A 57,671-nucleotide genomic window follows, 5' to 3' on the forward strand; every position below is an offset into this window, starting at 1 on the left:
CGTCGCCTCTTTCCCGCGCCGGTCGCTGCCGCTCAGGCCGAACATCAGGTTTTCCTGCACCGTCAGCCACGGGAACACCGAGCCATGCTGCGAAATCACGATCGCGTTCGGGGTCGGGCGCTGTACCTTCACGCCGTCGATCAGGACGGCGCCGCTGTCGGGCTGCTCGAAGCCGGCCAGCAGTTTCATCAGGGTCGACTTGCCGCAGCCCGAGGGGCCGACGATGGCGACGAATTCGCCCGGCGCCACCGCCAGGTCGATGCCGTCGATGACAGGCAGCGACTTGAAGCCCTTGCGGATGCCCTGGATGGCGACCTTGGGAACCGCGGCAATCGTCTCGTGCATTGCGTTCATGACCTTAGCGTGCATAGCGCCACCTTACTCCCTTGAAGCCTTCCAGTCGGCGCATCAGGGTGTCGAGTCCCAGGCCGATCAATCCGATGATGATCATGGCCGCCACCACCAGGTCGTAGCGGTTGCCGGCGTTGCGCGCGTCCATGATCAGGTAGCCCAGGCCGGAGCGCCGCACGATCATCTCGGCCGCCACGACCACCAGCCAGGCCACGCCCAGGCCGATGCGCATGCCGATCAGGATCTCGGGCAGCACCGCCGGCACGATCACCTGGCGGAACAGCTTGGCGCGCGAGACGCCGAAGTTCTCGGCCGCGCGCAGGTAGCGCCCTTCGATGGCGTGCACGCCGGCGGCGGTCTGCACGATCATCGGGAACACCGAGGCGAGAAAAATCAGGAACACCGGCGCCAGGTCGCCCACCCCGAACCACAGGATCGCGATCGGGATCCAGGCAATCGGCGAGATCGGGCGCAGGATCTGGAACACCGGGTTGAGCGTGCGGTAGGCGGCGTCCACCCGTCCCATCCACAGGCCCAGCGGCAGCGCGAACATCAGGGCGATCATGAAGCCCGTGGCCACGCGCGCCAGCGACGCCCAGATGTGCTCCCACAGCGTGCCGTCGCGCGCCAGTTCCAGCGTGCCGGCAAGCACCTGCAGCGGCGACGGGAAGATCACGCTGCCGCTGCGCGCGACCACGAGCCACCACAACGCCACGATGGCGGCCAGCACCAGCAGCGGGGGCCAGATCCGGTTCAGTCTATCCATGGGTCTTGTCGTTCATGAAGGAGTCGAGGCGCCAGCGCAGGCGCGCCAGCCCGGCGGCGGGCGCCTCGACGACCAGCACCGTCATCTTGCCGCTGGCGTGGGCGGTGCAGTCGAAGGGATGCTCGCCGGCCTGGGCGAACGGCAGGCGGAAGTCCTGGCCAGGCATGATCAATACCGGCCCGAACATCTGCGGCACCGTGTCGCTGTTGCGCAGCAGGAGCACGTCGCGCACGCCCAGGGTGAGCGTGATCTGCTCCGGAAGGATGGACGTCTTGTCGCCCTGCATGCGGCGCTCCCAGGTGCCCTTCGGGATCTCGAACAGCTGGTCGCGCGACGCGGCCTGCAAGGGCGCAAAGGCTGCCCAGGCAAGGGGCGCGGCCAGCAGGGCAAGCACGAAGGCGGTGGCGACGCGTTGCTTCATTCCGCCGCCAGCACGTTCACATCGTGCACGATCTCGTCCGCCGGACGCCCGAACGGCATCAGGGCGCGCAGCATGCCCTTCTTGTCGATGAAGTAGAGGTAGGACGAGTGGCCCATCTGGTAACCCGCCTTGCCCTCGCCCGCCGGGTGGCGGGTGGCGGTGATCCCGTACTCCTTGCGGATCGCCGCCATCTGCTCGAGCGTGCCGGTGATGCCGATGAAGCTCTTGTCGAACTGCGCCAGGTAGCTCTTCAGGCGCGCCGGCGTGTCGCGCTCGGGGTCCACCGAGACGAACACCACCTGCAGGCGGTCGGCATGGGCCCCGAGCTTCTGGCGCGCCGCCGCCAGCGCGGCCAGCGAGGCCGGGCACACGGCCGGGCAATGGGTGAAGCCGAATTCCAGCACCACCACCCTGCCGCGCAGCGAGGACAGGCGGAACTCGCTTGCATCGACCGCTTTCTGCGCGATCTCGGGCGCCATGCGGGCCGGCGAGAACACGCCGGACTTCAAGACCGGCGCCGCCTGCGCCGCGACGGCGGAGAACAGCAAGACTGCCGCAGCGAAGCGGCGCATCACAGCGCCACCTTCACGGGCCGGATATTCTTCACGAAGCTGTCGTCCACATACTGTTCGTACGCCACCGGACGCTTGAGCGTGCCCGCCTGAACCGACAGCTTCATCAGCTCGTCGAACTCGGGCCGCAGCATGCGCAGGTCGCCATAGGTCACGCGGTCCTGGGGATTCTCCATGACGAACTTGATGATGTTCGGGTCCTGGTTGAAGAACTTGCGGTTGCCGGCAATGTGCGCGGCCTTGTTGCGGTTCAGGGGACTGGCGTCGAGCCAGTTGCCGGCCGCCTGCACGTAGTTGACCAGTTCCTGCACCAGGGGACGCTGGGTCTGGATCAGTTCTTCGCGCACGGTCAGCACGCAGCAGATGTAGTTGCGCCATTCGTTGCGCGTCATCGACAGCGGCCGCGCATAGCCGGCGCGCTGGGCCGCGGCGCCGAAGGGCTCGCCGGTGCAGTAGCCGTCGATGGCCCGGGCGTACAGAGCGGCCGGCATGTCGGGCGGCGCCATCTCGATGACTTCGATGTCCTTGGGCGACATGCCTTCGCGCGCCAGCATCTTGCGCAGGAAAAGATAGTCGACCGCGAAGCGGCTGGGAATGGCGATGCTCTTTCCCCGCAGGTCGGCGAACTTACGGAAGGGCGAATCGGTGCGCACCATGATGACCGCGCCCGAGCGGTGGCCGAGCGAGACGATCTTCAGCGGGATGCGCCAGTCGGTCAGGTCCATCACCAGCGGCGCGAGCATGTAGGCGGCCTGGATCCGGCCCGTCATCAGGGATTCCTTGATCTCGGGCCAGCCGGAGAACTTGTTGTACTCGAAGGCGGTAAACGGCGCGTCCGGCTTGCCGTCGGCCGCCGCCTTGGCCTTGCAGGCGATCGGCAAGGTCAGGTTGCAGGTGACGGGCAGGCCGCCCACCTGCAGCGGCGCACGCGCCGGCGCGGCGACGGCCGCGCCCATGCCGGCCAGCGGCAGGCTCAGTGCGCCCTTGACCAACTGGCGCCGACGCGCGGAATGCTCAAGCATGGAAACGCTTCCAAAATCGTGATGCGCGCAATTCTAGCACTGGACACCCACCCGTCAGCTGTCGAGGTGGGAAATCAGGAGCCGGCGCGGGTCCTGCTCGCCCTCCCCCCCTGCTTCGCCCTGGGTGCCGAGCGAGATCCCGACCGACATGATGTCGATCAGCAGCAGCTGCAGGATGCGCGAGATCATCGACAGGAAGGTGGTGCTGTCTTCGCTGTGGTCGACCGCCAGGCAGACGCTGGCTTTTTTCGCCAGCGCCGACTTGCTGCTGGTGATGGCGATGACGTCCGCCCCCCCTGCGCGCGCGATGTCCACCGCTTCGAGCAGTTCGGGCAGCTGGCCGGCGGTGGAGATCGCGATCACCACGTCGCCCGGTCCCAAGAGGCCCGCGGCCAGCGTGAACAGGTGCGAGTCGCCGTAGAGCGCCGCCGGGATGCGGAAGCGGAAGAACTTGTGCTGGCCGTCCAGCGCCACGGCGCGCGCATTGCCCATCGCGTAGAACTCGACGCGGCGCGCGCGGCGCAGCAGTTCGATGGCGCGGTCGATCCCGTGCACGTCGAGCTGGTCGCGGAATTTCAGGATCGCCGACACGGTGTTGTCGATCACCTTGGCCGACAGGTCGTGCGTGGAGTCGCTCATGCGCACCTGGCTGTGGCGCACGGGGATGGTGCCGGTCAGGCTGCCCGCGAACTTGAGCTTGAACTCGGCCAGGCCCTGGAAGCCGAGCGAGCGGCAGAAGCGGATCACGGTCGGCTGGCTCACGTCGGCCAGGCGCGCGATCTCGGCGATCGGCTCGCCCAGCACCTTGCGCGGGTGTTCCAGCACGAGGGCGGCGACGCGCTGCTCGGCCGGCGAGAGTTCGTGGCGCAGCTGCTGCACGCGGTCCATCAGCGTGTTGGCGCCGCTGCGCCCGCGCAGGTGCTCGGACAGGATCGTCGACACCCCATGCAGCGCCGGGTTCGGCGTCATGATGATATAGGTCGGGATCTGCGCGATGTAGTCGGTAAAGCGCCCCTTGGCCTCGAAGCGGGCGCGGAAGGGCGAGGTGGCGAACCACTCGGCGATGCGCGGCACGATACCGCCGCCGATGAAGATGCCGCCAAAGGCGCCCAGCGTTACCGCCAGGTTGGCCGCCGCCCCGCCCAGCATGCCGGCGAAGGTTTCCAGGGTTTCCAGGCACAGCGGATCGCGCGCGTCGAGTGCGCTGCTGACGATGTCGGCGGTGCTGCGCTGTGGCGCCTGGACGCCGTTGCGCCTGGCCAGCGCGCGGTACATCAGTTCGATGCCGGGGCCGGAGATCAGGCGCTCGTTCGAGACGTGCTGCCATTCCTGCCAGGCGTATTGCAGGATGGCGAATTCGCGCTCGTCGCTGGGCGCGAAATTGACGTGGCCGCCCTCGCTGCCGAGGGTGACGAAGCCGTCGATGGTCGGGATCACGCCCGAGACGCCCAGGCCGGTGCCCGGTCCGAGCACGCCGGCCACCGCATGGCTTTGCGGCGCGCCGCCGCCGACCTGCATCAGGTCTTGCGGCTTGAAGCCCGGCAGCGCCATGGCCAGCGCGGTGAAGTCGTTCACGATCAAGAGGGTCGCCAGCCCGAGCGTGCGGCGCACTTCGTCGGTCGAGAACTGCCAGTCGCGGTTGGTCATGCGGATGGTGTCGCCGCTGATCGGATTGGCCAGCGCAAAAGCCGCGTGGTTGATGCGCACGCCCCCGAGCTGGGCCAGGTAGCCATGCAGCAGCGGCACGATGCCCGTGTACTCGTCGCAGCGCAGCACCGCTACCTGGCGCAGCACGCCGGGCGCGGTCTCCAGGCCGAAGCGCGCATGCGTGGCGCCGATGTCCGCGAGCAGGCGCGGGCCGTCGGCAAACGCGGCGCGGGAGGGTTTCTGTTCGGTGTCGGGTTCAACAGTCATTGCGATCCAGTTCAAGCGGGACGCCTGTCCCGGATCGCGCTAGGATACCATTGATCGATTGACAAAAATACCGCCCCGCTGCGCCAATTCCAAGCACTTGAAGCCGCAGCTGACTCGTAGGATGGGCAATTCGTAGTCCAGGCTACTGGCCTGAACTGCCTTGCCCACGCCTCCGCCTCACCGTGCTGCTGCCCGTGCGGTTATTGCGGACAAGGACGCTTACGGATTCCCGGCCTGCTCCGGCTCCTCCGGATGGCCACGCTCGCCCTGCCCCGTGCCCGGCTTGCGCAGAGGAATCCGAATGGTGAATTCGCTGCCCTTGCCCGGCCCTTCGCTGCGCACCTCGACCGTGCCCTGGTGCAGGGCCACGATTTCCTTGACCACCGCCAGTCCGATGCCCAGCCCCGCGCCGCGGTCGGCGCGCCCGGCTGCGGCCTGGGTGAACACCTCGAAGATCTTCGGCAGCAGGTCGGGCTCGATGCCCTTGCCGCTGTCCTTGATGTAGCAGACGAAATGGGTCTGGTCGACGGTTGCCGTGACCCAGATGTCGCCGCCCTCCGGGGTAAACTTGACCGCGTTGTTGAGCAGGTTGACGATCACCTGCTGCATGCGGCGGGTATCGACTTCGACCTCGATCGGAACCGGCGGCAGGCTGCGGTGGATGGCCACGCCCTTGAGCTGCGCAGCGGTTCCACAGCTGTCCAGGGCGTCATGCAGCATGGCCTGGTAGCCCACCCATTCGTAGGTGATGCTCATCTTGCCCGCCTTGACGCGCGTGACGTCCACCAGGTCTTCGACCAGACGCTCGAGCATGCCGAGCTGGCGCTCCATCACCTGCAGCGGCCGCGCCGCCGGCGAGGGGCTGGGGGCCTGCATCTGCATCAGCTGCACCGCGGTCTTGAGCGGCGCCAGCGGATTGCGCATCTCGTGCGCGATCGTGCCGAAGAATACCTCGCGTTCGGCGTCGCGTTCGCTATGGCCCTTCAGTTCATTCTCGAGATAGCGCGTGCGTACGCGCAGGTGGGTGGCGTCGCGGAAGATCTTGACGAAACCGGTGACCGCCTCGCCCTCGCGGTGCAGCGGCAGGCTCACGCCGCTCGACCAGAACCAGGAACCATCCTGGCGCATGTGCCAGCGCTCGTCCTCGCCAACGCCGACCAGGGCCGCTGTGCTGGCTTCGTGCTGGTCGAGCTTGCGCTCGCGGTCGTCGGGGATGAAGAGCATGGCCGTGGGCTGGCCCAGCACATCGGATGCGTTCCAGCCGGTGATGAACTGCGCACCCGAGTTCCAGCCGGTGATGCGCAGGTCCGCATCGTAGAACACGACCCCGAACTGGCGCGTGGTTTCCAGTAGCAGGCGGCACAAGGCCTGCGCGTCTTCTTGTTTCCAGTGCAGCGCTGCGGTGTCGGTCATATTGGCGTGTGCCCACCGCGCTGGTCGATGCAGGCGCGCCGGGACAGTAGTGTGGACGATGTCGAAATGACATTCTACCGTCACCGGAGGCGCGCACGGCAGGATCGCGCGCTCTTTGGCAGCCTTAGTCCAGCGCGATCAGCGCCACCGGCGAAGGGGTCGCGAACTGCACCTTGCCGCCGCTGACCACGGCCGATTTGCCCGTGTACCAGTCGCGCACGGTCTGGCCGTCGTTGAACACGCCCGCCACCGAGATCGGCAGGGTTTTGTCCGCAGGCAGGTCGAGGGCGACCACCACGCGGTCGCTCGCGCCATCCTTCTCCCAGCTGCGCTTGAAGGTATAGGGGCTGGCAGCCAGCATCTGGTGGGCGCCGGCGCCGACGGCCGGATGGGCCGCGCGGAAGCGCCCCAGGCGCGCCCAATGGTCGCGCACCTCGGCCACGCGGTTGGCGCCGCGCCGGGTGTTGGCCGCCAGTTCGTCCCAGTTCATGAACGAGCGCAGGGTCGCGTCGCCTTCCGCGCCCTCGACCTTCAAGAGGCGCGCGGTCTCGTCGCCGTAATAGATCTGGGCCGCACCCGGCGCGAGCAGCAGCTTGTTGGCCGACTCGAAGGGGCGCTGGCGCAGCGGGTCGAAGGGACTGCCGTCGTCGTGCGAGCTGATGTAGTTCATTACCGAATAGCCCTTCATCGGGCCGTGCAGCTGGTTCGAATAATCCGAGAACAGCTTTTCATAGCCCTGCGCGGCATCGGTCTTCATGGCGAAGTTGATCATGCTGTCGAAACCGTTGGCCAGGTAGTCGACCTTTACGCCGCCGCCCAGGTCGAAGCTGCGCCCGTGGCTGATTGCGTAGTTGTAGACTTCCGAGGTCATGAAGAACGGCAGGTTGCCGACGCGCTTGGCCGGGTTGGCGCGCTTCCATTCTTCATAGGCCAGGCTGGCCTCGGTCTTGAGTTCCTTCCACACGCCGGGCTCGGTGTGCTTGACGGTGTCGGCGCGGAAGCCGTCGACGCCGTACTTGCGCACCCAGTCGGCATGCCACTTGACCAGGTAGAAGCGCGGCGCGCGCGGATAGCCGGTGCGCTTGAAGAAGGCGTCCAGCTCCTTGACTTCGCGCTCGTAGCGCCCTTCCTTCTTCCACTTTGCCACCAGGGCCGGAGGCAGCGCGACGTTGTCGTTGCTGTTGGTGAGGATGTCCGGCAGGTTGTCCACCAGGGTGCAATCGATGGTGGTCGGCGCGTCCTTGTAGGTGCATTTCGGCCCGGTGCGCACCCAGTCCGCAGGCCACACCGGGTCGGCCTTGGTGACCGGGCCGGTGTGGTTCATCACCACGTCGAGGATCACGCGGATGCCGTTGGCGTGCGCGGTGTCGACAAAGGTGCGGAAGTCCTTTTCGCTGCCCAGGTTGGCGTCCACCGCTGTGAAGTCTTTCGCCCAGTAGCCGTGGAAACCATAAGTCTTGCCGGTGCCTTCGTCGGTCGGGGCGTGGATCTGCTCGACGGGCGGCGTGAGCCAGATGGCGTTCACGCCCAGGTCCTTGAAATAGCCTTCCCTGATCTTGGCCGTGATGCCGGCCAGGTCGCCGCCCATGAAGCCGCGCAGCTTGGCGGCATCGATCTTGCGCCCGTAGGCCAGGTCGTTCGCCTTGTCGCCGTTGTTGAAGCGGTCCGTCAGCAGGAAATAGACGGTCGCGTTCTCCCAGACGAAGGGCTTGCCCGCGGGCTGGGCGGGTGCGCCATGGGCACTGGCGCTGAACGCGAGCAGGATGGCGGCGGCAAGGACGGGAAGTTTCATGCGGGTTCCTGTGGTGGGGTGGATGGATCAGGTGATCACGGTCGGGCTGTCCCTGCCGGTGCGCGCGCGCAGGCCGGAGACGCGCTCGGCGATGGCGGCCAGGTCCTGCAGGGCGGCCTGGGGTTCGATGTCGTGGCGCGCCGGGTCGGCTTCGTAGCGTTCCAGGTAGAGGCGCACGGTGGCGCCTTCGGTGCCGGTGCCGGACAGGCGGAAGACGATGCGCGAGCCGTCGACCATGGCGATGCGGATGCCCTGGCGCGTGGCCACCGAATGGTCGACCGGGTCGGCGTAGACGAAATCGTCGGCCAGGGCCACGCGGTAGTGGCCGAAGCTTTGCCCCGCCAGTTCGGGAAGCTGTTCGCGCAGCGCGGCCATCATGGCGTCGGCGGCGGTCGCATCGACCGCTTCGTAGTCGTGGCGCGAATAGTAGTTGCGGCCGAAGCGCGCCCAGTGTTCGCGCACCAGCTGCCCGACCGACGTGCCGCGCACGGCCAGCAGGTTCAGCCAGAACAGCACGGCCCACAGGCCGTCCTTCTCGCGGATATGGTGCGAGCCCGTGCCATAGCTCTCTTCGCCGCACAGGGTCACCAGGTTGGCGTCCATCAGGTTGCCGAAATACTTCCAGCCGGTCGGCGTCTCGAAGCAGGAGATGCCCAGGGCCTCGGCCACGCGGTCGGCTGCCTGGGACGTCGGCATCGAGCGCGCGATGCCCTTGATGCCGCCCGCGTAGCCCGGCGCCACGGTGGCGTTGGCGGCGATGATGGCCAGGCTGTCCGAGGGCGTGACGGCGATGCCGCGGCCGACGATCATGTTGCGGTCGCCGTCGCCGTCGGACGCCGCGCCGAAGTCCGGCGCGCCGGGTCCTTCCATGTGGGCGATGAGTTCCGCGGCGTTGACCGGATTGGGGTCCGGATGGCCGCCGCCGAAGTCTTCGAGCGGCTCGCCATTGACCACCGTGCCCACGGGAGCGCCGAGCATGCCCTCGAGGATGGTCTTCGCATAGGGTCCGGAGACCGCATGCATGGCGTCGAAGCGCATCCGGAAACCGCCTGCGAACAGGGCGGAAATGGCCTTGAAGTCGAACAGGCGCGCCATCAGCTCCGCGTAGTCCGCCACCGGGTCGATGACCTCGACCACCATGTCCTCGATGCGGGTCTTCCCCAGCTGGTCGAGGTCGACAGGACCGGCGTCGCTGATGCGGTAGGACGTGAGCGCCTGGGTGGCGGCGAACATCGCCTCGGTGACTTTTTCCGGGGCCGGTCCGCCGTTGTCGATGTTGTACTTGATGCCGAAGTCGCCGTCCGGGCCGCCCGGGTTGTGGCTGGCCGAGAGCACGATGCCGCCGAACGCGGCATGCTTGCGGATCACGCAGCTCACCGCCGGGGTGGAGAGGATGCCGCCGCGCCCGACCAGCACGCGCGCCACGCCGTGGGCGGCGGCCATGCGCAGGATGGTCTGGATCGCGTCGCGGTTGAAATAGCGGCCGTCGCCGCCGACGACGATGGTGCGCCCTTCCCCTTCACCCAGGGTGAGGAAGATCGCTTCGACAAAATTCTCGAGATAGCCCGGCTGCTGGAACTCCGTTACCTTCTTGCGCAGGCCCGAGGTGCCGGGCCGCTGCCCGGCGAAGGGCGTGGTCGGGATGGTCTGGATGGTCATGCTTCGCTCCTGTCGTTATAAGGTCTTGCAACAGCGCGGCGGGACGCGGGCGATGTTGGCAAAACGTTACGATACGACAGGCGCGAAATCACTGGCGCGCGCGGCTTAGACGGCCGCCTTGACCGGACCGGCACGGTCGGTGACGAACAGGGTCAGCACGGCCGCGATCAGCATGCAGGCGCCGCCCAGCACCAGGGTCTGCACCGTGTGGCCATCGAAGAAGTGCTTGGTCACGCCACCCAGCAGCAGGCCGCTGCAGATCTGCGGGATCACGACGAAGAAGTTAAACAGGCCCATGAAATACCCCATGCGCTTGGCCGGCAGCGCGCCCGCCAGGATCGCGTAGGGCATGGTCAGGATCGAGGCCCAGGCCAGGCCGACGCCGATCATCGGCAGCATCAGCATCTGCTTGTCGGTGATGAAATAGATGCTGGCCAGGCTCAGGCCACCGATGGCCAGGCAGGTCGCGTGCACGGTCTTGCGGCTGGTAGCCCGCGCAAACACCGGCAGGATGAAGGCGGCCAGCGCCGACACGCCGCTGTAGACCGCGAACATGATGCCGACCCAGCTACCGGCCGACTGGAAGGCGGACGATTGGGCATCGGTGGTGCCGAAGACGTTGTCGGCGATCGCCGAACCGGTATAGATCCACATCGCGAACAGTGCGATCCAGGTGAAGAACTGCACAAAGGCCAGCTGCACCATCGTTTTCGGCATCTTGGTGAAGCCGCCGACGATTTCGCTCAAGGCCACGCCAAAGCTGCGGGCGTGCTTGCGCTCGGCGTTGAAGGCCTCGAGGTCGGCAGGCGGCTGCTCGCTCGCAGTGAGCACGGTCCAGAGCACGGCCAGGAAGAAAATGGCGCCGCCGGCGTAGAAGGAATAGCGCACGGTGTCGGGAATCATGCCGCCCACCGCTTCGTTGGACACGCCCATCGATTCGAAGAAGGCCGGCAGCAGCGAGGCAATCACCGCACCGCAGCCGATGAAGAAGGTCTGCATCGCGTAGCCGGCGGTCTGTTGCGAGACATCGAGCTTGTCGCCGACAAAGGCGCGGAAGGGCTCCATCGACACGTTGATGGCGGCGTCCATCAGCCACAGCACGGCCACGGCCATCCACAGCACCGAGGAATTGGGCATCAGGAACAGGGCAATCGCGGCCAGCACGGCGCCAACGAAGAAGAACGGACGGCGGCGGCCCCACTTCGGGTGCCAGGTGTTGTCGCTCAGGTAGCCGATGATGGGCTGCACCAGCAGGCCCGTGACGGGCGCGGCCAGCCAGTACAGGGCCAGATTGTCGGGGTCGGCGCCGAGCGTCGAGAAGATGCGGCTGGTATTGGCGTTCTGCAGCGCGAAGCCGAACTGGATGCCGAAGAAGCCGAAGCTCATGTTCCAGAGCTGCCAGAACGACAGGCGCGGCTTGATCGAGCCAGTGTGCATATCCATTGTGTGTCCCCAATCTGGCCCGAAAGATGCCGGGCTCTCGTGTGATGTCGGCAGGCTGAAGAGGTACAGCCTACTCAAAGCTGTAGCAAAATAACATGGGGATTTATGGGTGTCAATCGAAGAGCTCTCATAGTAGAATCGCCACAACACCGAGGGCAAAATAGCCCATTTCTGTAGTCAAACAACAGAACAATCATACGAGGAGACCTGCATGTCCCTGCTTCGCCACCCCGCCTCTGCCCTTGTGCTTGCCGCCCTGTTCTGCCTGCCCGCCGCTGCCGCCGACAAGACCGAAGCGCCGAAAGCCTCGACCGCCCTGCCCGGCGTGAGCCTGCTCGGCGAGCTGGAGATGACGGGCCTGGCCCGCAAGCGCCAGGTGCGGCTCTACCTGCCGCCCGGCTATGCCACCTCCACCAAGCGCTATCCGGTAATGTACATGCACGACGGCCAGAACCTGTTCGACAACGCCACCGCCTATGCGGGCGAGTGGAAAGTGGACGAGACCCTGGACGCGCTGGCGAAGGAAGGCAAGCTCGAACTGATCGTGGTGGGCATCGACAACGGCGGCGAGAAGCGCATGACGGAACTGAATGCCTGGAACAACGAACGCTTCGGCCCCGCGGAAGGCCGCGAGTACACGGACTTCATCGTCAAGACCCTGAAACCCCTGGTCGACCGGCGCTACCGCACCTTGAGCGGCCGCGCGCACACGGCCATCATGGGCAGCTCGATGGGCGGCCTGGCCTCGCATTACGCGCTGGCCCGGTATCCGCAGGTGTTCGGCAAGGCCGGCGTGTTCTCGCCGGCTTACTGGACGGCGCAGCCTTCGTTCGGCTTCGTGGCGAGCCAACCGGTGCCGAAGGACGCGCGGGTGTTCATGCTGATGGGCGGGAAGGAAGGCCCGGAGATGGTGGCGGACGTCAAGCGCATGGCCGAGGTGGTGCAGAGAAGCGGGCATCCGGCGGCCAACACGGTCCTGAAGATCGTGCCTGAAGGCGAGCACAACGAGGCGTTCTGGGCGGGGGAATTGCGCGAGGCGCTGTTGTGGATGTTCGCGCCGGCGGACGCCAAGGTCGCGAGCAGCCACTGACATGAACGTTGTAGCCCGCGAAGCGGGCCACGACTTACTGGCGAACGCGAACGTCTACCCGCACCGCGGGTTCGCGCTCCATCTCGCCAGGGTAATGGGGATAGGCGCTGGAATAGTTGCGCGACTCGTCGCGTGACCGGTGGCGCGAGGTCTTGCACTCGCGCTTCTCCTTATATTCGCCGTCCTTCTTGCGTTCGCGCTCGACCTTGCAGTTGCCGTCCCAGTACTCTTTCTTGTATTCGCGACCGTCATCGTGACGCGCCTGGCGACGCGAACCCTTGCACTCGCGTTCTTCCTTGTATTCGCCGTCTTTCTTGGCTTCGCGCTTGACCTTGCAGTCGCCGTCCCAATACTCCTGCTTGTATTCGCGGTGACCCTGTCGTCCATCGTTCCACAAATCGGCTGCGGCGACGCCCGGAAAGCCCAGGACGGCCAAGGACAGGCAAAGCGGTGCGAGTTTGTTCATGCTGATCTCCCGAGTATGGCACCATGCTAAACCAGCCGTCGAGACGCATCCCGGCCATTCTGTTAGCAAGTGTTACTCGAAGAAGGATCCGGCGCCAGGCGCCGGATCCCCACGACAATCAGCCTTTGCGGTGCGGCTTCTTCGTCCCCGCTTTGGTAAACGACTTCTTCTTCTCGGACGGCTTGGCCGGCTCCTCGCCGTCGCGCGTCATGTTCAGCTGCTGACCGGCCACCCATACCGTCTTGAGATGGCTCACCAGGTCCGGGGGCATGTCGTCCGGCAGGTCGAGTGTGCTGAAGTCGTCGTAGATCTCGATGCGGCCGATGTACTTGGACGGGATGTTGCCCTCGTTGGCGATGGCGCCGACGATGTTGCCCGGCTTGACGCCGTGCTGGTGGCCGACTTCGATGCGGAAGGTCGCCATGCCCGGCTCCGATTCGCGCACGACGCGCTCCTTCTTGAAGCCCGGGCTGAAGCCGGCGGCGTCGCGCGATTCGCGCGGCTGGAATTCACGCTGTTCGCGCACCGGACGCGCCGGACGCTCTTCCCAGCTGGCTTCCGCGCGCGGTTCGCGATCCGGACGCTCGATCAGCAGCGGCACGTCGCCGCGGCCCAGCTTGGCCAGCGCGGCGGCGATGTCCACCGCCGGCACGTTCTGCTCGCGCTCGTATTCCTCGATCAGGGAGCGGAACTGCTCCAGGCCGCCGGCGGCCAGCACTTCGGTGATCTGGTCCTTGAACTTGGCGATGCGCACGTCGTTCACGGCCTTTACGGTCGGCAGCGTCAGCTGCGACACCGGCTGGCGGGTGGCGCGCTCGATGGCTTTCAACAGGCTGCGCTCGCGCGGGGTAATGAACAGGATCGCGTCGCCGCTACGGCCCGCGCGGCCGGTGCGGCCGATGCGGTGGGTATAGCTTTCCGGGTCCGAAGGCACGTCGTAGTTGATCACGTGGCTGATGCGCTCGACGTCGAGGCCGCGCGCGGCGACGTCGGTCGCCACCAGGATGTCGATCTTGCCGTTCTTGAGCTGCTCGATGGTGCGTTCGCGCGCCTGCTGGGCCATGTCGCCGTTGATGGCGACGGCCGCAAAGCCGCGCGCCTGCAGCTTGGTGGCCAGTTCTTCGGTACCGAGCTTGGTGCGGGCGAAGATGATCATGCCGTCGAACGGCTCGGCTTCCAGGATGCGGGTCAGCGCCTCGAGCTTCTGCATGCCCGACACCAGCCAGTAGCGCTGGGTGATGTTCTCGGCGGTGCCGGTCTTGGCGGCGACGGTGACTTCCTGCGGGTCGCGCAGGTAGGTCTTGGCGATGCGCTTGATCGCCGGCGGCATGGTGGCCGAGAACAGCGTGGTCTGGCGCCCGGCCGGGGTCTTTTGCAGGATCTGCTCGACGTCGTCGATGAAGCCCATGCGCAGCATTTCGTCGGCTTCGTCCAGCACCAGGGTCTTCAGCTTGCTCAAATCGAGCGAGCCTTTTTCGAGGTGGTCGATCACGCGGCCCGGGGTACCGACGACGACGTGCACGCCGCGGCGCAGCGCCTGCAGCTGCGGACCGTAGCTCTGGCCGCCGTAGATCGGCAGCACGTGGAAGCCCTTGATGTGGTTGGCGTAGCTCTGGAAGGCTTCGGCCACCTGGATCGCCAGCTCGCGCGTCGGCGCCAGCACCAGTGCCTGCGGCGTCATCTGCTTGATGTCGATGTTCGACAGGATCGGCAGCGCGAAGGCCGCGGTCTTGCCGGTGCCGGTCTGGGCCTGCCCGAGCACGTCACGGTTGGCCAGCAGCAGCGGGATGGTTGCGGCCTGGATCGGCGACGGCGTTTCGTAGCCGACGTCTTTCAGCGCCTTGAGGACGGGCGCGGAGAGATCGAGGTCGGAAAACGACGGGAGGACGGTGTCTGACATAGAAAACTTTCAAAAACGGAACTAAACCGCCAGTTTACTCTCTTGGAGCAAGGGGGCGGGCACAATTTGGAACGGATGGGGTGGGCAGGCGGTGCACTCGGCGACCGCGTGGGCAGGAACTCCGCCCAAGCTACGAACAACGGCCCCATGGGCTATTCGCACATGGGGCCGCGAATGATACAGGTTTACGCTACATCTTTTTGGCCGGGCACATCTTTGCGATGTAGTCGTTGTGCGTCGGCATCACCTTGACGCACTGGGCGATCACGCTGCGCACGCTTTCCAGGTAGTCGGCAATGTCGGCCTCGGACTGGGTGTCGGCCAGCGGGTGGTAGCCGTCGATCGGCATGTTCTGCCCTTCCAGCACCTGGATCCAGCCCACTTCCGAGAACAGCTCGTTGTCGACCCGGACCACGCGGCCGTGCGAGCGGTACATGTCCATCTTGCGCTGCAGGGTCTCGGGAATGGCCATGTTGGCGCATTCGCGCCAGTAGGCCGAATCGGTACGCTGGTTCAGCTTGTAGTGCAGCACGATGAAGTCGCGGATGCGCTCGTACTCGAAGCGCGACTGGCGGTTGAATTCATCGCGGTCCACGCTGCTCCAGCGGCGGTCCGGGAAGAAGTCGATCAGGCGCTGGATCGTCGACTGGATCAGATGGATGCTGGTCGACTCGATCGGCTCCAGGAAGCCGCCCGCCAGGCCGACGGCGACCACGTTGCGGTTCCAGGCCTGCTTGCGCATCCCGGTCTGGAACTTGATCAGGCGCGGCTCGGCCAGGGCCTTGCCGTCCAGGTTCGCCAGCAGGGTCGATGCCGCTTCGTCGTCGCTGATGAAGCGGCTGCAGTAGACGTGGCCGTTGCCGGTGCGGTGCTGCAGCGGGATGCGCCACTGCCAGCCCGACTGGTGGGCCGTGGCGCGGGTATAGGGCGTCATGGCGGCCACCGACTCGCAGGGCACCGCCAGCGCACGGTCGGCCGGCAGCCAGCCGCTCCAGTCTTCGTAGCCGGTCTGCAGGGTCTGCTCGATCAGCAGGCCGCGGAAGCCCGAGCAGTCGATGAACAGCTCCCCTTCCACCCGCTGGCCGCTTTCCAGCACCACCGCGTCGACGTGGCCATCGTGCTCGCCGCCCTGGCGCTGGGTGGCGCCCGTGATTTTTCCTTCGACGCGGATCACGCCGCGGCTCTCGGCCAGCTTGCGCAGGTAGCGCGCATACAGGCTGGCGTCGAAGTGGTAGGCGTAGGCGATGTCGCGCAGCGGCGAATTGGGCACGTCGTGCCGGGCCGGCATGAATTTGTTGGACTTGGCGGCCATGCGCGAGATCGAGTATTCCTCGAGCGGCGCGGCCTTGCCCAGGCGGCGCATCTTCTGCCAGTACTGGTCGAACGGCACGGTGGCCAGGTCCTGGCCCAGGCGCCCGAAGCCGTGCATGTAGCGCTCGCCGAGCTTGCCCCAGTTGACGAACTCCACCCCGAGCTTGAAGCTGCCCTGGGTCTCGCGCATGAATTCGTGCTCGTCGATGCCCAGCACGCGGTTGAAGCGCTGGATCATCGGGATGGTCGCTTCGCCGACGCCGACGATGCCGATCTCGTCGGATTCGACCAGGCGGATGGTGTAGCGGCCGTTGAGCATGGTCGACAGCGCGGCGGCCGTCATCCAGCCGGCGGTGCCGCCGCCGACGATGACGATGTCTTTGAGGGGTTCAGTGTTCATGTTCTCTGCCAGTGAAACGAAAAACAACCCCTGGCAGACACGAAGCCTGGCAGGGGTTGATACTGTACCGCAGTTCAGCTCAGCTTAGAACTTGTAGCTGGCGCCGAAGTGGTAGGTACGGCCGTAGGCGCGGCGGTTCGACGGGTTCTCTTCGTCGGTGGTGTACTCCAGGAACGGTGCGTTGTTCCAGTTCTGCGCCTGGGCGTACAGGCTCACACCCTTGAGCCAGCCGCGCTGGATCTCGTACGACGCCTGCAGGTCGACGATGGTCTCGCCCTTGATGAAGGTAAGCTGCGCGTTGTCCTGGAAGTCCGACACCTGGCCCAGGAAGCTCGAACGCTTGCGCGCTGCGGCGGCGATCTGGAAGCCGTTCTTCTCGTAGTACAGGCGCAGGTTGCTCACCTTGCGCGACAGGCCCGGCAGCGGGATGCTCAGCGGATCGCCGTTCACGTTGGCAAAACCGCTCTCCGGCAGGTTCACGTTGCTCTTGGTATCCGAGTGGTTGACCATGATGCCGAAGCCATCGAGGTACTCGGTCAGCATCGAGAACGGCACGTTCACGGCGATTTCGAAGCCCTTCAGGTTGCCGCCGTCGCCGTTGACCGGCTGGTTCAGCAGGCCGATGGTCGAACCGGCATACGGGCCGGTCAGCGGCAGCGGGGTGGTCGGCGTCACGAATGGCGCGAAGTCGAACACGCGCGGCACGCGCAGGATATAGGTGTCCAGCTTCTTGTAGAAGTAGGCGGCGCTGATGTAGCCCTTGTTGCCGAAGTACTTCTCGTACGACAGGTCGAAGGCCTTGGCGCGGAACGGCTTGAGCTGCGGGTTGCCCGAGCCGCCGCTGAGGATCGGTACGCCGGTGGTCGAGATGCCGAAGCCGCTACCGGCGCGCAGGTCGTCCAGGTTGGCGCGCGACACCACCTTGGCCATGCCCAGGCGCAGCTTCTGCTCGTTCTGCAGGTCGAAGCTCATGTTCAGGCTAGGCAGCACATCCCAATAGCTGTCGCCGTCGGTCACGCGCTGCGCAGGGCAGGTCTGGGCGGTATTGCCGGTGCAGCGCGAACGGTCGACGACGAAGCCGCCGCCACGCTGGTTGGTATGGATCGCCTGCACGCCGGCGTTACCGGTGTACTTCAGGCCGAACAGTTCGCCTTCCAGGTCGCCCATCACGTAGGCGGTGTTGATGCGCTCGCTCACGTCCCAATACTTGTTGAGGATGTCGGCGTCGACTTTCGGAGCCAGCTCGTAGACCGAGCCGAGCGAGCCGCGCGGATCCCACGACACCACGTTGAAGCCCGAATTGCCTGCCTGGGCGATCTCGCTGCCCGGCACGGCCGCGGCCGCGTAAGGACCGGCGCCACCCTTGATCACCAGGCGGCCTTCGTCGCCGGTGCGCGACTTGTCGCGCGAGGTGTGGTTGTAGCCGAAGCTGGTGCCGACCAGCGGGCCGAACTCGACGGCGCGCTTGGCGGTCAGGCGAATGGCCTTGACGGTGTCTTCGACATAAGGCTGCGCCAGGTAACCGGCCTGCGGCGAGCTTTCGCCGCCGGACCAGCCCATCACGTCGGTCAGGCGCGCGACGCTGCGGTCGGCGTAGTTGCTGCCCGGGGTGTACTTCACTTCGGTGACGTTGGCGCCGTTGAAGTTGGTGTACTTCAGGGTGTCCTGGGCGCGGCCAGCCAGACCTGCGGTGGTTTCGTAGCGCGAGCTCAGCTTGGTAGCCTTCGACCAGGTCAGGTCGGCCGCGGTGGTCCAGTCGGCGATCTTCAGCTCGGAATTCCAGCCGATGGTCTTCAGGTCGTCTTCGGCGCCTTCGTAGTGGTTACGCACCACGCCCTTCCAGTTGCTGATGGTGCCGCTGGTGGCGACGCCGTTGCTCACGGTGGCTGCGCTGAGCACGTGCGGCAGCTCGTAGGCGCCGCCGCCGTTGTAGGCCACGCCGCCTTCGAAACCGGTCTTCTTCTGGCCGGTCTCGCCTGCCGAATAGAACAGGTCGACGGTCGACTTGAAGTTTTTATTAGGACGGAACTGCAGCGAGGCGAAAGCGCCGTCGCGTTCGTTCGAGTCGACCACGGTGTCGTAGCCGAAGCCGCCCGGGGTCTTCACGTTGGCGCCGTTGAACGCCATGTCCGCGGTGCCCCAGGAATTGAAGGTGGTCTGGCCGCCGCCGGTTTCTTCGTAGCGGGTGAAGCCCACTGCCACGCCGATGGTGCGGTTCGCGAACTGGTCGACGTACGACAGGGTCGCACGCTTGCCGTCGCCTTCCGGCAGGCCGTCAGGGTGCTTCACGCCCAGGCGCGTCTTCTTGTAGCTGACGGCGACGGTGCGCTTGCCGAAGTCCAGCGGCTGCACGGTGCGCAGGTCGATGGTCGAGGCCAGGCCCTGGCCGATGACGCTGGCGTCCGGGGTCTTGTAGATGACGATGGAACCCATCAGTTCGGCCGGGAACAGGTCGAACTCGGGCGAGCGGGCGTTGCCGGTCGAGGCCATTTCGCGGCCGTTGAGCAGGGTGCCGTTGAAGCTAGGCGACAGGCCGCGCACCGAGATGTCGGCGGCGCGTCCCGAACCGCGGCTACGCTGGGCCGACACGCCCGGCAGGCGCGAGATCGACTCGGCGACGCTCTGGTCAGGCAGCTTGCCGATGTCTTCGGCCGAGATGGCTTCGACGATCGAGCTGGAGTTCTTCTTGATCGAGATGGCCGCTTCGATACCGCGGCGGATACCGGTGACCTGGACCGTGGCGACGCCCGGCTGGGCAGTCGCGCCCGGCGGCGTCGGCTCGGCGGCCGCGGCGGCCTGCTCGGCCGAACCCGGTGCGGTCGCGACGCTCGAGGTAGCGTTGGTCGTGGTGGTGGTGTTGTCCTGCGTGGTCGCTTGCGCGTAGGCGCTGCCTGCGAACACCGACAGGAAGACGGCGCAGCCTGCGGCGACCGGGCTCAGTTGGAATGCAAGGCGGGCCGGAGCGACGCGCTTGGTTGCGAAGATGTTCATGTGTCCCCTCAAAAAGACAGATTTTATTTTCCCGAAACTACAGCGCAACAGGCAGCACAGCAGCCCCAAGCAAACGGTTTAGACGTTCTGCTGAGAATTCTGTACTAAAACTAGATGCACTGTCAACGAGAGTTGCTTGTAACTACGATAATGGCATGTTTTTCCAAAAGGAGGCAGGCGCACACAGTTTTTGCGTTGTATTTGGGCTACAAAGACACTTCTGCAACGTTGTAGTCGGACTACAAATGCTGCATCTCGATGCGTATCCATATGACTACGCACCACACTGGTGCAATCCCCAGCAGTAGAGCTAGAAGCAAGTCTGATAATTCATTGGAGAAATTAAGATTACCTAATAGTAAGCTGTACTTTGACTAGATCATTTGCCTTGCATGGTTTGTCCGCCGATGCCCTTCTGTAGTATTCTTTGCGCAATATAACTACGCGCGGCAGTTCTCAGGGCAAGAGGCTTGGCAGAGTCGCTGTAGTCTGACTACGCGCGCTGGCTTTTGCGGTGGGACGCCTTTGATCCCATGAGACAACTCTTCGCCACCCTCCTCCTCGGCAGCGCCGCACTGGCCCCTGCCTTCGCCCAGTCCCCCGCCATCGCCCACATGGAGCCGCCTTTCTGGTGGGCCGGCATGCAGCACAAGGGGCTGCAGCTGATGGTGCATGGCGAGCGCATCGGCGAGCTGGAACCGCAGCTGTCCTATCCGGGCGTGCGCATCGCCAGCGTCACCCGCGTGCCGAGCAAGAACTACCTCTTCATCGACCTGGCCATCGACCAGGACGCCAAGCCAGGCAAGTTCGAGATCCTGTTCACCGGCGCCGGGCGCCAGGCCAGCTACCCCTATGCACTGCTGGCGCGCGAGCAGGGCTCGCGCCAGCGCATCGGCTTCAATAGCAGCGATGCCATCTACCAGGTGATGCCGGACCGCTTCGCCAATGGCGACACCAGGAACGACAGCACCCCGGATACCCTGGAAAAGGCCAACCGGGCCAATGGCTCCGGGCGCCATGGCGGCGACATCCAGGGCATCATCGACCGCCTCGACTATGTCAAGGACATGGGCTTCACCCAGCTCTGGCCCACGCCCCTGGTCGAGAACAACATGCCGGCCTACTCCTACCACGGCTATGCCGCCACCGACCATTACCGGATCGATCCGCGCTACGGCAGCAACGACGACTTCCGCCGCCTGTCGCAGGAGGCCAGGCGCCGCGGCATCGGCCTGATCCAGGACGTGGTGCTCTCGCACATCGGCAAGTCGCACTGGTGGATGAAGGACCTGCCGACCCCGGACTGGGTCAACTACGGCAAGTTCGTGCCGACCCAGCACCACCGCACCGCCGTGCAGGACCCGTATGCATCGAAGGAAGACGCCGACAACTTCACGCGCGGCTGGTTCGTCGAGAGCATGCCGGACCTGAACCAGTCCAACCCCCTGGTGGCGAATTACCTCATCCAGAACAACATCTGGTGGATCGAATACGCGGGCCTGTCGGGCCTGCGCATCGACACCTTCGGCTATTCGGACGGCGCCTTCCTGTCCGAGTACACGCGCCGCATCATGGCGGAATACCCGAAGCTGAACATGGTGGGCGAGGAATGGAGCACGCGGGTGCCGGTGGTGGCGCGCTGGCAGCGCGGCAAGGACAATTTCGACGGCTACCGCGCCACGACGCCGAGCCTGATGGACTTCCCGGTGGCCGAAAGCATCCGCACCGCGCTGGCCGACGCCAAGGGCCAGAACGTCTTCACCGATATCTATGAAACCCTGTCGCTCGACTACCTGTACCCGGAGCCGGGCAACCTGGTGCTGTTCGCCGACAACCACGACATGTCGCGCATCTGGAGCGTGGTGGGCGAAGACTTCGACCGCTACCGCATGGCCCTCGTGATGCTCATGACGCTGCCGCGCATCCCCCAGTTCTATGTGGGCGACGAGATCCTGATGACCAGCGCCACGAAAGAGCGCAACGACGTCAGCTACCGCAGCGACTTCCCCGGCGGCTGGGCGGGCGACAAGGTCGACGCCTTCGGCGGCAAGGGCCTGGGCGCGCGGCAGAAAGCCGCGCAGGACCTGGTGCGCAAGCTGGCCAACTGGCGCAAGAGCCAGCCGGTCATCCACCACGGCAAGCTGATGCACTTCGGGCCGCAAGCGAACACCTATGTCTACTTCCGCTACGACGACAGGAAAAAGGTGCTGGTCGCCTTCAACAACAACGCCAGGGAGATGGTGCTCGATACCGGGCGCTTCCGCGAGATGCTGGCGGGCGTGGCGGGCGGCGTCGATGTCCTGAGCGGCAAGCGCTACGAGCTGGCGAACGAGCTGCGCTTGCCGGCCAGGGCAAGCCTCATCCTCGAACTGGACGCGGCGCGATGAAGCGTCGGCTGGTCGCGGCTGCCGCCCTGCTGGCCTGCCTTGGCGCGCAGGCGCAGCAAGGTCCAGCGAAAGAACTCTATATCCGCGGCGGCTTCAATGGCTGGGGCACGGACAACGTCCTGGTCCACAAGGGCAAGGGCGTCTACGAAGCCGACATCCTGGTCAGCCCAGGCAACCACGCCTTCAAGGTGGGCAGCCGCGACTGGCGCGACGAATGGGTCGCCGACGCAAACAAGAGCGTGACGGTGGCCCGGGGAACCCCCTACCGCCTTGCCACCCAACCCGGCCCCGAAGACTACCTGTTCGTGCGGCAGTCCGGCACCTACCGGTTCACGGTCGACGCATCCAGCCCGTCCGCGCCGCTGCTGCGCGTCGTGCGGCTGGACACGCCTGCCGCCGCCGCCACACCGGACCCGCATGCCGGCCGCGAAGCGGTCGCCGCACTGACCTGGCCCACCTGGGACCGCAAGCAGGAGACCGCGCGCTTTTCCTCGCCGGACGCCGGCGCCGAGCTGCGCAGCTACGCGCACTCGACCACCCTCGCCCTGCGCGACCCGGGTCCGCAGCACAGCAGCTACCGAGAAGAAGACGGCCTGCCGCGCATCCGCACCGGCAACCTGGCCTTCGACGCGCTGTTCGCGCTGGCCGGCAGCGAGATGCGCCAGGACGCGGTGCGCCAGATCCGTGACGGCAACTACAACGGGGGCGCAGCGATTCCCTGCGACTGCTTCGAAACCGGCGAAAAATGGCATTACGTCTGGACCCGCGACCTGTCGTATGCGGCCGACCTGGGCCTGGGCCTGCTGGACCCGCAGCGGGTGCGCAACTCGCTCGAGTTCAAGCTCTCCGGCTGGCGCGCCGGCATCCCACGGGCGCCGCAGGTGGCCGGCAGCCCGGACGGGCTGCAGATCGTGCAGGACACCGGCAGCGGCGGCAGCTGGCCGGTCAGCACCGACCGCATCACCTGGGCCTTCGCCGCCGAGGACATCCTCGCCACCTTGAGCGCCGCCGAACGCGCGCCCTTCGCCCGGCGTGCGTTGACTGCCCTGTCCAACACCCTCGAGAACGACCGCCTGGCCGCCTTTGACGCCGCGACCGGACTGTACATGGGCGAGCAATCCTTCCTCGACTGGCGCGACCAGACCTATGCGGCGTGGATCCCGAACGACCTGGCGTCGATGTCGACCTCGAAAGCCCTGTCGACCAATGCCGGCCACTACCAGGCCTTGACGCTGGCGGCGCGCCTGGCGCGCGAGCATGGCGACGCCGCGAAGGCCGGCCGCTACGAAGGCTGGGCCGCCAGCCTGAAACGCGCCATCAACCGGCACCTGTGGCTTGCCGACGCCGGCATGTACAGCAGCCTGACGGCCGGCCACCTCGACGGCGCGCCGCTGCACAAGTTCGACTGGCTCGGCCAGGCGCTGGCCATCGTCACCGGCATCGCCGACGAGGAGCAAGCGCGCTCGATCCTGGCGCGCTACCCGCACGGCCCGATGGGCGCCCCGGTCATCTGGCCGCAGCAGCCCGGCATGCCGGTCTACCACAATCGCGCCCTGTGGCCTTTCGTCACGGCCTACGGCCTGCGCGCCGCCGCGCAGGCCGGCAACGTGGCGGTGGCCGACGCCGCCTACGATTCGCTGGTGCGCGGCGCTGCGCTGAACATGTCGAACATGGAGAACCTGGAATGGCTCTCCGGCCAGCCGCTGCTGCTGGACGAGCGCCATCCCGCGCTGATCGGGCCGGTGATCAATTCGCGGCGCCAGCTCTGGTCGGTGGGCGCCTATCTCGGCATGGTCGTCAACAATGTGTTCGGCGTGTCCGCCAGCGAGGGCGGCCTGGCGCTGCGCCCCTTCGTGACCGCCAAGCTGCGGCGCGAGATGTTTGCCGCTTCCGGCGAGATCGCCCTGCACGGCCTGCGCCTGCACGGCAAGCGCATCGACGTGCGCCTGCGCCTGCCGGCGGCCAGCCAGGACGACGGGTACTACGAGGTCGAGCGCATCGTCCTGAACGGCCGGCCGGCCACCGCCGCCATCGGCCTGGCGCAGCTGCAGGCCGACAACCAGATCGAGATCGTGCTCGGACAACTGGTCGCGGGCCAGCAGGAGATCCGCCGCGTGAAGGGCGACCCGTATGCCGACTCCGGCACGACCTTCGCACCGCGCGAGCCGGCCATCGCCTCGCTCCAGCGCGGGCCCAAGGGCGCCGTCACGCTGCGGATCGCTCCCGGCGACCGGCAAGCCAATGTCAGCTACCGCGTCTACCGCGACGGCAAGCAGGTGGCCGAAGGCCTGCGCGCCGGGGCCTGGACCGACCGCAGCGCCGGCCGCGCCGGATGCTATGCCGTGCAAGCGCAAGCCGGCGACTCCGGCAACCGCAGCCACCACAGCATGCCGCGCTGCCTTGGGGCCGCCATCGAGGTGCCCGTTACCGACCCGCGTACGCGCTCCAACGTCAAGGTCAGCCCGCCGAACGGGCGCTTTGCCGTGCCGCGCATCGAGGGCTGGGGCCAGCCGGGCGACCGCTACGCCGTCGAGCGCATCGAGATCAAGGCGCCCGGCCGCTATGCGGTGCAGCTGCGTTATCACAATGGGGCGAACCAGGTGAACCTGGGGATCAGCGGCGGCGTGAAGTGGCTGGCCGTGAAGGATGGCCGCGGCGCCGTCGTGGCGCAGGGCGTGGTGCAACTGCCCCATGCCCCGCTGGCGAAGGCGGCCACGCCCATGGTGTATTCGACGCCGCTGGCGGCGCGCCTGGAGGCGGGCCGCTACCGGGTCGAGATGAGCGACTTCTACAATATGAGCTATCTCGACAGCAACAGCAGCTTCAGCGCCGCCGGCGGTGTGACGGGGCCGTCCAACCGCTTCGATATCGCGGGATTGCGCCTGCTGCGACTCGACTAGGCGTCAAGCGGTTTCGAAGCCGGCCTCCGGGGCCGTGCGCGGTTCCTTGCGCGACGGCCCATGCACCATCAGGTAGAGCCGTCCTTCGAGCACGCGGAATTCCAGCGGCATGGCCATCGGCTCGACCTCGCCGTCGACCGCCACCTTCATGCGCTTGCGGCCGTACACGGCCGGCGTGCGCACGGTCAGGCGCTTGAAGGCAAAGGATTCGACGTCGGCGTCGCCCAGCCGGCCCAGGGCGCCGCGCACCAGCAGGCCGAGCAGGCCCAGCCTGCCCATCGGCCGCGGCGCAATGGCGACAAGCTGCCCTTCTTCCACCGCCTCGGTGAGCCCGTCCATGCCGACCTGTTCGAGCTGCAGCCGGTTGTTCCCGATGAACAGGGTGGTGGTGCGCAGGCGGCGCTCCTTGCCGTCGAGCTCGAGCGAGATGCGCAGGTGGCGGGCCGGCCGCAGCACGGTCTTGAGGGCCGATAAAAAGGCCACCAGCCGGCTGCGCCCGTACTGCGCCTTGTCGTGCTCGCGCTCCTCGAGCAGCTTCGGGTAGAGCCCGACGCTGGCGTTGACCAGGAAGACCTTGTTGTTGACCACGCCCACCTGCACCGGCCGCACGTGGGCGCGCAGCAGCGCATACACGGCTTCGGCCAGGTCTTCGGGAATGCCGTGGGTGCGGCCGAAGTAATTGAAGGTGCCCTGGGGGAGCACGCCGAAGGTGCAGCCGGCCAGCACCGCTTCGTGGGCCACCGTGTTGATGGTGCCGTCGCCCCCGGCCGCGACCAGGATGCCGCCGGCCTCGATGGCGCGCGCCGCCATGCTGCGCGCAACGGCCTGCAGTTCCGCCGGCTCGTCGATGAGTTCGAGGTGGCAGCTGCGCCCGGCCGCGGCCAGCACCGTTTCGATGGTCGAGCGGCGCAGCTCGGTCTCGGAATGGCCCGATCCGGCATTGAGGACAATGAAATACGGCGCGTCTGGACTCGGCTCGGTGGTGGGCATCGATGGATTCGGGTGGATGGTATGTGGACGATATAACAATACCATCGTATCACCTGCCCGGATCCGGACGCGTTCCGTTTCCTTATTCCTGCGGCGCCAGGTCCATCATGTAAACATTGACCCCGGGCTGGCCGGGCGCCAGCACCGCGAAACGCTCGAAGTTGAGTCCGAGCTTGCGCAGCAGGGCGATCGAGGCTGTGTTGTCCGGGTCGGTGATGGCCGCCAGGCGCTGCAGGCCCAGCGTGCGCGCATGGGCCACGACGCCCTGCGCCGCTTCGAAGGCATAGCCTTGCCCGCGGTGGCGCGCCAGGAAGGCGTAGCCGATGTCGACGTCCTCGAGCGCATCGCGCTTGACCAGGCCGGACAGGCCGATCGGCTCACCGCCGCCCAGCAGCTCCACCACGTACAGCGAATGGCCGCGGTTGCGCTGCATGGCCACCGGCCCTTCGGCGATGGCGCGCGCCGCGGCGTCGACCGTACGCAGGCCGCGGTCGCCGATATGGGCGATGAAGTCCGGGTCGTTCACGAGTTCGAGGTAGAAGGCGGCATCGCCCGCATCGGCCAGCCGCAGGCGCAGGCGCGCGGTGCGCAGGATCCCGGCGTGGTCGATGGACGATTCGGCCATCATGCGTCCGCCGTCGGCCAGTGGTCCGGGTCTTGCAGCAGCTGGTACATCACGTAGGCGTCCACATAGCCCAGCGCCTTGTGGCGGTAGGCCTTGGGCAGGGTGCCGACGATCGAGAAGCCGAGTTTTTTCCAGAGCCGCACGGCGGTGGTATTGGTGCTCACCACATAGTTGAACTGCATGGCCAGGTAGCCCTGGCGCCGCGCCTCGTCCAGGCTGTGCTCGCCCAGCATGCGGCCGACGCCGGCGCCCTGCGCCGACGGGCTGACCATGTAGGAAGCGTTGGCCACGTGGTGGCCGCGCCCGACCTGGTTGCGGGTCAGGCGGTACATTCCGAGCACCCGTGAACCGCTCGACGTTGCGATGAAGCTGGCCACGTCTGGGCCGAGCCAGTAAGCGTGGCCCGCCTCGCGCGAGGTCGCGCTGGTGAAGGGGTAGGTCTCGCCGGCGGCGACATGGGCACTGAAGATGCTCCATATCGCCTCGAAGTCATGGTCGCCGGCGGGGCGGATCTGGATGTCTTTCACGGAGCCTGGGGATACGTTACCGAAACATGAAAGCGGCCTATTCTAGCCCGGATTTCCGGTATCTTCACGTACTGTGCGCGCCCTGCGGAACATGCCGGAAACCCGTGGCCTCGGGACGCCCGGGCAGGTGCAGGGTCGCGCGCGCGGACGGCGCCTCCGCAAGGACGGCCCCGCGCCGGATCACCAGCCGGCGCGCCGCGCGCAGGCGGATCGCCTCCACGGTCGATCCGGCATCGAGCAGCACCAGGTCGGCGTTGCAGCCCGGCGCCAGGCCGTAGCCATCCAGGCCGAGGATGCGCGCCGGCGTCTCCGTCACCGCCAGGAAGCACTGATGCATCGCCTCGGTGCCGGTCATCTGCGCCACGTGCAGTCCCATGTGCGCCACTTCCAGCATGTCGCCCGAGCCCATGCCGTACCACGGGTCGAGCACGCAGTCGTGGCCGAAGGCGACGTCCACGCCGGCGGCCAGCAGCTCGGGCACGCGCGTCATGCCGCGCCGTTTCGGATAGCTGTCGTGGCGGCCCTGCAGCGTGATGTTGATGAGGGGGTTGGCAATCGCCGCCACGCCGCTCTCGGCGATCAGGGGCAGCAGCTTGCTCACATAGTAGTTGTCCATCGAATGCATCGAGGTCAGGTGCGAACCGGCCACCCTCCCCTGCAGGCCGAGGCGCTGGGTCTCGTAGGCCAGGGTTTCGATATGGCGCGACATGGGGTCGTCGGTTTCGTCGCAATGCATGTCCACCCGCAGGCCCCGTTCGGCCGCGAACTCGCACAGCAGGCGCACCGATTCGGCGCCCTGCGCCATCGTGCGCTCGAAATGCGGGATGCCGCCCACCACGTCCACGCCCATGCCGATGGCGCGCTTGAGGTTCTCGAACGCGTTCGGGCTGCGCAGGATGCCGTCCTGCGGGAAGGCCACCAGCTGCAGGTCGAGGTAAGGCGCGACGCGGCGCTTGACTTCCAGCAGCGCTTCCACCGCCAGCAGGCGGTCGTCGCAGATGTCGACGTGGCTGCGGATCGCCAGCAGGCCGCGCGCCACCGCCCAGTCGCAATAGTGCAGGGCCCGCTCGACCAGCGCCTCCTGCGCCAGCAGCGGCTTGAGTTCGCCCCACAGGCGGATGCCTTCGAGCAGGGTGCCGCTCTGGTTCACGCGCGGCAGGCCATGGCTGAGCACCGAATCCATGTGGAAGTGCGGGTCGACGAAAGGCGGGGTGACCAGGTCGCCGCCGGCATCGATCTCGCGTGCGCCGCGGGCGGCCAGCCGCGCCTCCACGGCGGCGATCACGCCATCCTTGATGCCGATGTCGATGCCGCCCCTGCCGTCCGGCAGGGTGGCGTTGCGAATCACGAGATCCATGTGTTCTCCCTTGTGTTTTGCTGATTGTAGCGATGAATGGCTGTCTCGAGCTTGCCGGACCGGACGGCTGGCGCATGCAGCGTGCATCGTTAATGCTGCACCGCAATATTTCTGCTCAAGAACAGTGCAATATGTCTTTGCGCGCTCGGGCAATCATGGCTACACTAGCCGATATTGCAGCGCGCCATAAATGACTAAAGGAAATCATATGACTTCACTTGCAGAACAATTTTTCGCAGCAGCAGCAGGCAAGACTCCGTTCCCGGCACCGTTCGCCGGCCAGCTCGTACCCCAGCTTCCGGTCCAGGTCCCGGCCCAACTGCGCACCCAGCTGGAAAGCCAGGTCGATTTCTTCCAGTCGTTCACCAAGCAGGCGCTCGACAGCGCCAGCCGGGTCGTCGCCCTGAACCTGGCCGCCTCGCGCGCCTCGGTCGAACGCTCGACCCGCGCCGCACAGGCGCTGGCCGCATCGCGCGATCCGCGCGACTTCCTGACCCTGGGCGGCGCCGCCGAGGAACAGTTGCACAGCATGTTCGACTACAGCCGTGAGCTGATGAGCATTGCGGGCAGCGTGCAGCCATTCGCCCTGGGCGGCAAGGCGCCGGCGGCAAGCCAGCTGGCCGCGCCGGTGGCAAAGGCGGCGGACGCAGCGGCCGAGCCGGTCGTGGTGGCGGAACCGGAGCTGAAGCACGAAGAGCCGGCCCCCGAACAGCTGGCCGCCGAAGCGGAACCGGCCCCGGTCGCCGAACAGACCGAGATCGTCATGGCCGCCGGCCAGGGCGAGCCGCAGGCCGGCGTCGCGCCGCATCCCGCGGCGGCCCCGGTGCCTGCGCAAGACGCCAATGTGCAGGTGAAGGTCGCGCCGGCCTCCTCGTCCAAGCGCCGGAAGTAAACACCGGACACGCTCCGGCCTGGGGCGCTGCGCCCGGCCGGCAAAGCGTCTACACTAGCGGGCTTCGGCCCGCTTTGTCGTTTTTCGGGCACACCCCTCCAAGGAAGAACATGAGTCTTGCAAGGCTGATCGGCGGCTTTGTCCGCCGGCATTGGCATGCCTATGTCTCGTCGGCCTTCATGCTGGCCGGCGTCGCCGTGTGCACGGTCCTGGTCCCGCGCCAGGTCGGCGCCCTGATCGACGGCCTGGCCGCGCACCGCCTCGACCAGGATGCGCTGGTGCTCGGACTGGCCCAGCTGCTCGGCCTGGGCCTGGCCATCTATGTGCTGCGCGTGGGCTGGCGCATCCGCCTGTATTCGGCCGCCTACAACCTCGGCGTCGAGCTGCGCACGCGCCTGTACGCACGCCTGGCCGCGCAGGGGCCGGCCTTCTACGGGCGCCAGCGCACCGGCGACTTGATGGCGCTGGCTACCAACGATATCGACGCCATCGAGATGGCCGCCGGCGAAGCGATGCTGGCCGGCTTCGACGGCACCCTGACCCTCCTGATGGTCCTCGGGATCATGACCCTGGGCGTGGACTGGCGCCTGGCCAGCATCGCCCTGCTGCCTTTCCCCCTGATGGCGCTGGCCTTCTGGCGCATTTCTTCGCACATCCACAAGGCCGAAGGCGATGCGCTGAAACGCTTCTCGGCGCTGAACGACCACGTGCAGGAATCGCTCACCGGCGTGCGCACCCTGCGCGCGCTCGGCCTGGAGGAGCGCAGCGCCGCCCAGTTCAGCGAACTGGCGGGCAATGCCGCCGACGCCAGCCTGGCCGCGCAGCGCTGGGAAGCGGCCTACGAGCCGGCCGTCGGCCTGACCCTGACCGCGGCGACCGGCCTGACGCTGGGCCTGGGCGGCTACCTGGTCTGGAACAACGAACTGACCGTCGGCGCCCTCACCAGCTTCTCGATGTACCTGGGCCAGCTGATCTGGCCGATGTTCGCTGCCGGCTGGGTGCTCTCGCTGATCGAGCGCGGACGCGCGGGCCTGGCCCGGCTGCAGCCGCTGCTGGACGCGCCGCTCACGGTCGACGACAAGGGCATTCTCGACGAAGTGGGCCGCGGCCCGCTGCTGGTCCAGGGCGTGACCTTCGCCTACGGCGAAGCGGACCGCCCGGCCCTGAGCGAGGTGTCGGTCGCCATCGAGCCGGGCCAGACCCTCGGCCTGGTGGGCCCGACCGGCGCCGGCAAGTCGACCCTGCTGCGCGTGCTGCTGCGCCAGGCCACGCCCCAGCACGGCGCCGTCAGCTGGGCCGGCCACCGCATCGAGGAATACCGCCTGAGCGCATTGCGCGCGGCCCTGAGCTGGGTGCCGCAGGAATCCTTCCTGTTCTCGAGCACCATCGCGGAAAACATCGCGCTGGCGCGTCCCGGCGCTTCGCGTGGCGAGGTCGAGCAGGCCGCGCGCATGGCGTCGATCCACGACGACATCCTGCGCTTCCCCCACGGCTACGACACGCCGGTGGGCGAAAAAGGCATCACGCTCTCGGGCGGCCAGCGCCAGCGCGTGGCGATCGCGCGCGCCCTGCTGGCGGACAGCTCGCTGCTGCTGCTCGACGACGCCCTGTCGGCGGTCGATACCGGCACCGAGACGCGCATCCTCGAACACCTGGCGGCATTGCGCGCAGCGCGTCCCGAGCGCGCGGCCATCATCGCCAGCCACCGCCTGTCGAGCGTGGCCGCGGCCGACCGCATCGTGGTGCTGCGCGAAGGCCGCATCACCGAATCGGGCACCCACGACGAATTGCTGCGGCTGGACGGCTGGTATGCCAGCCAGTGGCGCTATCAACAACTGGAGGCCAGCATCGATGCAGAGTGATGCCAAGGCAGTAGACACGCCCGACACCAGCGCCGCCGCCATGAAGGTGCAGGCACGGCATGCCGCGCGCCTGCTGCGCCGCGCCGCCCACCCCGACCGCCGCCACCTGTACTGGGCCACGCTGTGGCTGGTGCTGGCCGCCGCCCTCGAAGTGGCCGGTCCGCTGCTGGGCAAGATGCTGATCGACGACCACCTGTTGACGCGCAAGCTGGACTGGCCGCGCATCTGGCTGCTGCTGGGCGGCCTGGTGCTGACCGGCTGGGCCTCGTCCTGGATCCGCTACCTGCAGCTGATCCGCCTGTCGGGCCTGGCGATGCGCTCGGTGCGCCGGCTGCGCGAATGGGTGTATGGCCACGTGCTGCGCCTGCCGATGGCGTTCTTCGACCGCGCCATCACCGGCCAGCTGGTCAGCCGCGTCACCAACGACACCGAAGCGGTCAAGACCCTCTACATCCAGGTGCTGTTCGTGATGCTCGATTCGAGCATCGTGCTGGTCGGAACCCTGGTGGCGATGGCCTGGCTCGACTGGCGCCTGATGCTGGTAGTGCTGGCGCTGGTGCCGGCGGTGGTCGGCATCGTCTGGCTCTACCAGCGCCTGTCGGCGCCGGCGGTGACCCGGGCGCGCGCGCTGCGCAGCGACATCAACGGCCAGATGGCCGAGTCGATCGGCGGCATGAGCGTGCTCCAGGCCAGCAATGCCGAGGGGCGTTTCGGCGAGCGCTTCCTGGCCACCAACCGCGCCCACCGCACCGCGCGCCTGGCCGAACTCAAGGCCAATGCCTTCCTGCTGCGCCCCGCGCTCGACCTGCTCAACGTGGTGCTGCTCACCATCGTGATCTACGGCTTCGGCCGGCGCGAGATGAACGCCATCGAAGTGGGCGTGCTGTACGCCTTCATCAGCTATATCGCGCGGGTGGTCGAGCCGCTGATCCAGATCACGATGCAGTTCAGCGGCCTGCAGCAGGCGGTGGTGGCGACCGCGCGCGTGGAAGCGCTGCTCGACGAAACGGGCGCGGCCGAACATGCCGCGGGGCGCATCGGCAACGACGCCGCCTTCGACTCCGCGGCGCCGGCGGTGCAGGTGCGCGGCCTGAACTTCGGCTATATCGCCGGCCAGCGCGTGCTGCACGACCTGTCGCTCGACGTGCCGCAGGGCGCGTTCTTCGGCATCGTGGGCCACACCGGCAGCGGCAAATCCACCCTGCTTTCGCTCCTGCTGCGTTATTACACGCCGGATGAAGGCAGCATCGCCATCTCGGGCCTGCCGCTGGCGTCGATCGGCAACGAGCGCTTCCGCAACGAAGTGGGCCTGGTGCCGCAGGATCCCTTCATCCTGGCCGCGACCGCGCGCGAGAACATCGACATGGGCCGCGGCCTGTCCCTGGAACGTATCGAGGCAGCCGCGCGCGCGGCGCATGCGCACGGTTTCCTCTCCCGGCTCGAACAGGGCTACGAGACCCAGCTGGGCGAAGGCGGCTCGCGCCTGTCCTCGGGACAGAAGCAGCTGGTGGCGATCGCCCGCGCGCTGGCCGGCCAGCCGCGTATTTTGCTGCTGGACGAGGCCACCTCGCGCATCGACAGCGCCACCGAGCAGGTCGTGCAGGAAGCGCTGGAAGAATTGCGCGGCAAGGTGACCATCATCGCCATTGCGCACCGCCTGTCGACCATCCGCGCGGCCGACCGCATCATCGTGCTGAACCACGGCCGCATCACCGAGGCCGGCGCGCACGAAGAGCTGATGCGCATCGAGGGCGGCCTGTACCAGCGGCTGTATTTGCTGCAGCAGATCGCGCTGTAGCCCTAGCCGCGGCTCCAGTTGAAGCACCCGGCCGGCACGCCCGCCCCGCTCACCAGGAGGGCGCCGTGCCGGTAGAAGTCCCAGCGCCGCTGCTCGGGCACCGCGACCACCACCACCCCCATCGCCCGGTCGCTCCAGACCAGGCGCGCATCCACGGCGTCGAGCGCGGCGAACACCTCGCGCGGGCCGGCGCCGGGCGCGAACACCACGGTGGCGAAACCGGTTTGCGCCGGCGGCAGCAGGGCCCAGGCGCCGGCGCCCGATGTGACGGCGGCCAGCACCAGCATGGCCGCGCTGCCGCTTGTTCCCGTGCCGCCGCCCTTGCGCCGCAGGCGCAGCCCCAGCGCCAGCGGCAGCAGGCCGAACAGGGCCAGCCAGAGCAGGTCCCACAACAGCGGCTGTTCGCTGTCGATGCGGATACGATGGATCTGCAGCAGCCAGTGCGACAGCACCGAATCGACCAGATGCCACAGCCCGAAGCCCACCAGCACCGCGCCCACCAGGGGCCAGCCCCAAGCCCCGGCGCCGCGCCGGTGCTGCCGCCACAAACCGGCCAGGGCCGCCAGCGCGATGACATACATCAAGGCGTGGAAATAGCCATCCCACAGCACCTGCAGGCGCAGGTCGTCCATGCCCGGCACCAGGCTGAGCAGGTGGTGCCACTGGAGGATCTGGTGCAGCAGGATGCCGTCGAAGAAGCCGCCCAGCGCGAAACCCAGCGCCGCGGCCCAGCGCGCCCACGGTGTTTTCCACATCGCAATCACCTCGCGTAGATAGGGGAACGGCCCAGTATAGCCGGGCCGTTTTGGAGGCAAAGCACCGTTCGCAAGGAAAAGCTCAGCTGCGCCGGCTCCAGGCGACACCGGCTGCCAGCGCCAGCAATCCCGCCACCATGAAGGTTGCCGCCGACTGCAGGTTGGCGGCCCCGTGGAAGCCGACCACGTCCATCATCGGGATGCCTTTCGCATTGAGCGCGGCATACAGCCCGAACAGGAACAAGCCGAGGAACAGGCGCGGCGTGCGGCTCACTGTCCCCAGCAGGGCGGCAAAGGCGGACAGCGCCAGCACGCCGGCGGCAACAGCCAGTGCGCGCACCGGTTCGTCGACGCTCCAGCGCAGGGCGACCGCCCCGGTGAACAGGGCGCCGAGCAGCGTGGATGCGGTCCACTGGCGCAGGAAGCGGCGGCCGGCGCCGCCCGGCACGGCGGCGGTGAGGCCGTCGCAGGCCACGCTAAAGTCGCGGGTACTGCTGTCGCTGCACAGGATGCCCCACCAGGCGACGGCGCCGGCCAGCAGGCCTGGCAGCACCTCGGCCGGCAGCACCAGGGCGCCCACGGTGCACAAGGCAATCGCCAGGATGGCGCTCGGCGCGCTGGCCAGGGCCAGGCCCAGGTCGGCCAGCGCCTGACCGGCGGCGCCAGGCAGGCGCGCCGCCAGCCGCATCAAGGGCTGCACGGTGCGGGCCAGCGGCCGCAGCCAGCTATTGAGCACCCCCAGAGGCGAGCGGCGCCGGCGCGCCTTGCCGGCCTTGACCCGGTCCGGCGAGAAACGGTGGAACAGCAGCACGGCCGGCACCAGCGGCGCCAGCGCCAGCAGGCAGGCGAACAGGCGCGCGGCCACCTGCGAACCGCTCCACAGCCATTGCGGCAGCGTGTGGGGCGCCAGCGCGGCATTGAAGTCCATGGCGCCGATGCCGACGCTGTCCGTGCTCAGGTGAAGCCGCATCGCTTCCATGGCCTGGGCCATGCCGGTGAAGTCGAGGATGGCCAGCGCGGGCGGGGCGCCGGCTTCCTCGACGATCCCGCCGAGCGACAGCATCGCGGTCCAGACGAAGAAATACAGGATGTCGCCGCCCTTGCCCATCAGCGGCGCCCAGCTGTCGCACAGCACCGCGCAGCTGGCGGCGAACAGCACCATCGGCAGCAGCAGCACGCAATAGGTTTGCAGGTAGACCAGCAGCGCGATGGGCCCTTCGCCGCGCAGCAGGTGCAGGGCCAGGATGGCCAGCATGAAGACCCCGAGCAGGATCAGCAGGCCGCCGACCGCCCCGAGCCAGCGGCTGGCCACCAGCAGCAGGTTGCCGGCGGGCGTGGCGCCCACTACCCCGCCGATGCCGCTACGCAGGTCTTCGCCGGTGCGCCCGCGCGCCAGGTAGAAGCCGGCCAGCGAGAACAGCAGGCCGGCCAGCGTGGCGCTGCCCAGCGCCAGGGCGGAACTGGTGTAGCGCACCCGCGCGTCTTCCACGATCATGAGGGTCCGGCCGCTGGCCGGGTCTTCGATCATGGCCCAGCTGACCGCGGCGATCGCCAGCACCGCCGCCAGGGTCGACATGCGGCGCATGCGCAGCCGCACTTCGTTCGCGGCCAGCACGCCGGCCGTCCACCAGGGACTGGTCCGCATCATGCCGCCTCCGCCTGCAGGGCGTAGCGCTGCGCCATCAGCGCTTCTTCCAGGGTCGGCTCGGCTTCGCGCGCCCCGAGGCAAGGCAGTTCGGGATGGGCGATGCGCAGCGCCATGCGCCCGTCCTGGCGCTGCGCCTGCAGCACGTGCACGCGCCCGCGCAGGGCCGCATAGTCGTGCTCGGCCACGCTGGCAAGCCAGACCTGGCCGCGGGCGCGCTGCAGGATCGCCTCCGGCGTGTCGTGGGCCACCAGCCGGCCCGAACGCATGATGGCCAGCTCGGTCGCGATGCTCTCGACGTCGGACACGATATGGGTCGACAGCAGCACCAGCTTGCCCTGCCCCAGCTCGGCCAGCAGGTTGCGAAAGCGCAGCCGCTCTTCCGGGTCGAGGCCGGCGGTGGGTTCGTCGACCACCAGGATGTCCGGGTCGTTCAGCAGCGCCTGGGCGATCCCGAGGCGGCGCTTCATGCCGCCCGAGAACGCCGCCGCCGGCCGGTGGGCCTGGTCGTGCAGGTTGACCAGTTCGAGCAGGCGCCGGATGCGCCCCGGGTCGCGCACGCCCTTGAGGGCGGCGAAATACTGCATGAATTCGAGCGCGCTCAGGTTCGGGTAGACCCCGAAATCCTGCGGCAGGTAGCCAAGGCGGCGCCGGATCGCATCGGGCTTGACCGCGATGTCGACCCCGTCGAACAGGACCTGGCCGCGCGTGGGACGCGTCAAGGTGGCGATCATCTGCATCAGGGTCGACTTGCCCGCGCCGTTGTGGCCGATCAGGCCCACCACGCCATGCCCGAGCGTCAGCGACAGGTCGTCCACCGCCTTGAGTTCCTTGCCAAATTGCTTGGTGACGCCGCGCAGCTCGAGCATGCCGTTCTCCTGAGTCAGTAGTTGTCCCGACTATAAGAAGACGGTGCGGCGCCAGCCAGCGATTTGCGACAGGAGGTCGAAAAGCCGGGACAGGCGCTGCCGCGGCGGGACAGGCGCAGCGTGCACCAGCAGGTAGGGGACTCTCCCAATGTGTCTTTTTAGTGACAATCGAGTAGAAAATGAATTTCCATGTTGCAACAGGAATATAATGTTTCATATATTCCCCATAACTTTCTGTCGGCGTTTCGAGACCTCTTCTCATGCTCCTTAGCCTGCCCCGCACCCCGGTGCGCTTCCGACGCATCGCGCTTGCCGCAACGCTGTGCTTTGGGTCGGCGGCTGCCCTTGCGGGCGAGGCGCCGCTGGCGCAGCGCCTGGCGGAAATCCGGGAGATCAACAAATATGCCGGGCAGCGCGCCCTGCCGATCCTGCTGGAGATGCAGGCCGAAGGCCGGGCCGCGCCCCTGCCTGAACGCATCGAATTCCTGAACCAGCTGTCCAACGCCTACGACGAAGTGGGCAAGCTCGACGAAGCGACCGCGATCGCGGACGAACTGGTCGCCTTGGGCCGGAAAAACGGCAGCAATGTCGCCATTGCTAAAGGTCTGCTGCGCAAGGGCTATATGGCCTACCGCCGCTCGGAGCTGGCTGAATCGCACCGCCTGATCTGGGAAGCCGAGAAGCTGGCCTCCACCACGGGCGACGCCGAACTGAAAGTACGGGCAACCATCTCATCGGGCGAGTCCTGGGCCGAGGAAGGTAATTTCCCTAAAGCGCTCGAACGTCTGCAGACGGCGGCCGCGATGGCGCGCCAGAATGGCGACGCGACCCAGATCGTCATGTCGCTCAATGCGCTGATCGGGCTGTACCAGCAGATGCGCGAGTACGACAAGGGCTTCGAGACCCTGGCCGAAGCGCTCGAAGCCGCGCAGAAAACCAATTCCCCTGGCCGTATCACCACGCTCAAGCATGCGGAATATGGCCTGGCGGTGGACACCGGCCAGTACACCCGGGGCCTGAAGGCCTTGCTCGAGAGCCTGGCGATCGAGCGCCGCATCGGGGCCGAGTCGATGGCCGCGTACACACTGGTCAACCTGTCCGACTGCTACCTGAAGCTGCGCGATTACGGCAATGCGGCGGCGTATGCCGAGCAGGCCGTCACGGCGGCGCGCGCGCTCAACGATGCCGGGCTGGAGGCCACTGCCCGCCTGAACCTCGGCCAGGCCTATCTCGCGATGGGACGCCTGGGCGACGGCAAGCGCCATATCGAGGCCGGCATGACGGCCTACGAGAATTTGGGCGACCAGCCGGAGCTGCAGCTGGTGCTGGTCGAATACGGCCAGGCGCTCGAGCGCATGGGCGACCTGCCCGGCGCCCTGCGCGCCTACCACCGCGAGCGCAAGATCTCCAACGAGCTGTTCGAAAAACGGCGCCAGCGCGCGGTCCTCGACCTGCAGGCAAAATACGAGACCGAAAAGAAGCAGCGCCAGATCGAGCTGCTGCGCAGCGAAAACGAAGTCAGCCGCCTGCAGCACCGCGTCATGTGGCTGCTGGCGGCGGTCTTTGCGCTGGCGGCAATCGTGGTCGGCCTGCTCTACCGCAAGGTGCGCCATGCCAACGCCCAGCTCTACGAAAAGAACAAGGAGCTCAAGCAGCAGAGCGTGCGCGATCCGCTCACCGGGCTGTACAACCGCCGCCACTTCCTGGACTACATGCGCAGCACCCCGCAGCCCGAGCTGCGCGCGGGCGACGCCATGGACAGCGACCAGTGCGGCGGCCTGTTCCTGCTCGACGTCGACCACTTCAAGCACATCAACGACACCTATGGCCACGCGGCCGGCGACGCCGTGCTGACGGCGATCGCGGCCAGCCTGCGCGAGATCCTGCGCGAAACCGACATGATCGTGCGCTGGGGCGGCGAAGAATTCCTGGCCTTCCTGCCCACCGTCCCGCGCTCGAGCCTGGACGAAGTGGCCCAGCGCATCCTGAGCGGGATTTCAGCGGTGACGATCGCGCATGGCGGCCATACGCTGGCGGTGAACGTGTCGATCGGCTTTGCGCCCTTCCCGCTCGCCTGCGGCGGCGAGGTGCTGCCGTGGGAGCGCGCGGTGAACGTGGTGGACATGGCGCTGTACCTGGCCAAGGCGCATGGGCGCAACCGCGCCTATTGCGTGCGCGGCTTCGCCGACCCGGCCCAGGTCTGCCTCGAGGACATCGAGCAGAACCTGGAGCGCGCGTGGCGCAACGGGCAGGTCAATCTGTCGGTCGTGCATGGGAATGTGCAGGACCAGCGGGCCAGCGCATAAGAAGCCAGGGTCCGATGTGCCCACCATTGCTTGACGGGCACATCGGGAAACGCTAATCCGCCACGTCCTGGATCTTTTCTCCCGCGTCTTCCACCTTCTTGCCCACTTCCTCGGTGGCGCGTTCCAGGCCGCCCTTCGCATCCTTGGTCGCATCCTTGATCTTGTCGCGGGCTTCGGCGGCGGCGCGGTCGGCCTTGGCCAGCTCGCCTTCGACCTGGCGCGAGACCCGCACGCCGGCGTCATCGAGCGCCTTGCCGGCCTTCTGGGCCGGCCCGAGTGCGTCGTCGTCGCGGCTGCAGCCCCCCAGCACGGCAAGCACGAACAGCGCTCCCAGCATGGTCGTTTTCATGGTCCACTCCTGCAATCTAGTTGCCAAATAGCATACACCTGTCGCGGAAAACCCGGCTGACCGTTGAAAAGGTGCGTCTTCACTCGCCGCGTGTCGGGTCGGCCAGCGGATGCTCGCGTTCGTCGACGATCTCCTGGCGCAGCGCGGCGGTCGCGTCGTCCTCGCCCCAGCGCCTGGTGAACACGGCCAGCCGCGCCAGCGCCTTGTCGTAGGACCGCGCGCGCCGCAGCTTCTGCACCGCGCCCCTGGTGTCGGTCCATGCCCTGGCGCGCTGCTCGGCGCGGGTGCAGTCGGCCGCCGCCTTGTTCAGGGACGACTGCACCTGGCGCAGCTGCTCGGCCGTGGCGTTGCTGCCGCGCAGGGCGATCAGTTCGTCCTGGGCCTCGCGCGCCTTGCATTCGACCGCCAGCGCCACGGCGCGGTCCATGCGGCGCTCGATGCGGCCGCCTTCGGGTTTCACGACCATCCAGATCACCCACAGCACGATCAGCGCGGCGATCCACCAGCGCATCCGCACCGGCGCGCGCTGCGGCGGCCGGGCCGGCATCGGGGCGCCGCGGATGCCCGGAGGCGGCGGGATGCCGCGCCCTGCTTCCGGCGCGGCCGCAGGCGGGGGCGCCTGCGCGGTGGGCCGTGCGGCGGCGAGCGGCGCTGGCGCCGGACCCGGCGCGGCTGCACCTGCAGCGCCGGCAGCGCCGGCAGCGAAGCCTGCGGACGCGGCTGCTGCTGCGCCCGGGGCCGCCATCGGCGGCGGGACGACCGGCGCTACCGGTGGCGGCACGGGCGCCGGGCGCGGCGGCGCCACCGGCGTATTGGCCAGTACCGGCGGGCTCGCGCCCGGCTGCACCACATGCTGGGCCGTGCCGCACCAGGGACAGTAATTCACCCGCCTCGGCATCAGGCGTCCACAGGACAGGCCAATGCAGCGGTAAACCGCGTCGTCTTGCACCATACCGTCCTTCATTCTGGATCCGGGATCGCGTCGTCCACGTCGTCCGGATCGGGAATCACCTTATCCAGCACTGCCGCCAGTTCCGGCAGCGCGCCGACTGTGCTCCACTTGTCCGCCTTCGGGTTCCAGGCCATGTTCCAGGCGCGGGTGCCGGCGTCGACCTCGCCGCGCGCGGCCTGCTGGGCGATCTCGTCGACCGTGTAGGGGCCGCGCTGGGCGCCCTGCACGAACAGCTTGTAGCGCGGCTGGCCCGCCTGCTGCGTAGCCGCCTGCATCTCGTCCCCGGCCGGCGCCTTGGCAAGTTCGACCGCCGGCGCCGTGCGCCGCGCCAGCACCGACGCCGCGCGCTCGTCGCTCATCAGGAACTCGGGCAGGATTACCCGCTTGTCCACCGGCCGCTCGACTTCCCAGCTGTAGGCGTCGCCCGCGGAATCCGGCACCGTCTCGGTCCATTGCGCGATGCCGGCCAGCGCGGTCTCGATCTGGCTCGGAGAGAGCGAAGGGTCGAGCGCGGCGGCGCGGCGGATCCACTGATCGTACAGGCGCCGCGCCGTGATGTTCGGCAGCGAGGGCGACGGCAGCTGGGCCCCGGTCTCGTCGACCTCCAGGCGCGGCTCGTAGACGCGCAGCTGGTAATGGCGCATCAGCGCCGCCAGCAGCGTGAGCTGGTGCGGCCCCACGTTCGCGAGCCGGTGGCGCACTGCCCCGATCACGCCATCGCGGTAGTAAGGCGGCAGGCCGTTGGAGCGGATCGCATACTCGTTGCCGATCTGGAGCCACTCGCCCGAGCCCGGCTCGACCTCGAACAGGTATTGCCCGCGCGGCTGGAAGCTCGCTTCGCGGTCGCCCAGGTCGGGCTTGCGCCGGATGACGCCCAGCGCGATCGCCTGCAGGAACCATTCGTAGTCGTCGGCCAGGCGATTGAGTTCGTCCATCGAGGGCGAGAGCGGATGGCGGAAGCGCGTGGCGTCGAAATGCAGGTGGGTCGGGATCTTCGGGTTCTCGATCTGGTACGAGGCGCGCCAGGTCGGCAGGCCGCGCAGCACCGTCATCGGATAGCCCGACAGTTCGATATAGCAGACCGCCTTGCCCGAGATGCCGGTGTTGACCACCGAGAGCAGGTCGCCGTGGAAGTACCCGGTCGGCACGGCGGCGCGCAGTTCGGCTTCCATCTTGCGCCAGCTTGCCGCGTCGCCCACCCCGATGAAGCACTTGAACTGGTCGGCCACGGGCGTGAACTCGGCCGAGAAGCGCGCGTTCACCCAGGGCATGGCGCTGCGGATCCATTCGGCGAAGACGCGCTGGCGCTCCTGCGGGGTCATGCCGGAGAGGCGCTCGAGCAGCGGATCGACCGGCTCGGGCTGCTCGAGTTCCTGCGCCGAGAGCTGGAGCTGGGCGCGGCGGAACAGCTTGAGCAGCAGGTCCGAGCGCAGGCGCTCGTCGCCCAGCTGCGGGAACAGCCGCGCCGAGCCGCCGAATTCCAGCAGCACCTCTTCGCTCCAGGCGCTGACGTCGCCCGTGAGGCGCACCGGCGGCGGCAGCACGTCGCTTGCCAGCTTGATATAGGTGGCGTGCTCCTGGCGCGCATCGGCGCGCAGCTGGCTGATGCGCTGGTCGGCTGCGGCCAGCATGGCCGAGACCATCCGGCGGCCTTCCTGGAATTCGCCGGCGATACCGCTCCACTGCGCCTGTCCCTGCTCGTCGGTGGCCTGCGGGTCGCCCAGCCAGGCCGACATGTTGCGCATGACTTCGATCGACTGCCCGGCCGCCACCGCCAGCAGGTGGAAGCGCAGGTAGTCGGCGATGTCGCGCTTGAGGTGGTTCATCACCTCGCGCGCCTGCGGCTCCTTGCCGAACATGCGCCCGGAGGCCTGCGACAGGTTATTCAGCGACTCCTCGACCTGGCGGGTGCGCAGCGCATCGCGGATGTCGCGGTAGCGGCGCCCGTTGCGCTCGGCATTGGCCAGGTCGCGCTGCGACAGGCGCGCTTTCACCTGCTCGAGCAGCGACAGCACGAATTCCAGGCCGCCCTGCTTGCGGTCGTCGAGCAGCGCGTACAGGCGCTCGCGCACCCGCCCTTTCAGGCGGCCTGTCAATTCGCCCGTGTGGCGCTTGATGCGGTCTTCGCTGGTCTCGGCGGTGGCGCCGGCCTCGCGGATGGCGTCGCGCTCGAGGTGCGGCAGCAGCTCGGCCACTTTCTCGCGCCACTGCTTGATGTCGTAGGAGGCCATGATGCGGTCGACTTCGAGCTGCACCTTGCTCTCCACGCGCTCGAGCAGCGAGCGGCCGTCCTTGTCCAGCAACAGCGTGCCGGTCAGCGCGTATTCGGGGAAAGGCGTGATGTCGACCGTGCCCTTGCGGAAGTCCGGGAAGGCGTCGAAGGGACGCTCGCCCATCTCCATCTGCTCGCGCATGAAGGTGTCGCGTTCCTGGTCGCCGGCGCGGCGCGCCATGGCGCCATCCGTTCCCACCAGCCCGAAGAAGGCTTTCACCATCAGCCCGGCCAGCTCGTAGGCGCGGATATCGTCGCGCAGGCTTTGCTGGGTGTCGAGCACGGCCTGGCCGAAGGCCGAGTAGACCTTGGAGTACGACAGGCGCATGTCGCCGAAGCGCTGCTCCGGCACGCGCGGGTTGTAGGGTCCCAGCTTGTGCTGCTGCTGGTTGACCGCCACCGAGCGCTTGCGGTTGGCGAAGTCGGCCGAGGCAAAGTCTTCGAACAGGGTGTCGGCCACCATCTGGTAGACGTCCTTGACGTCGAGGGTGGCCTTGTTGGCGAGGTTGGCGGTGTCGACGAAATACACGTCGTCGAAGGGCGCACCCTTGCCGGCGATGCTGTCCGGGTCCATCCACTGCACTTGCGCATTCATGTCGCGCATCGCCGTTTCGAGTTCCATCAGGGTGGCGTAGGCATTGGCCTCGGTGCGCTCCTTGTTGGCCTTGGCGAAGCCGCCCGGCATGAACATCACCAGGTCGACCTGGCTGTCCGACACCTCTTGCCGCGCGATGGCTTTCGACAGCCAGCCCAGGTCGATGGCGCTGCCCGCGCCGGTGCCGCCCGCGCACGAGGCGATGACGACGATGCGGAATTTCGAGGTATCGACCTGCAGGCCGAGGCGCTGGTAGTTTTCCTTGCGTTCGATGCCGGCATTACTGCTCAGGAAGTTGAGCGCACCCTTGATGCGGCCGCGCAGCTTGGGGTATTTGTCGAACAAATACAGCCGCGCCAGCGCCCGGATCTGGCCCGCGCCTTTCGAGGGGTCGATGCCGAGCGAACGCAGTTTCTTGGGGCGCAGCGGCATCCAGCTTTCGATCAGCGGAAAGCGCGCCAGGCTGTCGTCGGACTCGTGGTACTGCGGCAGGTCGAGCGGCTCGACCAGGCGCTCTTCGTCGGTGAGCTTGACCAGTTCGTACCAGGGATCGGTGCGCTGCGACTTGCCTTCGTCGATCACGGCATTGTTGTCGAGGTCGAAGTGCAGGAAGCGCGCCACCGGGAAGTCGCCGATCGATTCGACCCGGGTCGGGTGGTGCCGGTTCCAGACGGCCGACAGGATGCGGCGGCGGATGCGCATCATCACTTCCATGCCGGTGCCGCCTGCGCCGATGAACAGCGTCGGGCGCAGGTCGACCTTGAGCTCCGATTTGGCGTTCAGGCTTGCTGGGTTGGGAAAATCTGCCATATCGTGTTCTTTCGATTTTTTTACTGAAGGCCTAGCGGCGGCCGACGAACAGCGCCGCGACCAGCGCGATCACGCCCACCGCCACCAGCGGGCCGGTGACGGCGAAGGTCAGGAACTTGCTGGCATTGATGATCGCCAGCACCGCGGCGGCCGATAAAAAGCCCAGGCCCACGAACAGCAGCCAGCCGGCGCTGCCCGCCGACGAGGGAGCAACGCGCCGCACCACCAGGTGGTGCACGTAGGCGTTGCGGACAAAAAAGTACACCACCAGCAGCACAGCGAACACCACCGCACCGATGGCCAGGTCGCGCGTGGAGGTATCGGTCGCGGGCACTGGCGCATCCGTCGTTCCGGGGACGACTTCGACCGGGCGCCCGGAGGTGTCCGGAGACGTTTGCGGCAGCGAATCCTGGGGCGATGCCGATTCTTCGGGCAGCTTGAAGCCTGGATCGGCCGGCGAAGGTGCGGAAGGCGACTGGGTTCCTTGCATGGGGAGGAATTCCTTTCTTGTTTTTGTCAGCGGCCGAGCCGAACCTGCGCGCCTTCGCGCAGGTCGAGCAGCTGGTGGCCGAACAGGGTGGTTTTCAGCTGCGCCACCTGGGCGCCGGCCTTGTCGTAAATCGGTTGCGTGGTGCCGGGGCGCGCGCGCATGGTGCGCAGCTCGTCCTCGACGGTGACCTGGGCCACGCGCGGCCGGCCGTAGGCCCAGGCCGCGGCGCCGAGCGCCGCCAGCAGCATTGCCGCGATCCCGCCCAGCGCCGCCAGCGGGCCCATGCCGTAGTGCACGCGCACTTCCAGCGGCAGCACCGCCTTCGAGGCTTGCACGGTGCTCGGCGGCGTGAAGATCTCGGGCAGCGGGTCGCCCGGGAACAGCGCCGCCATGCGCTCGCGGAAGCTTTGGGACAGCTCCAGTTTCTGGTTCTCCAGGTGCAGCTCGATCCGGCCCGGCAGCACATAGGCCGAGCCGGCCGATTTCATTGCTGCCATCGACCATTTGTCGGGCAGCTGGGCCACCGGCAGCTGCATGGTCGAGCCCAGCGGCGCCGGCTTGCCCGGCGCCAGGTTGCTGACACGGCTGCTGGCCAGCTCGATCCTGCGGTCTTCGCCGGCCAGCATCGAGCGCGCGCCGAGCGTGGCCGAGGCGATGGTGTACGGGTACATCGTGTTTTCGAGGTTCCAGCGGATGCTGGCCCTGGGCGTGGTGGCATCCGGGTCGACGTCGGCGCGCAGCGCCCCGCCCTGCGCCTGCGAAAAAGCCACGCCGGGTGCGTTCTCGACCTGCGCCGGGCTCAGGCGCACCGTGTCGCGGTCGAGCGGCTTCAGGCGCGCCGGCCGCTCGGTGATCACGCTGGCGATGCGCCCGGAAGCCAGCAGCGCGTCCAGCGCGCGGGTACCCGGCGCGCCCACCGCGAAGGCGTACACCATCAGGCCGTTGGCCTGGTAATGCCTGCCCTGGACCGGCATGCGCAGCGGGAAGGCCACGACCTTGTCGATCGCCGCGCCGCGGTGGATCAGTTCATAGAATTCGCGGTTGCGCGCGGCGGTGGCCTGGTCGTTGTTCGGGCTGTTGCGGTTGTTCGTCACCAGCCAGACGATGCCGGGCTTGCCGCCCAGCGCCGTGCCGATCGCCGCCTGTACCGCTTCGCCCAGGTCGGTGTCGGCCAGCGCCGCGCTGCCGGGTTTACGCGCCGTGTCCAGGCCGGCCAGGGCGGCAACTACCCGGCTGCGCACGGTCTTGGGGTCGGCCTTGAAGGAGAGCAGCGCCCTGGGCGAAGGCGCGCCGGGCAAGGACTGGTTGAAGGCGGCCAGCACCAGCGCATCGCCCGGCTGCACGACGGCGCCGGCCAGCGCGCTGACCAGGGGCTTGAATTGCGATTGCGGGTCGGTATAGAAAGGCTCCATCCAGCCCGAGTTCTGCACCAGGACGACGTGCGGGATCGCCCATGCGGGCAAGGCGCTCGCGATCAGCAGCGTGAACACTGCCGCCAGGTGCTTGAGGGCGGCCTGCATCACGCCGGCTCTTCCAGGCGCCAGCCGCGGATCGCGTTCCAGTCGGGATGGTGCAGCCACAGGCAGCCCGCGTACACGAAAGGCAGGCACTCGAGGGGCCGCGACAGGCGCACCGCTTCGTCGAGGATCACGTTGCGCCGGCCTATCCATTCGACCGTGGTGCGCGGCAGTACGCGCGCCTCGAGCGCTTCTTCGGCGCGGCCGGTGTACTTGTGGAAGCGCAGCACCAGCCCGCTCGGCTGGCTGCGGTTGTTGTTGAAGGCGCGCAGCAGCGGCAGCACCAGCGTGTCGTCCTGGTTCAGGTCTTCGATATGCTCGCCGGACCAGGGCTCGTCGACCACCGGGTGGCCGCGCCGGAACAGGAAGTTGGCAAAGCCCAGGCGCGCGCCGTCGATCGGGGCGCTTTCAGGCCGGTCGCTGCCCAGTTCGAGGAAGGAGTAGCCCTGGCCGTCATGGCCGATATGCCACAGGCGCCCGTCGCGGCTCTGGGTCGGGCCGCCGAAATCCAGGCGCGGCTGCCAGCCCGGTGGCCAGGGGGTGAACAGCGGCGGCTCGCCTGGACGCCAGGCCAGCTGGCCCTGCTCGTGCAGCCAGAACAGGCGGCCGTCATAGCCGATCGGGCGCGACCAGCCTGCGCGGGGCAGGTCCGGGCAGGCGAATTCTTCCACTTCCAGCAGGTCGCTGCGCGCGCTCCACAGGCGTACCGTGCCGCCTGCGTCGGCATCGGGGCAGACCAGGCAGGCGATGTGGCGGCGCATGGCGCCGGGGGCGGCCACCAGCGGGGCCTCGAGCACGGGTTCGGTGCGGTAGGTTTCGCTCACCGGGTTGATCCACAGCCGGTGCAGGCCGCTGCCTGTCGGGACGATCGCCACCTCGCCGCGGCGCGGTTCGAGCACCGGCAGCCAGGCATAGCTTGACGCGGTAAAGGCCAGGCCGGCGGCGCCGTCGTCCGGCGCCATGACATGCCACAGGCCGGCGACCGGGTCCCAGTATTGCAGCACGCCGCGCGTGTGGGCCAGCGCCAGCAGGCGCTGCTCGGGAAAACCGTAGTGCGAGGCCGCGAACACGCATTGCGCATTGGGCGGCGCCGGCATCGCCAGGTCATGGCGGCCCGGGTGCGGCGCGGCCGGGCGCTCTTCCAGGCTGTCGCCCAGCGGCAGCGACGTGACCGGCGAGCCGTGCGGCACATGGCGCGGCAGCATGGCGTCCACGCCCGGGCCCCACCAGCCGGCCTGGCGCGACGGCGAACCAGGCAGCCGCTGCAAGCTGCGGCCGCAATGCGGGCAAAAGGCGAAACCCTCCGGATAGATGGGTGCGCAGCTGCAGGCGCCAGGCAGCGAGGCGCCGAGCAGGCGGGCGACGTCGGGCAGGCGGCCATGGGCGTGGGCCTGCCAGTCGATGCGGCCCAGGCCTTCGCTTGCCAGCAACTCGAACTCCCCGCTGCGCTCGTCTTCCTGCCAGACACTGGCAGGCGTTTCCCATCTGTATCCCATTGCCTCCCCTTGTTAAACCAGCCTGTCGAAACGTTTCGGGACCTCGGATAACCGTAGCGAGCGGCAGCAATATTGGCCGAGCCCCCAAGGGGATAATGCTCGCTGTACTTGAGTACAGCGAGCATCGCAGGCCGACAGTGCAACGCGCAGTAGGTTTGCCGAGGTTCCCTCATTGTTGTTGCTCAAATCATAGCGCTCAGGACCGTCGCGCGGCGCGCCGTACACGGGGTAGCGCACGATGACACTTTCGGGATCAATAAACGGGCTGATTGGCAGGAGGTGCGGGGAACTTTCGGCTGGCGTACGTATAATGGCGGCCCGGCTTCCGCTCTCCCCCGCCACACATGCATACCCTCGAATCGACCGACGACCAGCACCCCGGCGACCTGCCGCCGCACGCCATCGATGCCGCGGCGCGCCACCTGCACGACGTGCTGGCGCATGCGCTCGAACACGGCCCGCTTCACGCCGCGCTGGTGGTCTACGACACCCGCACCGCCCTGTCGCGCGCACTGCTCGAAGGCTACCGCCGCAACCTGCCCGGCGCGCGCTTCATCGATTTCGACGCCGCCACGCCCGAGGCGGTGCTGGCGGCTTTCCGCGCGTTGGCGCCGAAGGACCTGGTGGTGCTGCTGCAGTCGACCAACTTCCGCCTCGACGGCTTCCGCATCCGGGTCGAGCTGTTCAAGCTGGGCTTGAAAGTCATCGAGCACGTGCACCTGTCGCGCATGCCGGGCCCGCAGTCGGAACACTATATCGAGGCCCTGGCCTATGACCCGGCTTACTTCCGCGGCGTCGGCCGCGCGCTGAAGGCGCGGATCGACGCCGCGCCGCATGCGCGCGTGGAAGGCGGCGGCGCGACCTTGCACTTCGCATCCAGCCTGGAGCCGGCCAAGCTGAACGTGGGCGACTACAGCGAGATGCACAATGTCGGCGGCCAGTTCCCGATCGGCGAAGTATTTACCGAGGCGCTCGACCTGGAAGCGGTGCATGGGCGCGTGCAGGTACACGTCTTCGGCGACACGAATTACCGCTCGAACCGGCCCGAGATGCCGGTGACGCTCATCGTCGAGCGTGGCCGCGTGGTGGGCACCGAGAACGCCACGCCGGCCTTCCAGCAGGTGCTGGACAACATCGCCGAGGTCGAGGGCGAAGTCTGGGTGCGCGAGCTGGGCTTCGGCATGAACCGCGCCTTCACGCGCGAGCGCCGGGTCGACGATATCGGCACCTACGAGCGCATGTGCGGCATCCACCTGTCGCTCGGGGCCAAGCATGGCGTGTACGCCAAGCCCGGCTTCAAGCGCAAGGATGCGCGCTTCCATATCGACGTGTTCGCGGTGACCGATGCGGTCTACCTCGGCGACGAACGGGTGTATGAAAATGGCAACTGGCTGTGCGACAGCTGACCACGACGTCATTAACGAGTGCTAACATGACCGACTGACCTTCCAGCGTAGAACGTTCCATGGCACATGAGCTCCCTTCCTGCGTCGGCGACATCCAGGCCATCGGCGCCGTTCCGAAGATCCTCGAAACCGTCGCTGCCATCACCGGCCTGCGCTTCGTCTGCATCGCCCATGTCACCCAGGACTCCTGGACCGCCTGCGCCGTGCTGGACGGGCTCGAATTCGGCCTCAAGCCGGGCGATGGACTCGACATCACGACGACGCTGTGCGAGCAGGTGCGCGATACCGGGGAAGCGGTCGTCATCGACCATGTCCGCGAGAGCGCCCGCTACCACGACCACCATACGCCGCGCATCTACGGCTTCCAGAGTTATTTTTCGATTCCCGTGTTCCGCCCGGACGGCCAGTATTTCGGCACCCTGTGCGGGCTCGATCCCGAGCCGGCGCGCCTGACCGGCGAGACCACCGTCTCGACCCTGACGCTGTTCGCGGAGCTGATCTCCAAGCAGCTCGAAGCCGAACACGCGCGCGGCCAGGTGCACCACGAGCTCTTGTCCGAACGCGAAACGGCGGAACTGCGCGAGCAGTTCATCGCCGTGCTCGGGCACGACCTGCGCACGCCGCTAGGGGCGGTGCGTTCCGGCGCCGAGATCCTGCTGCTCAAGCACCAGGACCCGGTCACGCGCCAGGTCGCCGAACGCATCCGCCGCAGCACGTCCCGCATGGCCGCGCTGGTCGACGACGTCCTCGATTTCACGCGCGGGCGCATGGGCAGCGGCATGGCCCTCGACCTGCGCATTACACCGAACGCCGACCTGTTCCTGCGCCAGGTCGTCGACGAACTGTGCGACGTTCATCCCGAGCGCCGGATCGACAGCTCGATCCAGGCAGGCATGGAACTGCGCTGCGATCCCGACCGCCTGTCGCAGCTGCTCTCGAACCTGCTGAACAACGCCGTCCTGCACGGCAGCCCTGACGACGCCATCGTGGTCGAGGCCCATGTCGACAACGGCATCTTCGCGCTGCACGTCGTCAACGGCGGCCCCGACATTCCGCCCGCCATCGTGACGCAGCTGTTCAAGCCCTATTGGCGCGCCGCGACGCGCCAGGGCAACGAAGGGCTCGGCCTGGGGCTGTACATCGTCGACCAGATCGCCCGCGGCCACGGCGGCTGGGTCGCCGTCACGTCGGCCGAGGGCGTGACGGAATTCACCTTTACGATGCCCGCGGCCTGAGCGGCCACCCTTACATCACCCTGACCCAGCCTCCCTTGTAGAGGATCGGTCCGCTCGGTCCGTTCGGGTCGGGCGAGCCGCCCTGCGGTTCGAGGCTGACCGCCAGCAGCGCCACGTCGGCGCCGATCGCCTGCGGCGTGAGAGGCAAGGCCAGCTGCCGTCCGCCATCGAGCACGCCGAGCGAACGCGGCTTGCCTTGCTGGGGAACCGCCCACAGCTGCAGCACTTGCCCGGCACTGAGCGCCTGCGTGGCCACCAGTCGCACCGTGAGCAGCTTGCGCTCGCGATCGGCCGTGACCAGCAATGCGGTTTGCGACTGCTTGTCCAGCAGGGTGGCGATATCGCTGACCACGGGTTGTTGCGGCGCCTGCTGCATCACGCTTACCAGCAGCATGGCGGCGACCATGCTCGAGGCCACGCCGAGGCCGCGCCAGAAGCCGAGCGAACCACGGCGCCAGAACTGCCATGCCGGTGCCGGCAGCGTCAAGCCGAGCCGGTTCTCGATCGCGCGCCAGACCTGCGCGCGGGGCGCCACCGCCGGCACGAATTCCGCCATCGGCCCGATGCGGCCCTGCCACTCGGCGACCGTGCGGCGCAGCGCCGCGTCATCGTGCATCAGGCCTTCGAAGCGCCGGCGCGCCCGTCCCCGCAAGGTGCCGAGCACATATTCGGCAGCCAGCCGCTCGCGCAAGGGTTCATTGTCGCGCAGCTTCATCCCGCGCTCCTTCCCGTCAGGCAGGCCTGCAGGCGCACCAGGCTGCGGCGGATCCAGGTCTTCACGGTGCCGAGCGGCAGCGCGAGCTGGCGCGCCACGTCGCTGTGCGACAGGTCATGGAAGAAAGCCAGTCCGACCGCATGCCGGTGTTTTTCCTCGAGCGCTGCCATGCAGGCCGCCAGCGCCTTCGCTTCGCTGCTCAGCTGCAGCAAATCGGCCGGGTTGGCGACCGGATCGTCCAGCGTGGCCATCACCGCATCGTCGAATTCCCCGCCGTCGAGCTCCGCCTCGTGCCGGTGGCGCCGCAGAAGGTCGAAGGACTTGTTGCGCACGATCGTCGACATCCAGGTCATCGGGGCCGACAGGCCCTCCTGGTAGTCGCGCGCGTGGTCCCAGATCGATACGAAACTTTCCTGCAAGGCTTCCTCGGCCAGCTCGCGGCGGCGCAGGATGCGCAGGGCCAGCCCGAACAGGCGCGGCGCGCTGGCGTCGTACAAAGCGCGGAAAGCGAGCACATCTTTCAACGCAGCGCCACGAATCCAGGTATTCAGTTCTAATGAATTTGGCAAATTTATCGATTGAGCCACAAAATCTTTCTAATCAGGGAGGGAAATCGCCGAATTTGTTAATGATGCTTGAGGAAAATTATCACATTTACTCAGCATTAATGAAATAAAAATAATTTGAATCCGATAAGACGCGGACTGCGTATACACGTGTGCAGATGTATTTCCGCAGCGCGGCTTCCCCATTCCGGGGACAACAATAAAGAGGAGATGGACATGCAATTCGGTAAGAAGAAACAATTATGGGCTGCGGCCCTGGCGTCCGGCGCAGCCCTGGCTGCCTTCACCCTGCCCGCATCGGCCTCGAGCCACCGCGAAGCGCCCTTCCTGACCAACGCCCCCAAGGTCGACGGCACCGACTTCTACATGTTCCGCAGCTATGCGCCCGGCCGCGAAGGCTTCGTGACGATGATCGCGAACTTCATCCCGTTCCAGGATCCGCAGGGCGGCCCGAACTTCTACCAGTTCGATAACAATGCGCTGTACGAGATCCACGTCGACAACAATGGCGACGCCAAGGAAGACGTCTCCTTCCAGTTCCGCTTCAAGAGCACGTCCAAGCGCACCGCCCTCACCGTCGGCGGCAAGCAGGTCCTGATCCCCCTGATCAACTCGTCGACCATCAGCGGCGTCAACCCGGGTTCGCTCAACGTGCGCGAGACCTTCACCATCGACATGGTCAAGGGCGACCGCCGCGGCGGCACCCGCACCCGCCTGGCAGGCAGCGGCGGCGCCACCGAATTCGACAAGCCGGTCGACAACATCGGCGACAAGACCTTCGGCAGCGCCACCGGTTACGAGACCTACGCCAACCAGCACATCTACGACGTGGCCATTCCCGGCTGCGGCACCGGCCGCGTCTTCGTGGGCCAGCGCAAGGAGCCCTTCTATATCGCCGTGGGCAAGATCTTCGACCTGGTCAACCTGAACCCGCTGGGCGCCGAGGTCAATGGCAACAAGAACGACCTGGAAAACAAGAACGTCAGCTCGATCGCCGTCGAAGTGCCGATCGCCTGCGTGGCAGCGGCCGGCGAGCCGGTGATCGGCGGCTACGCCACCGCCAGCATGCGCCAGGGCCGCCTGCTCAACCCGACCCCGGCCAGCGGCATCAACAACGCCGCCAAGGAAGGCGGCGCCTGGACCCAAGTATCGCGCGTGGGCATGCCGCTCGTGAACGAAGTCATCATCGGCATGGACCTGAAGGACCGCTTCAACAGCTCCAAGCCGCAGAATGACGGCCAGTTCATCGACTTCGTCACCAATCCGACCCTGCCGGCCATCATCGAAACCCTGTTCCCGTCGGCCAAGGCCCCGACCAACTTCCCGCGCAACGACCTCGTCACCGCCTTCCTCAAGGGCCTGCCGGGCGTGAACCAGCCGAAGAACGTGGTGGCCTCGGAAATGCTGCGCCTGAACACCAGCATCGCGCCGACCGCACTGGCCGCGCAAAATGCGATGGGCGTGGCAGGCGGCGACAATGCCGGCTTCCCGAACGGCCGCCGTCCAGCCGACGACGTGACCGACATCGCGCTGCGCGTCTCGATGGGCGCCCTGTGCGCACTGACCGGCGCCGGCGATAGCCTGGGCGTGGGCTGCAAGCCTGCCGATGCACCGGCCGGTGGCCTGGCGCTGACCGATGGCGTACGCAAGACGGCGGCATCGTTCAAGCCGGCCTTCCCTTACCTGAACACGCCGCTGCCGGGCAACCAGTAAGCGCGAGGAGAGAGCCATGACTTCCATGATTCCCCGCCTGCGCAATGGTGCGCTGCTGCTGTCGGTCGCCCTGCTGCTGGGCGCCTGCGGCGGCAGCAACGATCGCGATCCGATCGCCACCACGCCCCCGCCGCCACCGGTCGGCACCAATCCGCCGCCGGTAGCGACCGACGGCTTCTTCCAGACCGTCCTGGCACGGGTGTCGGCGCTGCTCGATAACGACGAACCGGTAGCGGTCGACGCGATCACGGTGACTGCACCGGAAACCACCGAGCCGGAACCGGTACCGACGACCTGATGCACCTCGACGGCGGGATGGGGGACGCGCGTCCCCTATCCCGCCTTTTCTCATGGAGAACCGATGACCGCGTTCGTTTATCCGCTGGTGCTGCTGGCGGCTTTGTATATTGGCCCTGTCCACGCTGCGCCTTACGTTCCGGCCAGCGGCCAGCAGGTGCTCGAGCGCCTGCCCGGCAGCCGGGAACCCGCGCAACGCGAACTGGCGCGCCTGCGCGCCGAACTGAACACCCAACCGAACAACCTGCCCCGCGCCACTTTCCTGGCGCGGCGCTATATCGAGCAGGCGCGCCGCGATGGCGACCCGCGCTATCTCGGCTATGCCCAGGCGGCGCTGGCGCCGTGGTGGAGCGCGCCGCGCGCCAAGGCGCCGCTCGATGTGCTGGTGCTGCGCGCCACGCTCAGCCAGAGCACCCATTCGTTTGCCGACGCCCTGGCCGACCTCGATGAAGTCGTGCGGCGCGACCCCGGCCATGCCCAGGCCTGGCTGACGCGCGCGACCATCCAGCTCGTCACCGGCGACTATCCGGACGCGCGCACCAGCTGCGCGCGGCTGTTCGGCAAGGCACTCGACCTCGTGGTGCAGACCTGCCTGGCCTCGGTGGGCAGCGTGAGCGGCAGCGCCGGCGCCAGCTACGAGCGCCTGCGCCAGGTGCTGGCTGCGCGTCCCGACGCGCCGGCGCCGCTGCGCGCCTGGAGCGCCACCCTGCTGGGCGAAATGGCCGAGCGGCTGGGCAAGCATGCCGCGGCCGAAGCGCATTTCCGCGAGGCGCTGGCGGCCGATCCGCAGGACAGCTATCTGCTCGCAGCCTATGCCGATTTCCTGCTCGAGCGCGGCCGCGCCAAGGACGTGCTGCCCCTGCTGGCCGAGCGCACCCTGGCCGACGCCCTGCTGCTGCGCTATGCGATCGCCCTGAACGCGGCCGGCTCGCCGGACGCCCTGCGCCACACGGCCGCGCTGCGTGCGCGCTTCGATGCCGCGCGCAGGCGCGGCGACGTCGTGCACCGGCGCGAGGAAGCGCGCTTCGCACTGGCCCTGGACGGCAACCCGGCCGGCGCCGTGCGCCTGGCAAAACTCAACTGGGCGGTACAGAAGGAACCGGCCGACCTGCGCATCCTGGCGCAGGCCGCCGCCGGCAGCGGCGACGCCGAGGCCGCGCGCCTGGTGCAGGAATGGATGCGCCGCCATGCGCTGGAAGACCGTACGCTCGACGCCACCTTGCGCCGCCTCGGAGCGGCGGCATGAAGCGGGCCTGGCTTGCCCTGCCCGCACTGCTTGCACTCCTGGCCCTGCTGTGCCAGCCGGCCCATGCCCACAAGGCCAGCGACAGCTACCTGAACCTGGAAGTGCGCGGCGAACAGGTCACGGGCCGCTGGGACATCGCGCTGCGCGACCTCGAGATGGCCGTCGGCCTGGACGGCGATGGCGACGGCGCCCTGACCTGGGACGAAGTACGCGCCCGCCACGGGGCGATCGCCGCCTATGCGCTGGCGCGCCTGAAGCTCTCCAGCGACGGCAGCGCCTGCCCTCTGCAGGTAACGCGGCAACTGGTCGACACCCACACCGACGGCGCCTACACCGTGCTGATGCTGGCCGGCAGCTGCGGCGGCGCGGTGGCGAGCCTGGACATCGACTACAGCCTGCTGGCCGACATCGACCCGCAGCACAAGGGCCTGCTGGCGCTGCGCCATGGCGCGGCGACCACCACCGCGATCTTCGGCCCGGACCAGCCACGCCAGCAACTGCGCCTGGCAGATGCGTCGGCGGGCCGCCAGTTCCTCGACTATCTCAAGCACGGCGTATGGCATATCTGGATCGGCTTCGACCACATCCTGTTCCTGCTCTCGCTGCTGCTGCCCGCGGTGCTGGTCTGGCGCGATCGCGCCTGGCATGGGCGCGAGGGACTGCGCCCGAGCGCCATGGAAGTGGTGCGCATCGTCACCGCCTTCACGCTGGCCCATTCGATCACGCTCACCCTGGCCTCGCTCGGCATCGTCACCCTGCCTTCGCGCCTGGTGGAGTCGGCCATCGCGGCATCGGTGATCGTGGCGGCGTTGAACAATGTCTGGCCGATCGTGCACCGCGGCCGGGCATGGTTCGCCTTTGGCTTCGGCCTGCTGCACGGCTTCGGCTTTGCCAGCGTGCTGGCCGGCCTCGGGCTGCCCCAGGATGCGCTGCTGCTGGCGCTGGTGGGTTTCAATGTCGGGGTCGAGCTGGGCCAGCTGGCGATCGTCGCGGCCTTCCTGCCGATCGCTTACCTGCTGCGCAACGGTGTGTTTTACCGGCGCGCCGTGATGGCCGGGGGCTCCTGCGTCATCGCCCTGCTGGCGGCGGTCTGGCTGGCCGAACGCGCCCTCGACCTGCGCTTGCTGGCTTGATCCCAGCCCTGGCCACGCGCATTGCCGGCGCGTGGCCAGGGCGCCGGCAATGCGTGGCGCTACAATGGCGTTTTTCCCTGGCTGCCCACCATGCTTACTCCAGAACAGCGCGCGCGCTACCAGCGCGACGGCTTCCTCGTGATCCCCGGCTTCAAGAGCCTCGACCAGATCGCGCTGCTGCGCCGCCGCGCGGAACAGATCGTCGATGCCTTCGACCCCGCCGAATCGCGCGCCATCTTCACCACGAAAGACCAGGCCCGGGCCGGCGACGACTGGTTCCTCGGCTCGGACAACACGGTGCGCTGCTTTTTCGAGGAAGAAGCGTTTGGTGCGGACGGCCGGCTGCGCCAGGCCAAGGCGCTGTCGATCAACAAGATCGGCCATGCCATGCACGACCTCGACCCGGTGTTCGCGGCCTTTACGCGCGATCCGAAACTAGCTAGCGTCGCGCGCGACCTGGGCCTCGAGCAGCCGCAGGTCTGGCAGTCGATGTACATCTTCAAGCAGCCCGGCATCGGCGGCGAGGTGCGGTGGCACCAAGACGCCACCTTCTTCGACAGCGACCCGATCACCGTCACCACCTTCTGGTTCGCACTGGAAGACGCCACCAGGGACAATGGCTGCCTGTGGGCCGAACCGGGCGGCCACCGCGGCCCGCTGCGCGAACGCTTCCTGCGCAGCGGCGACCGCATCACGATGGAAAAGCTCGACGCCACGCCCTGGCCCGACGACAGCACCGCGGTGCCGCTCGAAGCCCGGGCCGGCACGCTGGTTTGCTTCCACGGGCTGCTGCCGCACTACAGCGCGCCCAACCGCTCGCCGGTGTCGCGCCACGCCTTCACGCTGCATGCCACCGATGCGTCCTCCACCTATTCGCCGCGCAACTGGATCCAGCGCGATGCGGGTTTCCCGGTACGCGGCTTCTCGTTGGCTTCGGAGTAACACTCTAGTGTATGTAGGAATCGTCCTACATATCTCAACGGGAGCGTCTTATATTGATGCTCCTACAATAGCCGTATGATCAGGCCGACTCGCTTTTGACCCGGAAGCGCGCCCTATTTTTTTGCCGCTAACGGACGATCATGCTGGACACAAAGCGTACTCACGCCCTGAACCTGATGCACGAAGTCGCATCGGTCGCTACCTTGCAAGGCTCCGGCTCGATCAGTGTCCGCCTGGTCGACATCGGCGTGGGGCGCGTCAGCTTCGTCACATCCGAGAAGCTGGAAAGCGGCTCCTTGGACCAGCTCAGCATGCGATTTACCCTGCCGGGCAACCCCAGGCTGCATTTCGCCATGGTGCAGCTGTCGGGGGCGGCCACCCATGAGCCGACCGCTTCTTCCTATGAAGCGCAGTTCGTGCGCACCGACCCCAAGACCGTCGACCACATCATGGCCTTCCTCGACTCGGCCGGGCAGGTGGGAAAAGACGACAGCCAGTACCCGGGCGTTTTCCCATCGCAGTCCGCGAGCATCGTCTCGTAACACTCCCCCCGGGCAGGATCGCTTTCCCGCCCACTGCCAGCGCGGTCGGCATCCCTTCCGTATCCTCCCCTGCCGCCCAGCGGCTTGTACACGCCAGCATGCATATGCATGATGTATCAGGTTTTTTACAAATCCACCAAGCAATGCCCTATTGGTAAAGCTAGAATACTTTTTCTTATTCTAAATAAAATATCAGGGGAATCATGATACGTTTGCCCATCGGGCTGGCCGCGCTATGCCTCAGCGCTTCCGTCTTCGCCGCCGCGCCTTTCGACGATAAATTCCGCCAGCTCGACGAGCTGCTACCCACGCCGGGTAGCGTGCGCACCGCCTCGGGCGCGCCGGGCCAGGCCTACTGGCAGCAGCGTGCCGACTACACGATGCGCGCCACGCTCGACGAAGCCAAGCGCGCCATTACCGGTTCGGGCACGGTCACGTACCACAACAATTCCCCAGATACGCTGAAATACCTCTGGCTGCAGCTCGACCAGAACATCTACAACCGCAATTCGGATGCGCGCATGTCGGCGGCCCTGCCCTCGCGCGATGCCTGGGCCCAGGCCAAGACGCCGGAAACCGGCGTGAAGTTCGACGCGCTGCGCACCATCCTCGACTCCAGCACCTTCGATGGCGGCTTCAAGGTCAGCAACGTGCGCGACGGCGCCGGCCGTCCGCTGAAATACGTCATCAACCGCACCATGATGCGGATCGACCTGCCGCAGCCGCTCAAGCCGGGCGCGCGCGTGTCGTTCAGCCTGGACTGGAACTACAACATCAACGAGCAGAAGGTGCTCGGCGGGCGTTCGGGCTACGAGAAGTTCGACGACAAGAACGACCTGTTCGAGATCGCCCAGTGGTTCCCGCGCATGGCCGCCTACTACGACGCCTATGGCTGGCAGCACAAGCAGTTCCTGGGCGCCGGCGAGTTCACGCTGGAATTCGGCGACTACGACGTGCGCATCACCGTCCCG

The 57,671-nt window shown here is 67.4% G+C and carries 45 protein-coding genes (2 of these 45 cut by a window edge); 16 read left to right on the forward strand and 29 right to left on the reverse strand.

Features of this window, described 5'->3' with window-relative positions; translation table 11 throughout:
* The 10 genes from AC3XQU_RS00780 to AC3XQU_RS00825 form a co-directional block, all read right to left on the reverse strand.
* A protein-coding gene (locus AC3XQU_RS00780) for an ABC transporter ATP-binding protein (RefSeq protein WP_489872219.1) crosses the window boundary here: on the reverse strand, window positions 1-354 show its 5' end (the start). It extends 402 nt beyond the left edge of the window; 354 of the gene's 756 nt are visible here — the first part of the coding sequence; the start codon lies at window positions 352-354; its stop codon lies beyond the left edge, outside the window.
* 4 nt (window positions 355-358) lie between these two features.
* Window positions 359-1,117, reverse strand: a complete 759-nt coding sequence (locus AC3XQU_RS00785) for an ABC transporter permease (RefSeq protein ID WP_489872220.1) — start codon at window positions 1,115-1,117, stop codon at window positions 359-361.
* On the reverse strand, window positions 1,110-1,538 hold the full coding sequence (locus tag AC3XQU_RS00790) for a cupredoxin domain-containing protein (RefSeq protein ID WP_489872221.1): 429 nt from the start codon (window positions 1,536-1,538) through the stop codon (window positions 1,110-1,112). Before AC3XQU_RS00790 ends, AC3XQU_RS00785 begins: the two co-directional genes overlap by 8 nt.
* On the reverse strand, window positions 1,535-2,110 hold the full coding sequence (locus AC3XQU_RS00795; protein WP_489872222.1) for an SCO family protein: 576 nt from the start codon (window positions 2,108-2,110) through the stop codon (window positions 1,535-1,537). The genes AC3XQU_RS00790 and AC3XQU_RS00795 overlap by 4 nt, the downstream gene beginning before the upstream one ends.
* Entirely contained in the window at window positions 2,110-3,132 is a 1,023-nt protein-coding gene (locus AC3XQU_RS00800) for an ABC transporter substrate-binding protein (protein WP_489872223.1), read from the reverse strand. The genes AC3XQU_RS00795 and AC3XQU_RS00800 overlap by 1 nt, the downstream gene beginning before the upstream one ends.
* A 54-nt stretch (window positions 3,133-3,186) precedes the next feature.
* Window positions 3,187-5,046: a glucokinase gene (locus AC3XQU_RS00805; protein ID WP_489872224.1), complete on the reverse strand. Its 1,860-nt coding sequence runs from the start codon at window positions 5,044-5,046 to the stop codon at window positions 3,187-3,189.
* Between the two features lie 219 nt (window positions 5,047-5,265).
* Window positions 5,266-6,459: a PAS domain-containing sensor histidine kinase gene (locus tag AC3XQU_RS00810; RefSeq protein ID WP_489872225.1), complete on the reverse strand. Its 1,194-nt coding sequence runs from the start codon at window positions 6,457-6,459 to the stop codon at window positions 5,266-5,268.
* Between the two features lie 124 nt (window positions 6,460-6,583).
* Complete coding sequence (locus tag AC3XQU_RS00815) at window positions 6,584-8,251, reverse strand: alpha-amylase family glycosyl hydrolase (protein WP_489872226.1); 1,668 nt, start codon at window positions 8,249-8,251, stop codon at window positions 6,584-6,586.
* Between the two features lie 27 nt (window positions 8,252-8,278).
* Window positions 8,279-9,910, reverse strand: coding sequence for an alpha-D-glucose phosphate-specific phosphoglucomutase (locus tag AC3XQU_RS00820; protein WP_489872227.1), 1,632 nt, complete (start codon window positions 9,908-9,910; stop codon window positions 8,279-8,281).
* Window positions 9,911-10,015: 105 nt separating this feature from the next.
* Complete coding sequence (locus tag AC3XQU_RS00825; protein ID WP_489872228.1) at window positions 10,016-11,353, reverse strand: MFS transporter; 1,338 nt, start codon at window positions 11,351-11,353, stop codon at window positions 10,016-10,018.
* A 211-nt stretch (window positions 11,354-11,564) separates the two neighbouring features.
* Here AC3XQU_RS00825 and AC3XQU_RS00830 point away from each other — a divergent pair, with 211 nt between their 5' ends.
* A complete protein-coding gene (locus tag AC3XQU_RS00830) occupies window positions 11,565-12,443 on the forward strand; it encodes an alpha/beta hydrolase (protein ID WP_489872229.1) in 879 nt (292 codons plus the stop codon).
* 34 nt (window positions 12,444-12,477) lie between these two features.
* On the opposite strand, the gene AC3XQU_RS00835 is transcribed toward AC3XQU_RS00830, so the two are convergent.
* From AC3XQU_RS00835 to AC3XQU_RS00850, 4 genes are all read right to left on the reverse strand, one after another.
* Entirely contained in the window at window positions 12,478-12,909 is a 432-nt protein-coding gene (locus AC3XQU_RS00835; protein ID WP_489872230.1) for a hypothetical protein, read from the reverse strand.
* 118 nt (window positions 12,910-13,027) lie between these two features.
* On the reverse strand, window positions 13,028-14,809 hold the full coding sequence (locus AC3XQU_RS00840) for a DEAD/DEAH box helicase (RefSeq protein ID WP_489872231.1): 1,782 nt from the start codon (window positions 14,807-14,809) through the stop codon (window positions 13,028-13,030).
* Window positions 14,810-14,999: 190 nt separating this feature from the next.
* Window positions 15,000-16,520: a tryptophan halogenase family protein gene (locus AC3XQU_RS00845; RefSeq protein WP_489872232.1), complete on the reverse strand. Its 1,521-nt coding sequence runs from the start codon at window positions 16,518-16,520 to the stop codon at window positions 15,000-15,002.
* An 84-nt stretch (window positions 16,521-16,604) separates the two neighbouring features.
* On the reverse strand, window positions 16,605-19,511 hold the full coding sequence (locus tag AC3XQU_RS00850) for a TonB-dependent receptor (RefSeq protein ID WP_489872233.1): 2,907 nt from the start codon (window positions 19,509-19,511) through the stop codon (window positions 16,605-16,607).
* A 533-nt stretch (window positions 19,512-20,044) separates the two neighbouring features.
* On the opposite strand from AC3XQU_RS00850, the gene AC3XQU_RS00855 reads away from it, so the two are divergent.
* Both AC3XQU_RS00855 and AC3XQU_RS00860 read left to right on the forward strand, forming a co-directional pair.
* Window positions 20,045-21,898, forward strand: a complete 1,854-nt coding sequence (locus AC3XQU_RS00855; protein WP_489872234.1) for a glycoside hydrolase family 13 protein — start codon at window positions 20,045-20,047, stop codon at window positions 21,896-21,898.
* Entirely contained in the window at window positions 21,895-24,798 is a 2,904-nt protein-coding gene (locus tag AC3XQU_RS00860; RefSeq protein WP_489872235.1) for an MGH1-like glycoside hydrolase domain-containing protein, read from the forward strand. Before AC3XQU_RS00855 ends, AC3XQU_RS00860 begins: the two co-directional genes overlap by 4 nt.
* Window positions 24,799-24,801: 3 nt before the next feature.
* Here the strand turns inward: AC3XQU_RS00860 and AC3XQU_RS00865 are convergent, their stop codons facing one another.
* The 4 genes from AC3XQU_RS00865 to AC3XQU_RS00880 form a co-directional block, all read right to left on the reverse strand.
* Window positions 24,802-25,788: a diacylglycerol/lipid kinase family protein gene (locus AC3XQU_RS00865; RefSeq protein ID WP_489872236.1), complete on the reverse strand. Its 987-nt coding sequence runs from the start codon at window positions 25,786-25,788 to the stop codon at window positions 24,802-24,804.
* Window positions 25,789-25,870: 82 nt separating this feature from the next.
* Window positions 25,871-26,413 carry a GNAT family N-acetyltransferase gene (locus AC3XQU_RS00870; RefSeq protein WP_489872237.1) on the reverse strand — a complete coding sequence of 181 codons (543 nt, stop codon included), beginning with the start codon at window positions 26,411-26,413 and terminating at the stop codon, window positions 25,871-25,873.
* Window positions 26,413-26,940: a GNAT family N-acetyltransferase gene (locus AC3XQU_RS00875; protein ID WP_489872238.1), complete on the reverse strand. Its 528-nt coding sequence runs from the start codon at window positions 26,938-26,940 to the stop codon at window positions 26,413-26,415. Before AC3XQU_RS00875 ends, AC3XQU_RS00870 begins: the two co-directional genes overlap by 1 nt.
* A 64-nt stretch (window positions 26,941-27,004) precedes the next feature.
* Window positions 27,005-28,297: an amidohydrolase family protein gene (locus tag AC3XQU_RS00880; protein ID WP_489872239.1), complete on the reverse strand. Its 1,293-nt coding sequence runs from the start codon at window positions 28,295-28,297 to the stop codon at window positions 27,005-27,007.
* Window positions 28,298-28,505: 208 nt separating this feature from the next.
* Between AC3XQU_RS00880 and AC3XQU_RS00885 the strand changes: the two genes are divergently transcribed.
* The 3 genes from AC3XQU_RS00885 to AC3XQU_RS00895 all read left to right on the forward strand — a co-directional run bounded on the left by AC3XQU_RS00885 (window position 28,506) and on the right by AC3XQU_RS00895 (window position 32,849).
* The gene (locus AC3XQU_RS00885) at window positions 28,506-29,189 is read left to right on the forward strand and encodes a phasin family protein (RefSeq protein ID WP_489872240.1); all 684 of its coding nucleotides are present in this window, start codon (window positions 28,506-28,508) and stop codon (window positions 29,187-29,189) included.
* 110 nt (window positions 29,190-29,299) lie between these two features.
* Window positions 29,300-31,051 carry an ABC transporter ATP-binding protein gene (locus tag AC3XQU_RS00890; protein ID WP_489872241.1) on the forward strand — a complete coding sequence of 584 codons (1,752 nt, stop codon included), beginning with the start codon at window positions 29,300-29,302 and terminating at the stop codon, window positions 31,049-31,051.
* On the forward strand, window positions 31,041-32,849 hold the full coding sequence (locus AC3XQU_RS00895) for an ABC transporter ATP-binding protein (RefSeq protein WP_489872242.1): 1,809 nt from the start codon (window positions 31,041-31,043) through the stop codon (window positions 32,847-32,849). The genes AC3XQU_RS00890 and AC3XQU_RS00895 overlap by 11 nt, the downstream gene beginning before the upstream one ends.
* 2 nt (window positions 32,850-32,851) lie before the next feature.
* Here the strand turns inward: AC3XQU_RS00895 and AC3XQU_RS00900 are convergent, their stop codons facing one another.
* From AC3XQU_RS00900 to AC3XQU_RS00910, 3 genes are all read right to left on the reverse strand, one after another.
* Entirely contained in the window at window positions 32,852-33,604 is a 753-nt protein-coding gene (locus AC3XQU_RS00900) for a DUF2243 domain-containing protein (RefSeq protein ID WP_489872243.1), read from the reverse strand.
* An 82-nt stretch (window positions 33,605-33,686) separates the two neighbouring features.
* Window positions 33,687-35,252, reverse strand: a complete 1,566-nt coding sequence (locus AC3XQU_RS00905; protein WP_489872244.1) for a hypothetical protein — start codon at window positions 35,250-35,252, stop codon at window positions 33,687-33,689.
* Window positions 35,249-36,118, reverse strand: coding sequence for an ABC transporter ATP-binding protein (locus tag AC3XQU_RS00910; RefSeq protein WP_489872245.1), 870 nt, complete (start codon window positions 36,116-36,118; stop codon window positions 35,249-35,251). The genes AC3XQU_RS00905 and AC3XQU_RS00910 overlap by 4 nt, the downstream gene beginning before the upstream one ends.
* A 260-nt stretch (window positions 36,119-36,378) precedes the next feature.
* Here AC3XQU_RS00910 and AC3XQU_RS00915 point away from each other — a divergent pair, with 260 nt between their 5' ends.
* Window positions 36,379-38,424: a tetratricopeptide repeat-containing diguanylate cyclase gene (locus AC3XQU_RS00915; protein ID WP_489872246.1), complete on the forward strand. Its 2,046-nt coding sequence runs from the start codon at window positions 36,379-36,381 to the stop codon at window positions 38,422-38,424.
* Between the two features lie 52 nt (window positions 38,425-38,476).
* On the opposite strand, the gene AC3XQU_RS00920 is transcribed toward AC3XQU_RS00915, so the two are convergent.
* From AC3XQU_RS00920 to AC3XQU_RS00945, 6 genes are all read right to left on the reverse strand, one after another.
* Window positions 38,477-38,773, reverse strand: a complete 297-nt coding sequence (locus AC3XQU_RS00920; protein WP_489872247.1) for a hypothetical protein — start codon at window positions 38,771-38,773, stop codon at window positions 38,477-38,479.
* Window positions 38,774-38,852: 79 nt separating this feature from the next.
* Window positions 38,853-39,737 carry a hypothetical protein gene (locus AC3XQU_RS00925; protein ID WP_489872248.1) on the reverse strand — a complete coding sequence of 295 codons (885 nt, stop codon included), beginning with the start codon at window positions 39,735-39,737 and terminating at the stop codon, window positions 38,853-38,855.
* A complete protein-coding gene (locus AC3XQU_RS00930) occupies window positions 39,734-43,402 on the reverse strand; it encodes a tubulin-like doman-containing protein (RefSeq protein ID WP_489872249.1) in 3,669 nt (1,222 codons plus the stop codon). Before AC3XQU_RS00930 ends, AC3XQU_RS00925 begins: the two co-directional genes overlap by 4 nt.
* A 31-nt stretch (window positions 43,403-43,433) precedes the next feature.
* Window positions 43,434-43,892, reverse strand: coding sequence for a hypothetical protein (locus AC3XQU_RS00935; RefSeq protein ID WP_489872250.1), 459 nt, complete (start codon window positions 43,890-43,892; stop codon window positions 43,434-43,436).
* A gap of 26 nt (window positions 43,893-43,918) precedes the next feature.
* The gene (locus AC3XQU_RS00940) at window positions 43,919-45,412 is read right to left on the reverse strand and encodes a hypothetical protein (protein ID WP_489872722.1); all 1,494 of its coding nucleotides are present in this window, start codon (window positions 45,410-45,412) and stop codon (window positions 43,919-43,921) included.
* On the reverse strand, window positions 45,412-46,905 hold the full coding sequence (locus AC3XQU_RS00945) for a hypothetical protein (protein WP_489872251.1): 1,494 nt from the start codon (window positions 46,903-46,905) through the stop codon (window positions 45,412-45,414). Before AC3XQU_RS00945 ends, AC3XQU_RS00940 begins: the two co-directional genes overlap by 1 nt.
* Window positions 46,906-47,249: 344 nt before the next feature.
* Here AC3XQU_RS00945 and AC3XQU_RS00950 point away from each other — a divergent pair, with 344 nt between their 5' ends.
* Both AC3XQU_RS00950 and AC3XQU_RS00955 read left to right on the forward strand, forming a co-directional pair.
* Window positions 47,250-48,311 carry a M29 family metallopeptidase gene (locus AC3XQU_RS00950; protein WP_489872252.1) on the forward strand — a complete coding sequence of 354 codons (1,062 nt, stop codon included), beginning with the start codon at window positions 47,250-47,252 and terminating at the stop codon, window positions 48,309-48,311.
* Window positions 48,312-48,370: 59 nt separating this feature from the next.
* Window positions 48,371-49,546, forward strand: coding sequence for a GAF domain-containing sensor histidine kinase (locus AC3XQU_RS00955; RefSeq protein WP_489872253.1), 1,176 nt, complete (start codon window positions 48,371-48,373; stop codon window positions 49,544-49,546).
* Between the two features lie 10 nt (window positions 49,547-49,556).
* On the opposite strand, the gene AC3XQU_RS00960 is transcribed toward AC3XQU_RS00955, so the two are convergent.
* Together AC3XQU_RS00960 and AC3XQU_RS00965 are read right to left on the reverse strand one after the other, a co-directional pair.
* Window positions 49,557-50,261, reverse strand: a complete 705-nt coding sequence (locus tag AC3XQU_RS00960; protein WP_489872254.1) for an anti-sigma factor — start codon at window positions 50,259-50,261, stop codon at window positions 49,557-49,559.
* Window positions 50,258-50,776: a sigma-70 family RNA polymerase sigma factor gene (locus AC3XQU_RS00965; RefSeq protein WP_489872723.1), complete on the reverse strand. Its 519-nt coding sequence runs from the start codon at window positions 50,774-50,776 to the stop codon at window positions 50,258-50,260. Before AC3XQU_RS00965 ends, AC3XQU_RS00960 begins: the two co-directional genes overlap by 4 nt.
* Before the next feature lie 267 nt (window positions 50,777-51,043).
* Here AC3XQU_RS00965 and AC3XQU_RS00970 point away from each other — a divergent pair, with 267 nt between their 5' ends.
* From AC3XQU_RS00970 to AC3XQU_RS01000, 7 genes are all read left to right on the forward strand, one after another.
* On the forward strand, window positions 51,044-52,540 hold the full coding sequence (locus tag AC3XQU_RS00970; RefSeq protein WP_489872255.1) for a DUF4331 domain-containing protein: 1,497 nt from the start codon (window positions 51,044-51,046) through the stop codon (window positions 52,538-52,540).
* 16 nt (window positions 52,541-52,556) lie between these two features.
* On the forward strand, window positions 52,557-52,838 hold the full coding sequence (locus tag AC3XQU_RS00975) for a hypothetical protein (protein WP_489872256.1): 282 nt from the start codon (window positions 52,557-52,559) through the stop codon (window positions 52,836-52,838).
* A gap of 63 nt (window positions 52,839-52,901) precedes the next feature.
* Window positions 52,902-54,083, forward strand: a complete 1,182-nt coding sequence (locus AC3XQU_RS00980; protein WP_489872257.1) for a tetratricopeptide repeat protein — start codon at window positions 52,902-52,904, stop codon at window positions 54,081-54,083.
* Window positions 54,080-55,216 carry a HupE/UreJ family protein gene (locus AC3XQU_RS00985; RefSeq protein ID WP_489872258.1) on the forward strand — a complete coding sequence of 379 codons (1,137 nt, stop codon included), beginning with the start codon at window positions 54,080-54,082 and terminating at the stop codon, window positions 55,214-55,216. Before AC3XQU_RS00980 ends, AC3XQU_RS00985 begins: the two co-directional genes overlap by 4 nt.
* 90 nt (window positions 55,217-55,306) lie before the next feature.
* A complete protein-coding gene (locus tag AC3XQU_RS00990; RefSeq protein WP_489872259.1) occupies window positions 55,307-56,158 on the forward strand; it encodes a phytanoyl-CoA dioxygenase family protein in 852 nt (283 codons plus the stop codon).
* 140 nt (window positions 56,159-56,298) lie between these two features.
* Window positions 56,299-56,700 carry a hypothetical protein gene (locus tag AC3XQU_RS00995; RefSeq protein WP_489872260.1) on the forward strand — a complete coding sequence of 134 codons (402 nt, stop codon included), beginning with the start codon at window positions 56,299-56,301 and terminating at the stop codon, window positions 56,698-56,700.
* A 203-nt stretch (window positions 56,701-56,903) separates the two neighbouring features.
* Window positions 56,904-57,671, forward strand: partial view of a M1 family metallopeptidase gene (locus AC3XQU_RS01000; RefSeq protein WP_489872261.1) — the start only. It continues 1,608 nt past the right edge of the window; 768 of the gene's 2,376 nt are visible here — the first part of the coding sequence; the start codon lies at window positions 56,904-56,906; its stop codon lies beyond the right edge, outside the window.

This window comes from Telluria sp. AZSoR62 (assembly GCF_058111565.1).

Bases quoted from the DNA above. Each gene is read 5' to 3' on its own strand.
- AC3XQU_RS00835 (WP_489872230.1), bottom strand. From the start codon at position 12,909: ATGAACAAACTCGCACCGCTTTGCCTGTCCTTGGCCGTCCTGGGCTTT.
- AC3XQU_RS00920 (WP_489872247.1), bottom strand. From the start codon at position 38,773: ATGAAAACGACCATGCTGGGAGCGCTGTTCGTGCTTGCCGTGCTGGGG.
- AC3XQU_RS00790 (WP_489872221.1), bottom strand. From the start codon at position 1,538: ATGAAGCAACGCGTCGCCACCGCCTTCGTGCTTGCCCTGCTGGCCGCG.
- AC3XQU_RS00820 (WP_489872227.1), bottom strand. From the start codon at position 9,910: ATGACCATCCAGACCATCCCGACCACGCCCTTCGCCGGGCAGCGGCCC.
- AC3XQU_RS00925 (WP_489872248.1), bottom strand. From the start codon at position 39,737: ATGAAGGACGGTATGGTGCAAGACGACGCGGTTTACCGCTGCATTGGC.
- AC3XQU_RS00915 (WP_489872246.1), top strand. From the start codon at position 36,379: ATGCTCCTTAGCCTGCCCCGCACCCCGGTGCGCTTCCGACGCATCGCG.
- AC3XQU_RS00900 (WP_489872243.1), bottom strand. From the start codon at position 33,604: ATGTGGAAAACACCGTGGGCGCGCTGGGCCGCGGCGCTGGGTTTCGCG.
- AC3XQU_RS00825 (WP_489872228.1), bottom strand. From the start codon at position 11,353: ATGGATATGCACACTGGCTCGATCAAGCCGCGCCTGTCGTTCTGGCAG.
- AC3XQU_RS00845 (WP_489872232.1), bottom strand. From the start codon at position 16,520: ATGAACACTGAACCCCTCAAAGACATCGTCATCGTCGGCGGCGGCACC.
- AC3XQU_RS00800 (WP_489872223.1), bottom strand. From the start codon at position 3,132: ATGCTTGAGCATTCCGCGCGTCGGCGCCAGTTGGTCAAGGGCGCACTG.
- AC3XQU_RS00930 (WP_489872249.1), bottom strand. From the start codon at position 43,402: ATGGCAGATTTTCCCAACCCAGCAAGCCTGAACGCCAAATCGGAGCTC.
- AC3XQU_RS00895 (WP_489872242.1), top strand. From the start codon at position 31,041: ATGCAGAGTGATGCCAAGGCAGTAGACACGCCCGACACCAGCGCCGCC.
- AC3XQU_RS00975 (WP_489872256.1), top strand. From the start codon at position 52,557: ATGACTTCCATGATTCCCCGCCTGCGCAATGGTGCGCTGCTGCTGTCG.
- AC3XQU_RS00940 (WP_489872722.1), bottom strand. From the start codon at position 45,412: ATGCAGGCCGCCCTCAAGCACCTGGCGGCAGTGTTCACGCTGCTGATC.
- AC3XQU_RS00905 (WP_489872244.1), bottom strand. From the start codon at position 35,252: ATGATGCGGACCAGTCCCTGGTGGACGGCCGGCGTGCTGGCCGCGAAC.
- AC3XQU_RS00880 (WP_489872239.1), bottom strand. From the start codon at position 28,297: ATGGATCTCGTGATTCGCAACGCCACCCTGCCGGACGGCAGGGGCGGC.
- AC3XQU_RS00830 (WP_489872229.1), top strand. From the start codon at position 11,565: ATGTCCCTGCTTCGCCACCCCGCCTCTGCCCTTGTGCTTGCCGCCCTG.
- AC3XQU_RS00860 (WP_489872235.1), top strand. From the start codon at position 21,895: ATGAAGCGTCGGCTGGTCGCGGCTGCCGCCCTGCTGGCCTGCCTTGGC.
- AC3XQU_RS00865 (WP_489872236.1), bottom strand. From the start codon at position 25,788: ATGCCCACCACCGAGCCGAGTCCAGACGCGCCGTATTTCATTGTCCTC.
- AC3XQU_RS00890 (WP_489872241.1), top strand. From the start codon at position 29,300: ATGAGTCTTGCAAGGCTGATCGGCGGCTTTGTCCGCCGGCATTGGCAT.
- AC3XQU_RS00935 (WP_489872250.1), bottom strand. From the start codon at position 43,892: ATGCAAGGAACCCAGTCGCCTTCCGCACCTTCGCCGGCCGATCCAGGC.
- AC3XQU_RS00885 (WP_489872240.1), top strand. From the start codon at position 28,506: ATGACTTCACTTGCAGAACAATTTTTCGCAGCAGCAGCAGGCAAGACT.
- AC3XQU_RS00815 (WP_489872226.1), bottom strand. From the start codon at position 8,251: ATGAAACTTCCCGTCCTTGCCGCCGCCATCCTGCTCGCGTTCAGCGCC.
- AC3XQU_RS00985 (WP_489872258.1), top strand. From the start codon at position 54,080: ATGAAGCGGGCCTGGCTTGCCCTGCCCGCACTGCTTGCACTCCTGGCC.
- AC3XQU_RS00960 (WP_489872254.1), bottom strand. From the start codon at position 50,261: ATGAAGCTGCGCGACAATGAACCCTTGCGCGAGCGGCTGGCTGCCGAA.
- AC3XQU_RS00980 (WP_489872257.1), top strand. From the start codon at position 52,902: ATGACCGCGTTCGTTTATCCGCTGGTGCTGCTGGCGGCTTTGTATATT.
- AC3XQU_RS00990 (WP_489872259.1), top strand. From the start codon at position 55,307: ATGCTTACTCCAGAACAGCGCGCGCGCTACCAGCGCGACGGCTTCCTC.
- AC3XQU_RS00910 (WP_489872245.1), bottom strand. From the start codon at position 36,118: ATGCTCGAGCTGCGCGGCGTCACCAAGCAATTTGGCAAGGAACTCAAG.
- AC3XQU_RS00785 (WP_489872220.1), bottom strand. From the start codon at position 1,117: ATGGATAGACTGAACCGGATCTGGCCCCCGCTGCTGGTGCTGGCCGCC.
- AC3XQU_RS00870 (WP_489872237.1), bottom strand. From the start codon at position 26,413: ATGGCCGAATCGTCCATCGACCACGCCGGGATCCTGCGCACCGCGCGC.
- AC3XQU_RS00840 (WP_489872231.1), bottom strand. From the start codon at position 14,809: ATGTCAGACACCGTCCTCCCGTCGTTTTCCGACCTCGATCTCTCCGCG.
- AC3XQU_RS00970 (WP_489872255.1), top strand. From the start codon at position 51,044: ATGCAATTCGGTAAGAAGAAACAATTATGGGCTGCGGCCCTGGCGTCC.
- AC3XQU_RS00850 (WP_489872233.1), bottom strand. From the start codon at position 19,511: ATGAACATCTTCGCAACCAAGCGCGTCGCTCCGGCCCGCCTTGCATTC.
- AC3XQU_RS00805 (WP_489872224.1), bottom strand. From the start codon at position 5,046: ATGACTGTTGAACCCGACACCGAACAGAAACCCTCCCGCGCCGCGTTT.
- AC3XQU_RS00855 (WP_489872234.1), top strand. From the start codon at position 20,045: ATGAGACAACTCTTCGCCACCCTCCTCCTCGGCAGCGCCGCACTGGCC.
- AC3XQU_RS00810 (WP_489872225.1), bottom strand. From the start codon at position 6,459: ATGACCGACACCGCAGCGCTGCACTGGAAACAAGAAGACGCGCAGGCC.
- AC3XQU_RS00995 (WP_489872260.1), top strand. From the start codon at position 56,299: ATGCTGGACACAAAGCGTACTCACGCCCTGAACCTGATGCACGAAGTC.
- AC3XQU_RS00955 (WP_489872253.1), top strand. From the start codon at position 48,371: ATGGCACATGAGCTCCCTTCCTGCGTCGGCGACATCCAGGCCATCGGC.
- AC3XQU_RS00795 (WP_489872222.1), bottom strand. From the start codon at position 2,110: ATGCGCCGCTTCGCTGCGGCAGTCTTGCTGTTCTCCGCCGTCGCGGCG.
- AC3XQU_RS00950 (WP_489872252.1), top strand. From the start codon at position 47,250: ATGCATACCCTCGAATCGACCGACGACCAGCACCCCGGCGACCTGCCG.
- AC3XQU_RS00945 (WP_489872251.1), bottom strand. From the start codon at position 46,905: ATGGGATACAGATGGGAAACGCCTGCCAGTGTCTGGCAGGAAGACGAG.